We start from the raw sequence: 57,671 nt of genomic DNA on the forward strand, positions 1-57,671 counted from the left end.
CGGACAGCCGCTCGGACAACCGTTCCGAGGGCCGGTACGAGAAGCGCTCGGACAGCCGCCCGGCCCGTTCCGGCTACGGCTCGGACAACCGCGGCCGTTCCGACGACCGCCCGTCCGGCAACCGTTACGAGGGACGCCCCCAGGGCAAGTCCTACGGCGATCGCGACGACCGGCGTCCGTCCTATGGCGACCGCGACAACCGTGGCGGCGACAAGTCCTATCGCGACCGTGACGATCGTGGCGGTTCCCGTTCCGGCGGGTACAACGGTGACCGGCGCGGCTCGTCCTCGGGTGACCGTCGTCCCAGCGGTGGTGGCTACGAGCGCAAGCCCTACGGCGACCGTGACAACCGCGGGGACCGTCGCCCTTCCGGTGACCGCCCGGAGAAGCGCTACGACGACAAGCGCGGCGACTCCCGTGGTGGGTTCGACCGCAAGCGCGACGACCGTCCCCAGCGCGACCGGTCCGAAGGCCGCAAGGACTTCCGTCCGTCTCCGCGTACCGAGGACAGGCCGGTCGACGACGAGACCTTGGCTCGGGAGCTGCTCGAAGCTCCCGAGCTGCCCGAAGGCATCGAGTTCTCCGACCTCGACGAAGAGGTCCGCCGGGAACTCCGCACCCTGCCCAAGGCACTCGCGGAAACCGTCGGCAAGCACCTGGTCGCGGCCGGTGGCCTCGTCGACGAGGATCCCGAAGCCGCCATGGAGCACGCCAAGTACGCGAAGGCCAAGGCATCGCGGGTCCCGATCGTCCGTGAGGCGCTCGGCCTGGTCGCCTACCACGCGGGCAATTGGTCCGAGGCGTTGTCCGAGCTGCGGGCCGTCCGCCGGATGACCAGGGCCGACGACCACATCGCGATCATCGCCGACGCCGAGCGCGCCATCGGCCGGCCGGAGCGGGCGCTCGACCTCGCGAAGGAGGTCGACAAGGAGCGCCTGTCCAAGGCGACCCAGATCGAACTCGCGATCGTCGCGGCCGGTGCGCGGCGTGACCTCGGCCAGCTGGACGCCGCCGTCGTCTCCCTGCAGGGTGACGACCTCAAGGCGGAGAAGCGCGACCCGTGGAGCGCCCGGCTGTTCTACGCCTACGCCGACAACCTCGCCGCCGCCGACCGCAAGGACGAGGCGATCCGCTGGTTCCTGAACGCGGCAGAGGCCGACGAGGAGGACGAGACCGACGCCGCCGAGCGCGCCGCGGAGCTCACGAATGGCTGACGCCCTGTCGGCCGGGTACGACGCGGTCCTGTTCGACCTCGACGGCACGGTCTATCACGGCAGCAAGGTGGTCCCGGGCGCACCGGAAGCACTCCGGGCGCTTCGGGACCACGGGACGGCCGTCCGTTGGGTGACCAACAACGCCTCCAAGGCACCCGCGGAGGTCTCCGCGCACCTGGAGGCACTCGGGCTGCCCGCCACCCCCGAAGAGGTCCACACGAGCTCTCAGGCCGCCGCCGCCCTCCTGGGTGAGCGGCTGCCCCCGGGCGCGGTGGTCCTCGTCGTGGGTACGGACTCACTGGCCGCCCAGATCGAATCCGCCGGCCTGAAGACGGTCCGGGAAACCGGCCCGGACGTGGCGGCCGTGGTCCAAGGGCACTCGCCGCAGAACACCTGGGCCGCTCTCGCGGAGGCGTGCCTCGCCATCCGCGCGGGCGCGCTCTGGGTGGCGACCAACGTCGACGCGACCCTGCCCAGCGAACGCGGACTACTCCCGGGCAACGGGTCGATGGTGGCCGCGTTGCGCACCGCCACCGGCGTCGAACCGCTGGTGGCCGGCAAGCCGGCGCCGGGGCTGTTCACGACGGCGGCGCGGGACGCGGGCGCGGAACGTGCCCTCGTCGTCGGCGACAGGCTCGACACCGATATCGAGGGCGCGGTCGCGGCCGGGATCGACGCGCTCTGCGTCCTGACCGGCGTCGCCGACGCGGCGTCCCTGATCTCGGCGAGGCCCGAAGAGCGTCCGCGCTACCTCGCGCAGGACCTGTCCGGACTGAGCAGCCGGGCGGATCTTCTCGAAATCGGGCCCAAGGACGGCTGGCGTGTCACCGCACAGGGTGACGTCCTCGAAGCCGATGGTGAAGGCGACTCCCTCGACCTGTTGCGCGCGTTGTGCGCGGCGGCCTGGGACTCGGGGATCACCGAGGTCCGTGGTGTGGGCGACACCGCCCGCGCCGCGCTCGCCGAGCTGCGCCTCGGCTGACCAGCGCTGCTAACTTGGTGGGGTGCAAGACCACTTCCACCCCGTGCCGCGACCGCCGGTGCCGGGCCCTCCGCCGGTGCCCGGGCCTCCGGCGGCCCAGGCGGATCAGTACACGCAGCAGGACACGGATCCCCGAGCCGGGATCGACGAAGCCGTGGCGGGTCTTGACGACCTCGCCGCGCTTCCGCTCTCGGAGCACGTCGACCGGTTCGAGGCCGTGCACACCGAGCTGACGGTGGCGCTGTCCACCATCGACAAGGTCTGACCGCGTGCCCAAACGCGCCCGTCTGGACGCGGAGCTCGTCCGGCGGGGACTCGCGCGATCCCGGGAGCAGGCGTCGGCGCTGATCGCCGAAGGCAAGGTCACCGTGCGCGGCATGGTGGCCACCAAACCCGCGACCGGGGTCGAGTCCGGCGCGCCGATCGTGGTGCGCGACAGCGACGATCCCGGCTGGGCGTCCCGCGGCGCGCACAAACTGCTCGGCGCGCTCGAAGCCTTCACCCCGCAAGGTCTTTCCACCGAGGGAAAACGCTGTCTCGACGCGGGCGCTTCGACCGGTGGCTTCACCGATGTCCTGCTGCGCAACGGCGCCGCCACGGTGATCGCCGCCGACGTCGGCCGCGGCCTGCTGGACTGGCGTCTGCGCACCGACGACCGGGTGGTCGTCCTGGACAAGACGAACGTCCGCAACCTGACCCCGGAAGACCTCGGCGGGCAGGTCGACCTCGTGGTCGGGGACCTCTCGTTCATCTCGCTCAAACTCGTGCTGCCCGCGCTGGCCGCCTGCGCGCGGGACGGCGCGGATCTGGTGCCGATGGTGAAACCGCAGTTCGAGGTGGGCAAGGACCGGCTGGGCAGCGGCGGCGTCGTCCGCGATCCGGAACTGCGCGCCGAATCGGTGCTCGGTGTGCTGGCCGAGGCCGAAAAGCTGGACCTGAGCCTGCGCGGCGTCGTGGCGAGCCCGCTTCCCGGGCCGTCGGGGAACGTCGAATACTTCGTCTGGCTTACCCGCGGGGCGGGGGAGACCGCCGGCACCGACGCCGAGCGGCTCGTCCGGACCGCAGTCCTGGAGGGACCCCAATGAGCGATCGCGAGGTGCTGCTCGTCGTGCACCCGGACCGGGACGCGACCCGGGACGCGGCACGCGAGGTTTCGGCCCGTTTCGCCAAGGCTGGGGTGCGGCTTCGGGTCCTCGACGAAGACGTCCGGGAGATGCTGGAAGCCGATGGCGGGATCGGCGCGCCCTGCACGGTCATGGCACCGGAGCAGGACCCCGCCGCCGGCACCGAGCTGGTGTTCGTGCTCGGCGGCGACGGCACCCTGCTGCGGGCAGCGGAACTGGCGAGGCCGAACGGCGTTCCGGTCCTCGGCGTGAACCTCGGCCGGGTCGGCTTCCTGGCGGAGGCCGATTCGGACAAGCTCGCCGACACCGTCCAGCGTGCCGTCGACGGCGACTACCAGGTCGAAGAGCGGATGACCGTCGACGTCGTCGTGACCGTCGACGGTGAGGAGACCGTCCACACCTGGGCGCTCAACGAGGCCAGTGTCGAGAAGAGCTCACGGGAGCGCGTCCTGGACGCCCTCATCGAGGTCGACGGAAGGCCGGTGTCGTCCTTCGGCTGCGACGGCGTCCTGTGCGCCACTCCGACCGGCTCGACGGCGTACGCGTTCTCCGCGGGCGGGCCGATCATCTGGCCGGACGTCCAGGCCCTGCTGGTGGTCCCGAGCAACGCGCACGCGATGTTCTCCCGGCCGCTGGTCGTCTCCCGTGACTCGGAGATCACCGTCGCCATCGATCCTGACGGGTCGCCCGCCGTCCTGACCTGCGACGGATCGCGGACCTTCGATCTCCCCGCCGGCGCGTCCGTGCGGGTCACCTGCGGCCGGGTGCCGGTGCGCCTGGTCCGGTTGTGGGAAGGCCCGTTCACCGACCGGCTCGTGCACAAGTTCTCGTTGCCGATCAAGGGCTGGCGGGAGCGACACGCCCGCTGACGGATGGCGTGAAAGGGCCTTTGAAGACAACTTTCGTCGTCAAGGCCCCTTTCATGACGTGCCGGGTGCGGGAATGGTCGGGGTGGGCCGCTACGGTGGGCGTCGTGCTGGCCGAGATGCGCATCCAGGGCCTCGGAGTCATCGAGGACGCCCTGCTGGAACTGCACGCGGGCTTCACCGTCGTCACCGGTGAGACGGGTGCGGGCAAGACCATGGTCGTCAGCGGGTTGCACCTGCTCTCCGGCGGCCGAGCCGAAGTGTCCAAGGTGCGGACGGGAATGCTGAAGGCCTTCGTGGAAGGCCGCTTCGAGCTGGGCGGCGCCGAGGGCGCCACCCGGATCGTCACCGACGCCGGGGCGGAGGTCGACGAGGACGGCAGCGTCATCGCGCTGCGCGCGGTCTCGGTCGACGGCCGGTCCCGTGCCCACCTCGGTGGCCGTTCGGTGCCGGTCGGGGTACTGGCCGACCTGTCCGAACAACTGATCGCCGTCCACGGGCAGAACGATCAGCTGCGGTTGCTGCGGCCTGCCGAGCAGCGCGCGGTGATCGACCGGTTCGCCGGCGAGGCCGTCACCGAACCGCTCGAGCGCTATCGCGCGGTCCGGGACGAGTGGCTCGCCGTCGTCGCCGAACTGACCGAGCGCTCCACCCGCTCCCGCGAGATGGCGCAGCAGGCCGACCTGTTGCGCCACGGCCTCGCCGAGATCGACGCCGTCGCGCCGGAACCCGGCGAGGACACCGAGCTCACCGAGCAGATCAAACGGCTCGCCGCGGTCGACGAACTGCGGTCGGCGGCGAGCGCGGCACACGCCGCCGTCGCCGGTTCGGCGGACGGGGATCCGGACGCTCCCGGCGCGCTGGGGCTGATCGGGGAGGCGAGCCGCCACCTGACCGGTTCCGAAGACGCCGTGCTGCGTGAACTCGGGCCCCGGCTGGACGAGGCTTCGGTGCTGCTGTCCGAAGTGGGCACCGAGCTGGGCAGCTACCTCGAAACGCTCGACGCCGACCCGGCGCTCCTGGAGAAGGTGCTCGCGCGCCAGGCGGATCTGAAGCGGCTCACGCGCAAATACGCGGCCGATGTGGACGGCGTACTCGCGTGGGCCGACGACGCCCGCCGCCGGATGTCCACGATGGACACCTCCGAAGAGGCGCTGGCCGAACTGGCCAAGCGCCGCGACGAACTCGCCGTCACGCTGGCGGAACACGCGCTCACGTTGTCGGAGGCGCGGGTCGAGGCCGCCGCCGAACTCGCCGAGGCGATCACCGCCGAAATGTCCGGGCTCGCCATGGGCCAGGCCGAGATCGAGATCACCGTCGAGCGGCGCACCGTGGACGAGAGCGACGCGCACGCGGTGAAGGTCGACGGCAGGCTCGTGCACGCCGGGCCCGACGGTGTCGACGATGTCGAGCTGCTGCTCCGGGCGCACAACGGCGCGCCGCCGCTTCCGGTGCACAAGGCTGCTTCCGGTGGTGAGCTTTCCCGCGTGATGCTGGCGATCGAGGTCGTCCTCGCGCACGCGGACACCGTGCAGACACTGGTGTTCGACGAGGTCGACGCCGGGGTCGGCGGCCGGGCCGCGGTCGAGATCGGCAGGCGGCTCGCGCGGCTGGCGCGCAGTCATCAGGTATTGGTGGTCACGCATCTGCCGCAGGTGGCCGCGTTCGCCGACCAGCATCTGGTGGTGGACAAGGGCACCAGCGGCGGAGTGACGCGCAGTGGCGTGCGCGTGCTCGAACAATCCGAGCGTGTCGTCGAGCTCGCCCGCATGCTCGCCGGAATGGAAAGCACCGAGACCGGCCGGGCGCACGCGGAGGAATTGCTCGCCGTGGCCGAGGCCGACAAGAGCGCGCCGGACAAGCCCAAAGCCCGTCGCGGAGGGAAGCGAAAGAAAGCGAAGTAAGCTCCGCCTGCGTGAGTCCGTGAAGGCCTCCTTCCCTACCTTCAGGGTGGTGAAGGAGGCCTTCACTACTTCTCTCGCTCTGACGGGGCCGAGGTACTCAGGTGAGGGTTGCGAAAGCCACTTTCGCAACGCTGAAGGTTGCGAAAGTGGCTTTCGCAACGTTCGTCGCGGGAGGCCGAGGCCGAACCGGTGTGGGTTAATCGGCGTGTTTCCATCGGCGTGGCGGACACGGAAGGCCGCGCGAATTTGTCACTATCGGTCGCATGAAGCTCACCGGCCTGCTCTCGCGTAACCAAGAGACCCTCCCCGGGATCACCGGCGTCGCCAGGGTCGACCGGCGTACGCGCGAGTTGCTCCGACGGCTGAGCCCCGGCGACATCGTCGTCCTCGACCAGCTCGACCTGGACCGGTCGACGGCCGATGCCTTGGTGGAGGCCGAAGTCGCGGCGGTGGTGAACGCCTCGCCGTCGATCTCCGGCCGTTTCCCCAACCTGGGCCCGGAGATCCTGCTGGAGGCCGGGATCCCGCTCGTCGATTCGGTCGGCGGCGAACTGCTGCGCAAGGTGAAGGACGGCACGAAACTCCGCCTGCACGAGGGCGTCGTCTACATCGGTGAGCGGCAGCTCGGCTCTGGTGTCCAGCAGACGCGGGAAAGCGTCGCGGACCAGATGATCGAGGCCAAGGCCGGGATGTCCACCCAGCTCGAGGCGTTCTCCGCGAACACGATCGAATTCCTCCGCCGGGAACGCAGCCTCATCCTCGACGGTGTCGGTGTCCCGGAGATCCGGGTTCCGCTCAAGGACCGGCACGCCCTCGTGGTCGCGGGCGGCAACGGGCACGCCGAAGACCTCAAGAAGCTGAAGAAGTACATCGGCGAGCACCGGCCGGTGCTGATCGGTGTCGACGCCGGCGCCGACACCCTGCGCGCGCAGGGGTATCAGCCGGACGTCATCGTCGGCGACCCGCACGGGATCGGCGCGGAGACGCTGCGGAGCGGCGGTGAGGTCGTGGTGCCGGCGCAACCAGACGGGCACGCGCCGGGTGTCGAGCGCATCCAGGACCTCGGGATCGGCGCGGTCACCTTCCCCGCGACGGGCAACGCCGAGGACCTGGCGCTGCTGCTGGCCGACGCGCACGAGGCGAGCCTGGTGGTCACCGTCGGTTTCCAGGCGACGCTGCGGGAGTTCCTCGACCACGGCCGCTCCGGCTCGAACCCGTCGACGTTCCTCACCCGGCTCAAGCTCGGCACGAAACTGGTCGACGGCAAGGCGGTCGCGACTTTGCACCGCAGCCGGGTGTCCATCGGCGCCATCGTCCTCCTGGTCGTCGCGACCCTGGTGGCCGTCGCGGCCGCACTGCTGGTGTCCGACGTGGGATCGGTCTACCTCGACTGGATCCGCGACACCTGGAACTCGTTCATCGCCTGGGGCAAGGGACTCTTCACGTGATTTCACTGCGGTACCACATCGTTTCCATCGCCGCCTGCTTCCTGGCGCTCGCCCTCGGAGTGGTGCTCGGGTCCACGGCGCTGAACGGTGCCCTGCTTTCCGGTCTCGCCGGCCAGAAGGAGGATCTGGGTTCCCAGGTCGCGGATCTGGAGGCACAGCGCAACACGCTCAACGCCAGGCTCGGCGACGCGGACGCGTTCGCCGGCGCGATGGGGCCGAAGGTCGTCGCCGGGCAGCTGGACAAGCGTTCGGTGGTGCTGGTGACCACCGAGGACGCGAAGCCCGCGGACCGCGACGCGCTCAAGCAGCTCGTCGGTCAGGCCGGCGCCGCCGTCACCGGGGAGATCCAGCTGACCGAGGCGTTCTCCGACCCGATGCGGTCCGATCAGCTGCGTGACCTCGTGTCCCGGCTCCAGCCCGCGGGTGTCCAGTTCCCGACCGCGGGCGACCCCGGCACCCTCGCGGGCGCTCTGCTCGGCTCGGTGGCGTTGCTGAACAAGGACAACGCGCAGCCGCAGTCCACACCGGTGGAGCTGGCGGCCGCGCTCGGCGGGCTCACCGACGGCGGTTTCCTCAAGACCGGCGGGGACGTGAAGCCCGCGCAGCTCGCGATCGTGCTCACCGGTACCAAGTACACCGGGGACGGCGCCGGTGACCGTGCCTCGACCATCGCGCGGTTCGCCGCGCAGCTGGACCGTTCCGGGGCGGGCACCGTCCTGGCGGGCGACGCGGGATCCGCCGACGGCACCGGCGCGATCGGTGTCGTCCGCGCCGACACCTCGTCGACCTCGATCCTGTCCACTGTGGACAACGCGGAGACCGCGGCGGGCCGGGTCACCACGATCTTGGCGCTGCGCGAGCAGCTCGAAGGCGGCGCAGGCCGCTACGGCATCGCGGGCAACGCCCAGGCTCCGGCCCCCGGTATCGCGGCCGACGGCAACTAGCCTCCATCGCAATTCGTCATCTACTTGCGATCGTGTGCATCGCAAGTAGATGACGAATTGCGGGGCCAGAGGCGGGTTTTTGGGAGCGGGCGGGCGTAGGAGCCGGCCCGGCTGGTCTTGAGGTCGAGAGCGACAAGGGATTCGGCGAGGCGGACGGCGGCGGCGACGCCGTCGATCACCGGGATGTCCAGCATCGCCGAAATACGGCGATCGAGGCCGGTCATCCCCGCGCAGCCGAGGACGAGGACTTCCGCTCCCGCGTCGCGGGCGCGCCGTCCGGCGGTCAGCAGCGCCGATTCCGTCCGGCGGTCGTCGCTCAATTCGAGCACGCCGAGCCCGGCACCGAGGACGCCGACGCAGTTCTGCGCGACGCCCGCGCCGTGCAGGCTGTCTTCGATGAGCCCGCACGTCCGGTCCAATGTGGTCACTACGCCGTAGCGTCTTCCCAGCAGACAGGCCAGATGCGCGGCGGCCTCGGTGATGTCGACGACCGGGACGTCGAGCAGTTCCCGCGCGCCTTCCCGTCCGTGCTCGCCGAAACCGGCCATCACGAGCGCGTCGAACGGCTCGTCCAGCCCGTGGAGAAGGTCGAGGACGGCCGCGGCGCTGAGGAAGCTGTCCAGCCAGCCTTCCGCGGATTCCGGGCCCCACAACGGGGTTCTGGCCAGGATTTCGGTGCCGGGGCTAGCGGCGGCGCGGGCACCCGCCTCGATCTCCTTCGTCATCGCCTCGGTGGTGTTGCAGTTGGTCACCAGGATCCGCATCACGCGACCCGCTGCTTGCGCGTCACCACGAAATAGAGGGCCGCGGCGGAAGCGGTGCCGATGAACCACGAGTACGGCGCGGCGGGGGCGAAGAACGGCACCAGCGCGATGATCGCGGACAGCGCCGCCGTGGGCAGGAACGTGACCATCGCGCGCGGGTTGAACCCGCGTTTGTAGTGGTACGGCGAATCGCTTCCGGCGACGAACAGCTTGCCGACGTCGATCCGGCCGCGTTTCACCAGGTAGTAGTCGACGATCATAATGCCGAACAGCGGGCCGAGGAAGGCACCGAGGCCGCCGAGGAAGTAGTTGACCACCGCGGGGGAGGAGTACAGCTTCCACGGCAGCACGCACAGCGCCGCTACCGCGCTGATCATCCCGCCGATGGTGAAGGTGATCCGTTTCGGCCAGATGTTGGCCAGGTCGTAGGCGGGGGAGACGAAGTTCGCGACGATGTTCACGCCCATGGTGGCGATCGCGAAGGTCAGCGCTCCGATGATCAGCACGGGGGTGTTGTCGATGCGGGCCAGCAGCTCGGCGGGGTCGGTGATGGCTTCGCCGAACACCTGGAGGCTGCCCGCGGTCACCAGTACCGACAGCAGCGCGAACGCCGTCGAGTTGATCGGCAGGCCCCAGAAGTTCCCGCGCCGCACCGTTTTCTGGTTCGGGGCGAACCGCGAGAAGTCGCAGAAGTTAAGCATCAGGGTGCCGTAGATGGACAGGATCAGGCCGACGGCGCCGAACCACTGCCGTACTTGCTCCCCTGTGGACAGTGCCTTCGGGTTGCTCGTCAAGGAGATGTTCCAGTCGGCGGCGGCCAGGATCCACACCGCGAGCGCGATCATCACGATCCAGATACCGGGACCGCACCAGTCCTGGAACTTGCGCACGGCCTCCATGCCGCGGGTGAGCACCAGCGCCTGCGCGAGCCACAGCGCGATGAAACAGATCCAGCCGAGGGCGTGCAAACCGAGGAAACCCACTTTGGTCAACGGTTTCAGGCCCGGATCGATCGCGAGCACGAGCAGCGTGATGGCCACGGACGCGAGATAGGTCTGGATGCCGTACCAGAAGATCGCGATGATCGCGCGGATCAGCGCGGGCAGGTTCGCGCCGAAGGTGCCGAAACTGATGCGGGCGACCACGGGGAAGGGGACGCCGGTCTTCTGGCCGATCCGACCCATCAGGTTCATACCGAAGTAGATGAGCACGAAACCGGTCAGCAGGGCGGTGAACACCTGCCAGGCCGAGAGCCCGAGGACGAACAGGCCCGCCGCGAAGGTGTAGTTGCCGAGGTTGTGCACGTCCGACATCCACAGCGCGAAGATGTCGTAAACCTTCCAGCGGCGTTCCTTCGCCGGGGCGAGATCTTCGTTCCAGAGCCGGGGATCGGCGTTCTCGGTGGTAGGCGCTTCGGACCGGGTTGCTGGGGCGGCGGTCATGCGGGCCTCCGATCGACGGGGACGTCCGGTCGGTTTGGTATCCCAAAATTTGGCATCCCAAATATCACCCCGCGGTGGCCCGCCGTCAAGGTTTCTGCCGATAAACTCGGGTTACGAGCTGTTACGGCGGTGTTGAAGAGGGGGACGGGTGGCCGAGGAAGGACCGCGTCAGCCGCTGGCCGCGACCCGGCAGCGGGTCCGCGACGAGCTGCGTGAACGTATCCTCGCCGGACGGTTGAAGCCGGGGGACCGGCTGGTCGAACGCGAGCTGGCCGAGGACCTCGGAGTCTCGCGGGTCCCGGTGCGCGAGGCCATCCGCAGCCTGGAGGCCGAGGGTTTCCTGGCCGTTCAATCACCCCGGCGCATCGTCGTGCGCCAGCTGGCCAAGGCCGACGTCGAGGAGCTGTTCGACGTCCGCGAGGCGCTCGAAGGGCTCGCCGCCGGCCTGGCCGCCGAACGCGCGGGCAAAGCGGGGCTCCGCGCGCTCGAACGCCTACTCGCCGAAGCCGCCCGCGCGACCGAAAGCGGTGACCCGGCCCGGATCACCTCGCTCAACACCCGCTTCCACGACCAGATCGTCGCGCTCGCCGGCAACGGGCTGCTGCACGAGATCCTCCGCCCGCTCGAAGGCAGGCTGCGCTGGCTGACCAGCCAGAACGAACACTGGGGTGAACTGCTCGACGAGCACCGCCGTCTCTACGACGCGATCGCCTCGGGCGACGCCGACCGTGCGCGGGCCCACGCCGTCGAGCATGTGCGGGTGAACCGGGAGGTCACGCTGAAGGCGCTGTTCCCCGAAGATGACGGAGAACGCTCCGCCGGGTGAATCGGACATGTCAGACTCGCGGCATGATCACCGACGAACAACGGGCCGCCCGCACCGCGCGAGCGGTGGCCGCCGCGGTTTCCGCGGGACGCGATCTCGGCATCGCCGTCACCGAACCCGAGGTCCTGTACGACGTTTTCTCCGTCATCGTGCGGCTGGCGCCTTCACCGGTCGTCGTGCGCGTGCCGACCGTGCTGCCGCGCACGACCACGCCGGAGACGCAGCTGACCGACCAGCGGCGCGAGCTCGCCGTCGCCGCCTGGCTCGGCGAGAAGGGGCTCCCGGTCGTCAAGCCGAGCCCGCTGGTGCCGGCGGAACCGGTGCGGCGTGACGGTTTCTCGATGACCTTCTGGGAACTGATCGAGTTCGTCGAGGACGCGAACCTCGCCGTCGAGCACTCGGCGAAGCTCGTCGCGAAACTGCACGCCGCGCTCCGCGACTATCCCGGCGAGCTGGCGTTCCTGAACGGTCTCGATCCGTTCATCCCCGACGGCCTCGCCCAGCTCGAAGAGCGGCCGGACCTGCTCGACGCCGCCGACCTCGACCGCGCCCGCCGCGAATGGGAGGTCTTCCGACCGATGCTGGCCTCGGAAGAGGCGTTCGCCGAGGCGTTCCCCGGTGCCACCGTCCAGCCGGTGCACGGTGACGCGCCGGGCTACAACCTGATCGTCACCACCGGAGGCGAGCTCTACTCCGACTTCGAACTGGTGAACCGCGGCCCGATCGAACGCGATCTCGCCTTCAACGGTCCCGAAGGCATCGCGGCCTACAACGCCGCCGCCGCGGAATTCGGGCTGCGCGAGGTCGACGAAGGCGTGCTGCGCACCTTCGAAGCGCTGGGCCTGCTTCAGGTGGTCGCGTGCCTGTCGATGGCGCCCGACCTGCCGATGCTGGTGGACGGCATGAAACCGATGATCGACCAGTGGCGGGCAACCCCGTTCGCGGGAGGGCTCGCTTAGCCGAGCATCGAGGTCCAGGCCTCGGCGAATCCGGGGAAGGTCTTCCCGACCGTCCCCGGGTTCTCCACCTCGACCCCCTCGACCTTCAGGCCGAGCACCGCGGCCGCCATCACCAGCCGGTGGTCGTCGTAGGTGCGGAACTTCCCGCCGTGCAGCGGCGCCGGCGTGATGCGCAGCCCGTCCTCGGTCTCGCGGACGTCGGCGCCGAGCGACGACAGTTCGGTGGCGAGCGCGGTCAGCCGGTCGGTTTCGTGGCCGCGAAGATGCGCCACCCCGGAGATGACCGACGGCCCCTCGGCGAAGCACAGCAGCGCCGCGATCACCGGCGTCAGCTCGCCGACGTCGTGCAGGTCCAGTTCGACGCCGGGGATCGTGCCGCTGCCGGTGACCGTCAGACCGGCCGCGTCGAGTTCGGCGGTGGCGCCCAGAACGGGCGCCAGGCTGCGCAGCCAGTCCCCGGGCTGTGTCGTCCGCTGCGGCCAGCCCGCGATGCGCACCGTGCCGCCGGTCGCGATCGCGGCGGCGACGAACGGCGCCGCCGTCGAGAGATCCGGCTCGACGACGTACTCGGGGCAGGAAAGCCGTGTCGGTGCGACGTGGAACTCGGCGCCCTCGCGGTCCACAGTGGCCCCGAAGCGGCGGAGCATTTCGACGGTCATCGCGATATGCGGCTCGCTCGGCACCTGGCCGCCCACAAGGCGCACGGTGACACCCTGCTGGAACGAGGGCCCGGCGAGCAGCAGCGCGGACAGGAACTGGCTCGACGCCGAGGCGTCCAGGTCGACCCTGCCGCCCCGCAGGCCACCTTCGCCGTGGACGGTGAAGGGCGGCGCGTCGCGGCGGTCGTCGTCGATGCGGGCGCCGAGGTCGCGCAGCGCCTTCAGCAGCGGCCCGATGGGACGGCGGCGGATGGCCTCGTCCCCGTCGAACAGCGCCGGGCCGGTGCCCAGGGCGGCGAGCGCGGGGGTGAACCGGGCGACCGTGCCCGCGTTGCCGAGTTCCACCCGGACGGTCTCGTCGGGATGGACGCGGCCGGGGCCGAGCGGGTGCACGAGATAGCCGCCGATGCTGCCTTGTGAGTGGGCGCCGAGGGCGTAGATGGCGCCGAGCATCAGGCGCGCGTCCCGGGAGTCGAGCGGGGTCCGCACCCGCGTCGGCGCGCTGGCGAGCGCGGCGAGGACGTAGGCCCGGTTGGTGATCGACTTCGAACCGGGGACACGGATGTCCGCGTCGAGCGGGCCTTCCGCGACCGGTGCGGTCCAGGTGTCGTGCGCGTCTGTCACGTCGCGAGGGTAGCGGTTTTCCACTCCATCGGACGCTTGCGGCGTGGCCGGTGAGCGCCCCGGCGGGCGTGCGATAAGGTGGAAGCCCGTGGGACTTCAGTCGCGGGCTACCAAGTATGTCTTTGTCACCGGAGGCGTTGCCTCCTCTCTGGGTAAGGGACTCACGGCTTCCAGCCTGGGTCAGCTCCTTACCGCACGTGGGCTCCGGGTCACGATGCAGAAGCTGGATCCGTACCTCAACGTCGATCCGGGCACGATGAACCCGTTCCAGCACGGTGAGGTGTTCGTCACCGACGACGGCGCCGAGACCGATCTGGACATCGGGCACTACGAGCGTTTTCTCGACCGGGCTCTCGACGGCAAGGCGAACGTCACCACCGGGCAGGTGTACTCCGAGGTCATCGCCAAGGAGCGCCGCGGTGAGTACCTCGGCGACACCGTGCAGGTCATCCCGCACATCACCGACGAGATCAAGGCGAGGATCACCGCCGCGGCGGGCGCCGACGAGGACGGGAACAGCCCGGACGTCGTGATCACCGAGGTCGGCGGCACCGTGGGCGACATCGAGTCGCTGCCGTTCCTGGAGGCCTGCCGTCAGGTCCGCCACGACGTCGGCCGCGACCAGTGCTTCTTCCTCCACGTCTCCCTGGTCCCGTACCTCGCCCCGTCGGGTGAGCTGAAGACCAAGCCGACCCAGCACTCGGTCGCCGCGCTGCGCAACATCGGTATCCAGCCCGACGCGCTCGTCTGCCGCGCCGATCGTGAGCTGCCGGAGGATCTCAAGCGCAAGATCGGCCTGATGTGCGACGTCGACACCGAGGCCGTCATCGCCTGCCCCGACGCGCCGTCGATCTACGACATCCCGAAGGTGCTGCACCGTGAGGCGCTCGACGCCTACGTGGTGCGCCGCCTCGGGCTGCCGTTCCGCGACGTCGACTGGACCGTGTGGGGCGACCTGCTCGACCGCGTGCACAACCCGTCGGAGACGGTGCGGGTCGCGCTCGTCGGCAAGTACATCGACCTGCCGGACGCGTACCTGTCGGTCACCGAGGCGCTGCGCGCGGGCGGGTTCGCCCACCGCGCCAAGGTCCAGATCGAGTGGGTCCCCTCGGACTCCTGCGAGACCCCGGCCGGTGCGGCCGCGGCGCTGTCCGATGTGGACGGTGTGCTGGTGCCGGGCGGCTTCGGCGTCCGCGGTATCGAGGGCAAGGTCGGCGCCATCGCCTACGCCCGCACCCACGGGCTGCCGCTGCTGGGCCTCTGCCTCGGCCTGCAGTGCATGGTGATCGACGCGGCGCGGAACCTGGCGGGTATCAAGGACGCGAACTCGGCCGAGTTCGAGGACGGCCCGAACCCGGTCATCTCCACGATGGCCGACCAGCGTGACGTCGTCGCCGGCGAGCGCGACATGGGCGGCACGATGCGGCTCGGCGCCTACGTCGCCAAGCTCAAGCCCGGCTCGCAGGTCGCGAAGGCGTACGGCAGCACCGAGGTCTCCGAGCGGCACCGTCACCGCTACGAGGTCAACAACGCCTACCGCAAGCGCCTTTCCGACGCCGGTCTGGTGTTCTCGGGTACCTCGCCCGATGACCACCTGGTCGAGTTCGTGGAGCTGCCCGCCGACAAGCACCCGTTCTTCGTCGGTACCCAGGCGCATCCGGAGCTCAAGAGCCGCCCGACCCGCCCGCACCCGCTGTTCAGCGCGTTCGTGAAGGCCGTCGTCGACCGCAAGGTCGCCGAGCGGCTGCCGGTCGAGCTGCCCGAAACCGCCCAGACGGCGGCCCGGTGAGCGAGCCCGGCAAGCACGAGTTCACCGTCGCGTCCACAAAGGACGTCCACATCGGACGTGTCGTGGGCCTGCGGGTCGACGAGGTCGTGATGCCCGGCGGCGGCACCGCCCGCCGTGAGGTCGTCGAGCACCTCGGCGCGGTCGCCGTCGTCGCGCTCGACTCGGACGGCATGGTGACGCTGATCCACCAGTACCGCCACCCGATCGGGCGGCGGCTGTGGGAACTGCCCGCCGGGCTGATCGACAAGGCGGGGGAGGACCCCGTCGAGGCGGCCAAACGCGAGCTGGTCGAGGAGGTCGGACTCAGCGCCGAGCGGTGGGAGACCCTGGTCGACGTCGCGGCGTCGCCCGGCTTCACCGACGAGGTCGTCCGCGTCTACCTCGCCCGCGAGCTGTCCGAAGTGGACAGGGAGGTCCTCGGCGACGAGGAGGCGGACCTCGTCATGCGGAAGTTCCCGCTCGCCGAGGCGGTGCGGATGGCCCTGGCGGGTGAGCTGGTGAACGGGTCGACCGTCGGTGGCGTGCTCGCCGCGCACGCGGTGCTTTCGGGGGCGGCTTCGTCGCGGCCGGCCGACGCGCCTTGGGAGGACAGGCCGACGAAGTTCGCTTCGCGCGGCCTCTGACGCTCGTGAGTGGTAAGGACGGTTCTAACCGTCCTTACCACTCACGAGGCTCTAGTCACGGAGACGGCGCCCCTGCGCGTCGGTGCCGCCGTTCGCCAGCAGCACGATCCCGTCGACGATCGGCCAGACCACCCCGGCACCGCAGGTGACCACCACGACCGCCAGCTGCCCCAAAGCGAGTCCGACATGGCCGGTGTAGAAGCGCCCGATCCCGAACGGCAGCACGATCTGCAGCACCCCGGCGGCCACCTTCGACTTCGGTGAATACGGCATGACCGCGGCCGGGTGCTGGTACACGGGCACGAACGGCGGCGGGTCGAACCGCGGCGCCAGGTACGTCGGATGCGGCGGGGGCAGGTCCTGGAACAGCGGCCGGAGTTCGCCGAGGGTCACGGCCTCGTACGCGGCGAGGACGCGGCCCTCGTACTCGTCCGGCGTGATCCTGCCCTGGCTGTAGTGGTCGCCGAGCAGCCGCGCGGCCTCTTCGCGCTCGGCGGTGCCGACGCGCATCTCGTCCGGGTCCGGTTGCTGGGACATGCTCCCAAGGTAGCCCGTTTCACACCCGCGACGCGGTACGCGCGGCGTACCCCCGAACGGGTCGCGGTGGTCCTAGAGTGTCCGTGTGTCACGGGCCGGCGGTACCGGAGTCGCCCAGGTGGTCGCCGCTTACCTCGACCATCTGGTGGTCGAGCGCGGAACCGCGAGGAACACCCTCGACAGCTACTCCCGCGACCTGCGCCGGTACACCGCGTACCTCGGCGCCGCCGACGTCGAGCGCTTCAGCGACGTCACCTCGGCGCACATCACCTCGTTCGGTGCTGCGCTGCGCGAAGGCAACGAAGAGCATCGGCCGCTCGCCGCGTCCTCGGCGGCCCGTGCGCTGGTCGCGGTGCGGGGGCTGCACAAGTTCGCGCACGCCGACGGCATCACCGAGAACGATCCGGCCCGCGAGGTCCGCCCGCCGGCCGCGGCCAAACGGCTGCCCAAGGCACTGCCGGTGGACGACGTGCTGAAACTGCTGGAAACCCCGCCGCCCGAGGGCGAACGCCCGCTGCGGGACCGGGCGCTGCTGGAGCTGCTCTACTCCACCGGCGCGCGGATCTCCGAGGCCGTGGGGCTCGACGTCGACGACATCGACGACGCCGAACGGACCGTGCTGCTCGACGGGAAGGGCGGCAAGCAGCGCATCGTGCCGATCGGCCGTCCCGCGCTGGAAGCGGTGCACGCGTACCTCGTCCGCGCGCGGCCGGCGCTCGCCACCCACGGGAGGGGGACGCCGGCGATGTTCCTGAACGCCCGCGGTTCCAGGCTTTCCCGGCAGAGCGCGTGGCAGGTTCTCAAGGACACCGCGGAATCGGCGGGGATCACGGCGGGCGTCTCCCCGCACACACTGCGCCACTCCTTCGCAACGCACCTTCTCGAAGGCGGCGCCGACGTCCGGGTCGTGCAGGAACTCCTCGGCCACGCTTCGGTGACCACCACCCAGGTGTACACGCTGGTCACGGTCAACACGCTCCGCGAGGTCTACGCCACAGCACATCCCCGCGCACTGGGCTAATCGACCCGGTCGGTCCCGGCGTGCCTCGTTGGCTCGACTCGCGGATCGCGCATAGGCTGCCGAGGATCCTGCCGAAGAGGAGCTTTCGCGCCATGTCGACACCGAACGAGCCGGCGAAGCCGTCCGCGTCCGCCGGTTCGGCCGCGGCGAGCCTCAGCCAGGTGACCATCGCAACCCCCGCCGAACACGACGGCGACGAACCGTCGGAGGACACGATCTCTTCCCGCGGCCGCAAGGCCAAGCGCGCCAAAGAAACCAAGCAGCAAGAACTCGAGAGGGACGGGATCGGCCCCACGGGCCGTCCGTTCCGCGAGATCCCCGATCCGCCGCCGCTGGACCGCCATGGTCCCGCACTGGTGATGGCCATGTGCAACCAGAAGGGCGGGGTCGGCAAGACCACCTCGACCATCAACCTCGGCGCGGCGCTGGCCGAATGCGGCCGCCGGGTACTGCTGGTCGACTTCGATCCCCAGGGCGCGCTCTCGGTCGGCCTCGGCATTCAGCCGCACGAGCTGGACCAGACGGTCTACAACGTCATCATGGAGCGGTCGGTCAGCATCACCGACGTCATCCGGAAGACCAGGGTGGACGGGGTCGACCTGCTGCCGAGCAACATCGACCTGTCCGCGGCCGAGGTCCAGTTGGTCGCAGAGGTAGGGCGCGAACACACTTTGTTACGGGTCCTTCGTCCGGTCATGAACGACTACGACTATGTTCTTGTCGACTGCCAGCCCTCGCTAGGCCTGCTGACGGTGAACGCACTGACCGCCGCGGACGGTGTGATCATCCCGCTGGAGTGCGAGTTCTTCAGTCTGCGAGGCGTAGCGCTCCTGATCGACACCATCGAGAAGGTGCAGGAACGCCTCAACCCCAAACTGGACATCACCGGGATTCTCGCCACCATGTACGACCCGAGAACCCTGCACTCGAAGGAGGTCATGGCGAGAGTGGTGGAGGCATTCGGCGACACCGTGTTCGACACGGTGATCAACCGCACCGTGCGGTTCCCCGAGACGACGGTCGCGGGCGAGCCGATCACGACCTGGGCTCCCAAATCAGCGGGCGCGGCGGCCTACCGCGCGCTCGCCCGTGAGGTGATCGCTCGGTGAGCAGGCGAGCTTCCCTGCCCGGAGCGTCCGAACTTTTCAGGATCACCTCCAGCCCCGCCCTCGATCTCCCGCCCGCGCCCGAACAGCCCGCCCCCTCGAAGGGGAACGGCAACGGGAACGGTTCCGGGAACGAGACGGGGAACGCGCACAAGGAACAGCTGGCCCGTGCCGCGCGCAGCGGGTCGGGGCGGACCAAGCACGACGCGAAGATCACCGTCTACGTCTCCGGCGACGAACTGCTGGCGATGGAGCAGGCCAGGCTGAACCTCCGGGCGAAGCACGGCCTCGTTCTCGATCGCGGCAGGCTGGTCCGCGAGGCGGTGGCCGTGCTGCTGGCCGACTTCGACGCGGCGGGCGAGGACTCGGTCCTCGTCCAGCGTCTGCGGGCGGGCAGCGAGGACGGGAAAGAGACCGAGAGCTGATGGACGACCCGGCCGCGGCTGCTCCCAGCGGCTCAGAGCCGGTCGAGCGGACAGAGGCAGACGAGACCCCCGCCGTGCACGAGACCGTGCACGGCGGGATGGTCCCCGAAGGACTGGCCAGTGAAGAGCTGAGCACGTCCAAGTTCAAGGTGAACCTGTCGAACTTCCAGGGCCCTTTCGATCTGCTGCTCCAGCTGATCTCGCAGCACCAGCTCGACGTCACCGAAGTCGCGTTGCACCAGGTCACTGATGATTTCATCGCCTACACCCGTGCGCTCGGCACGGAGTGGAACCTCGACGAGACGACCGAGTTCCTGGTCATCGCGGCGACCCTGCTCGACCTCAAGGCGGCACGGCTGCTGCCCGCCGCCGAGGTGGAGAGCGAAGACGACCTCGCCCTGCTCGAAGCACGAGACCTGCTGTTCGCGCGCGTGCTGCAGTATCGCGCGTACAAGCAGGTCGCGGCGCTGTTCGGCGAGCTGGAGGCCGGCGCGCTGCGACGGTATCCGCGGTCGGTCGCGCTCGAAGACCGGTTCATGGGTCTGCTGCCCGAGGTGATGCTCGGCGTCGACCCGGCGAAGTTCGCCGAGATCGCGGTCGCGGTCTTCAAACCGAAGCCACCGCCGACGGTGTCGATCGCGCACATCCACATGGGCCGCGTCTCGGTGCGCGAACACGCCGCGCTGCTGCGGCTCAAGCTGGCGGAACTGGGCGAAGCGACCTTCGGCGAGCTGGTCGACGACTGCGAGCACACCGTCGAGATCGTGGCGAGGTTCCTCGCGCTGCTGGAGCTGTACCGGGAGGCCTCGGTCCAGTTCGAACAGCTGGAGGCGCTCGCCGAACTGCACGTGCGCTGGACCGGCGGGTCCGTGGAGGAGGCGTCGGTGGCGGCCGAGCACGATCGCGCCGCCGCTGAGGACGAGGAGTACGGGTGAGCCCGGAGAACACCGAAGAGACCGAATCGCCCGAGACCGGGGATGGGCCGAAAGCTCCCATCGCCAAGTCTGACGAGGTGAAGGACGCTTTCGTCGCGACGGATGAGGTGAAGGACGCTTTCAGCCCGCCGGAGGCCTCGGAGCCGCCTGCCGACGAGCCGGGTGAGCCGGAGGCCCCCGAAGCGGAGCCGGAGGCCGAGGCCGACCCGGAGCCGCCTGCCGACGAAGGTCTCGTCGCGGCAGGCGACGGCGACTACCCCGACGTCACCTCCGACGAGATGCTCGAAGCGGCGCTCGAGGCGTTGCTCCTGGTCGTCGACTCGCCCATCAACGAGGAATCGCTCGCCGACACGGTCGGCCAGCCGGTGTCGCGGGTGACCGTGGCGCTGCGCACGATGGCGCAGAAGTTCACCGAGCGGACCAGCGGAATCGACCTGCGCCGAGTCGGCGAAGGGTGGCGGTTCTACACTAGGGACGTCTATGCCCCGTTCGTGGAGAAGCTTCTGCTCGACGGCCAGCGTTCCAAGCTGACGCGAGCCGCACTGGAGAGCCTCGCCGTGATCGCCTATCGGCAGCCGGTGACCAGGGCCAGGGTCGCCGCCGTCCGAGGGGTGAACGTGGACGGGGTGATCAGGACGCTGCTGGCGCGCGGCCTGATCGAGGAGATGGGGACCGACCCCGAAACCACAGGCACGCTGTACGTGACGACCGAGCTGTTCCTGGAGCGACTGGGCCTCTCGTCCTTGGCCGACCTTCCGCCCATCGCTCCGTTGCTACCCGAAGTGGACACCATCGATGACATCTGACCCGCATCCCGACGGCATTCGGCTGCAGAAGGTCCTTTCGCAGGCGGGAGTCGCCTCGCGGCGCGCGGCCGAGGACCTGATCGTGCGCGGTCGCGTGAGCGTGGACGGCAAGGTGGTCACCGAGCTCGGCCGCCGCGTCGATCCGGACAACTCCGTGATCCACGTCGACGGCACCCGCGTCCAGGTCCGCGAGGACCTCGTGTACCTCCTGCTGAACAAGCCCAAGGGCGTGCACAGCACGATGAGCGACGACCGCGGCCGTCCGTGCGTCGGCGACTACCTGCGCGGCCGGTACGAGGAGACGCCCGGCATCGTGCACGTCGGCAGGCTCGACGAGAACACCGAAGGCCTCCTGCTGCTCACCAACGACGGCGACCTCGGCCACCGGCTGATGCACCCGTCGTTCCGCGTGCTGAAGACCTACTTCGCCGAGGTCGAGGGCATCGTCCCGCGCGGGCTCGGCAAGGAGCTGCGGGCGGGCTTCGAGCTGCCGGACGGCATCGTCAAGGTCGACCAGTTCCGGGTCAAGGACATGCTGGCCGGGCGCACCCAGATCGAACTGGTCATCCACGAGGGCCGCAAGCACATCGTGCGGCGGCTGATGGCGGCCACCGGGCACCCGGTGCGCAAACTGGTCCGAACCGCGCTCGGTGATGTCCAGCTCGGCGCCCAGCGCTCGGGCTCGATCCGGCGGCTGAACCGCGGTGAGGTCGGTTCGCTGTACCGCGCCGTCGATCTGTAACCAAGACTTTCCGCTCTACTGCACAGGTGATCTCCGCGTTTAGCTCTCCCTGACGGGCTTTCAGCCGACGGGGAAGGGCTCAACCGTGAAAACAGTTGTGCTGGCAGGGATCTTGGCGGTCGCCGCGGCCGTGGTCGCGGCGCCGCAGGCCGCGGCGAAACCGCGGGGCAGCGAACCGGTCTACGACTTCGCCCAGGCCGTCCGCGAGACGGCTTGGGTGGACATCGGGCTCGACGGGGACGGCGACGGCCGGTCGGACCGGGTCGCCGCGGACATCATCCGGCCGAGGGAACCGGCGGCGCAGGGCAAGAAGGTCCCGGTCATCATGGACGCGAGCCCGTACTACTCGTGCTGCGGGCGGGGCAACGAGAGCGAGCTCAAAACCTACGACTCGGCGGGCAGGCCGGTCGGGTTCCCGCTCTATTACGACAACTTCTTCGTCCCGCGCGGGTACGCCGTGGTCCTGGTGGATCTGGCCGGTACCAACAAGTCCCGCGGCTGCACCGACATCGGCGGGCCGTCGGACGTCAATTCGGCGCGCAAGGTCGTCGACTGGCTGAACGGCCGCGCGAACGGCTACACGACGGCGACCGGTCCGGCCAGGACGAGCGCGACCTGGTCGACGGGCGCGGTCGGCATGATCGGGAAGTCCTACGACGGCACGGTGGCCAACGGCGTCGCCGCGACCGGCGTCGACGGGCTCAAGACCATCGTGCCGATCGGCGCCATCAGCTCTTGGTACGACTACTACCGCTCCGACGGCGCGAACCTGCGCCAGGGGAGCCCAGCGGGGTTGGCGCAGACCGTCTCGCGGCGCAACGGCGGGCAGAACTGTGCTGCGGCGAACCAGAAGCTCACCGCGGGCGCGACGGCGAACGGCGACTACAACGCGTTCTGGCTCGACCGGGACCACGTGCAGAGCGCTTCGAAGGTGAAGGCCAGCGTGCTCGCTTCGCACGGCTTGGGCGACCTCAACGTCAAGACGATCAACTTCGGGCAGTGGTGGGAAGCGCTGAACGTCGAGCGCAAGATCTGGCTGACGCAGGCCGGGCACGTCGATCCGTTCGACTACCGGCGGTCGGCGTGGGTCGACACCCTGCACAAGTGGTTCGACCACTACCTGCTCGGCGTGGACAACGGTATCGAGAAGACCCCGGGCGCGAGCGTGGAACGCGAGCCCGACGTCTGGGTGGACCAGCCGGCGTGGCCCGCGGGCAGCGCCGTCACCCTGCGCCCCGCGGCCGGGAGCACGCCGGGTGTCGGCACGCTCGGTACGACCGCCGGGACGGGCACGGTGTCGTTCACGGACTCGTCGGGCCAGTCCTCGAACAGCTGGGCCGCGAGGCCGACGGAGACCGCGAGCGGGCGCGTGCTGTTCAGCACCGGCGCGCTCGCGAAGGACCTGCACGTCTCCGGGACGGCGAAGGTGACCGTGACCGCGACGCCGTCGACGTCCACGGCCCGTCTTTCGGCGATCCTGGTGGACTACGGCCCGGCGACGATCCGGAATTACACCGGGTCGAAGGAAGGCATCAAGAACGAGCTGACGCAGTCGTGCTGGGGCGCGAGCGCGCCCGGTAACGACGCCTGCTACCTGGACACGAGCACCGACGCCGTCTCGGTGGGGCTGAACATCATCAGCCGCGGGTGGGCGGATCTGGCCAACCACCGTTCACTGAGTCAGGAATCGCCGCTGACGCCGGGGCAGCCGTACACGATGACGTTCCGGCTGGCGAGTACGGACCATGTCGTCCCGGCGGGACATCAGCTCGCGCTGATCATCGGCGGGACGGACGGCTCGTTCATCTCCGGTCCGGCGCAGTACCCGAAGATCACGGTGGACCTGGGCAAGACCTCGCTGGCGCTGCCTGTCGCGGGCGCGGGACCGTCGGCGGTTCCGGCTCCGCTTCCGGCGGCTCCGGCACAGATCGCACCGGCGACCGTTTCGGGGCTTGAGCGCGGTTAGGCGAGTGCGCTGAGGGGCCTTTCATGGCAAATTCTGCCGTGAAAGGCCCCTTCATGCCGTCAGCGTCCGGCGGTCACCATCCACACCCCGCCGGGGATCCGCACTCCCCGCGGAGTCTCGAATTCGCCGAGTGCCTCCCGGACCCGGTCACGGAGGATCGCGACGGAGGCCGCGTCCACATCGCGCAGGTTGTGCCGGATGGGAGCCATCGAGAAGACGAAATCCGTCGCGTCGCGGATGTCCGCCCCGAAGCCCATTTCCGCGTCCACCGGGCTGATGTCGATGTCGCGGAAGCCCGCCGCCGTGAGCACTTCGGTGATCCGTTCGGACGCGAGCAGTGAACCCATCCCCCGTGCGGCGGGGGAGGGCTCGCGGAGGTAGGGCGCGAGCGCCGCCGTCGCGCGGGCGTAAGCGCTGTCGACGTCGCCGGACCGTGGTCCCACGAAGGCCAGCCGCCCGTCCGGCGCCATCGCTTCGCGAAGATGCGTGAACGCCGCGACCAGGTCGGCGAAGAACATCACGCCACCCCGGCTGACGACGACGTCGAAGCCGGGCCCGCCGAACGGGTGCACCTGCGCGTCGCCCTGCTCGAACGCGATGTTGGTGATTCCCTCGGCCGCCGCGTCCAGACGAGCCCTTTCCAGCTGTGGCGCCGAAAGGTCGATACCCAGAGCGTGCCCGCTTCCGGCCTTCTTCGCGGATATCCGGGTCGTGAGCCCGGTGCCGCAGCCCACGTCCAGGACGGCGTGCCCGTCGCGGATGTCCGCCGCGGCGAAAAGCGGCGCGTCGAAGGCTTCCATCATCCCGTTGTAGCGGTCCGGACGATCCGCCCAGAGCCTGCCTTCCCAGCCGTTCCACGCCTCGGCCTGTTCCTGATTGACGATCGCCGTCATCCGGCCACCCCATCCCGTCGTTACTAGAGTTGGACTCTAGTGATTGACTCTAGAGATAGACTCCAGTCATGAGTGGTGTCAAGGGCGCCCGATCCGAGCGGGCCGCGGAAACCCGGCGGCGGATCATCACGGCCGCCACGGAGCTCTTCCTGGCCGACGGCTACGGCGCGACCACGCTTCAACAGGTCGCGGACCGGGCGGGAGTCGCGGTCCAGACCATCTACTTCACCTTCCGCAACAAGCCGACGTTGCTGAAGGAACTGGTCGACGTCGCGATCGCCGGTGACGATGGTCCACTGGCGACGATGGAGCGGCCGTGGTTCGCGCGGGTGCTGGACGCGCCGGACGCGCGTGAGGCGCTCAACGCTCTGGTCGAGGGCAGCCGGGCCGTGCTCCAACGGGTAGCCGCCGTCACCGACATGGTCCGAATCGCGCTCGCGGCTCATCCCGAGCTGCGCGAATTGTGGCCCGAGCAAGAGGATCCGCGCCATGTCGTGCACGCGACGGCGGCGAAGGCCCTGATGGGGAAACCGGGCGCCGTCACCGGTCTCGATACCGGTAAGGCGGCGGACGTCCTCTACGCGCTCCTGAGCCCGGAGCTGTTTCTGATCTTCACCCGGGACCGCGCCTGGCCGCTGGACGTGTGGGAGCGCTGGGCGGAGGACACGCTGGCCGCCCAGTTGCTCGAGCAGGGCTAGGTGAACGCCAGGAACGGTCCTTCCTTGCGGAATTCGCGAGGAAGGACCGTCCCTGGCGTGGGGTCAGCCGGTCTGGGAAGCGGCGGTCTTCGAGCCGAAGGGCTTACGCTGCAGCGCGCGGGCCACCGGTTCGACGATCCGCGCGGCCGTCGGGCCGAGGATCGCCATCAGGAGGACGTACGCCGTCGCGAGTGCGGCGAGTTCGCCGGTCACCGCTCCCGCCGCCACCGCCAGCCCGGCGATGACGATCGAGAACTCGCCGCGCGCGACCAACGCGGCTCCGGCACGGGCCCGGCCCATCTTCCCGATGCCCTGTCTGCGTGCGGCCCACCAGCCGGTGCCGACCTTCGTGAGCGTGGTGGCGACCGCCAGGACGACCGCCCAGCCGAGCACGGGCGGGATCGACGCGGGGTTCGTGTTGAGCCCGAACACGACGAAGAACACGGCCGCGAAGAGATCCCGCAGCGGTTCGAGCATGTGCGTCGCGTTCTCCGCCGTCGAACCCGAGATCGCGATGCCGAGCAGGAACGCGCCGACCGCGGCCGAAACCTGCATCGCCGAAGCCACGCCGGCGACCAGCAATGCCGCGCCGAGGACCTTGAGGAGGAACACCTCGCGGTCCGGGCTGTCCACCGCCGCGGAGACGTACCGGCCGAACTTCAGCGCGATCACCAGGACCACGGTGATGACCATCAGCGAGATCCCCACGGCCTTCAGGCCGCCGAGGAAGCTCACTCCGCCGAGCACCGCGGTGAGGATCGGCAGGTACAGCGCCATCACCAGGTCTTCGAACACCAGGATCGACAGCACCACCGGCGTTTCCCGGTTACCGAGCCTGCCGAGGTCGCCGAGCACCTTCGCGATGATCCCGGACGACGAGATGTAGGTGACGCCCGCCATGACGAGCGCGCCGATCGGCCCCCAGCCGAGGATGAGCGCGACGATCGCGCCCGGTGCGGCGTTCAGCACGATGTCCACGACGCCCGCCACCCACGAGCGTTTCAGCCCGGTGAACAGCTCGGCCGCCGAGTACTCCAGGCCCAGCAGGAGCAGCAGCAGGACGACACCGATCTCGCTGGCGAGATGGGTGAAGTCGCCGATGTCGCCGAGCGGGATCAGCCCGCCCTGCCCGAAGCACAGGCCACCGATCAGGTACAGCGGGATCGGGGACATCCCGATCTTCCCCGCGAGGCGGCCCAACGCGCCCAGCCCGAAGAAGACCGCCCCGAGTTCGATCAAGGACAGTGCGGTGTGATCCATCCGCGATCAGCCGTACTTCAAGATCTTGACGGCGGCCTCGAGACCTTCCGAGGTGCCGACCGCGACGAGGACGTCGCCCGCGGTGAGGTTGAAGTCCGGCGTGGGGGAGGGGTGGACCTGCCCGGCCCGCATCACCGCGACGACCGAGACGCTCGTGCGCGACCGCATGGCGGTGTCGCCCAGCGTCCGGCCGTCGAACGGCGACGACGCCTTGATCGGCAGCTGCTTGGTGTTGATGCCGGGCAGGTCCCGGTGCTCTTCGGTGAGCTGGGCGACCAGCTGGGGCGCGCCGAGCAGGTTCGCCAGCGCGCCCGCTTCGTCGGTGGTGAGCGGAAGTGAGGCCAGGCAGGCGTCGGGATCGTCCGTTTTGGACACGATCAGCTCGACGTGTCCGTCGCGATGGGTCACCACGCCCACGCGGCGGCCGTTGCGGGTGGCGAAGTCCTTGCGGACGCCAATTCCGGGGAGCGGGGTCACTTCGACGTTCACGTGAACAACAGTAACTCACTGTTCGTTTCGCGCGGGACGGATCAGGAACAGCGCCGAGATCCCGAGCATCAAGGCACACGTCGCGCCGTGGATACCGAGCGCGGCGCCCACGGACCCGTTGTGGGTCAACACGATCAGCATGTCGCCGAACGGGATGAAGGCCATCGCGAGCATCGCCCAGCCCAGCGCGCGGGCGTTCCGGAACAGGAGCAGCGCGAGCACCACGAGCGCCGTGCCGATGTCGCGGACGCCTTTGACCGCGAGGATCGGGTCACCTTCGGACGGCATCACCGGCAGTCCGAATCCGCCCGTCTGGGTCGCCGGGAAGAACACGTAACCGCTCCCGAAGTAGAGGACGAAGAGCACGAGGGCGGCGGACAGGACGTAAGCGATCTTGATTCTGGTCATGATCTCCGACTCCAAAAGCTAGCAGTGCTAGGAACGAGACGGACATTATCGCTAGCACTGCTAGCTTGTCTAGCGGTGCTAGCATGTTCGTATGGTCACCAACCCCCGGCGCGAGCGGGACCGCTCGCAACGCGAACAGCTGATCGTCACCACCGCCCGCGAGATCGCCGAAGAGGAGGGCTGGGAGGCGGTCACCACCCGCCGGCTGGCGGCGAAGATCGAGTACAGCCAGCCCGTGCTCTACAGTCATTTCTCCGGCAAGGGGGCGATCATGGCCGCCGCGGCGCTCGAGGGCTGCACCGAAATGGCCGCCGACATGCGGAAGGGCGCCAGGGCGGGGGAGGGCTCGCGGGAGGCGCTGCTGCGGCTGGCCGAGAACTACTTCGACTTCGCCGACCGCAAACCCGCGCTCTACGACGCGATCTTCACTCTCGCCAGTGAGCTGAGCTTCGCCAGCCCGGACAGCCCGGAACCACTCAAGGACGCGTTCGGCGCGCTGCTCGAAGTCGTGGGCCCGGTCTCCGGCGAAGACGATCCCGGCCTCTACACCGAGACCTTCTGGGCGGCATTGCACGGCCTGGTCACTCTCGAGCGCAGCCGACGCCTCCCGGCGGACGCACGCACGGAACGGATCGGCATGCTCGTCGACCGGTTCGCCGTGGGCGGCTGAGGCGTGTCGCGTGCCACCAGGCAGAATGGTCGTCGATCAGGTGAGCGACGAATGAGCTGAGGAGAGTTTCGGTGACGGGAGCCCTGCGTGGTGTGGTCGCGATGGACGGCCCGTCCGGAACCGGGAAATCCACGGTTTCGCGGAAGCTCGCGACGAAGCTCGGCGCCGGTTACCTCGACACCGGCGCGATGTACCGCATGGTCACCCTCGCCGTCCTGCGCGCCGGGGTCGACCCGGCCGACGCGGACGCGGTCGCCGACGTCGCCGTGAAGGCCGAACTGGGCATCGGGACCAGCCCCGACGAGGCGACCGTGACCCTGGCGGGGGAGAACGTCGCCGCCGAGATCCGCGGGGCGGACGTCACCACCGCGGTGTCGCCGGTTTCGGCCGTCCCGGCGGTCCGTGAGCTGCTGGTCACCCGGCAGCGCGAGATCATCGCCGAGGTGCTCGGCCGGGTCGGCGGCATCGTGGTCGAGGGGCGCGACATCGGCACCGTCGTCTCACCGGACGCCCCGCTCAAGATCTTCCTCACCGCCTCGGCCGAGGTCCGCGCCGCGCGTCGCAGCGCGCAGGACTCCGCGGCCGGTCGCGAGTCCACCGTGGATGTCGCGAAGGCGGCCGTCGAGCGGCGCGACCACCTCGACTCCACGCGGGCTGCTTCGCCCCTGCGCGCGGCCGAAGACGCCGTCGAGGTGGACACTTCGGCGCTCAACATCGACCAGGTGATCGTCGCGCTGGCGGAACTGGCACTGCACCGCGGGCTCCTCGAAGGCTGCCCCGCCGAGGCCGCCAGGTGAGCGCGAAGGGACTGCCCGAAGGCGCGAGCGGCCCGATCCACACCTTCGGCAGGGGGATCTCGAAGTTCATCGTCCGGCCCGCCTTCCGGGTCCGGGTCCACGGTCGCGAGCGGGTGCCGTCGTCGGGGCCGGTGGTGTTCATCGCCAACCACAGCTCGATGGTGGAACCGCAGCTGCTGTTCGGAATGTTGTCGCGCCGCACGGCGTTCCTGGTCAAGGAGGAACTCTTCCGGGGGTTCGTCGGCTGGTTCTTCCCGAAACTGGGCCAGATCCCGGTGAAACGGGGTGCGGTGGACCGTAAACCGCTGATGATGGCGGTCAAGGTGCTCGAGGACGGCGGTGCGGTGGGGATCTTCCCCGAAGGCACCCGCGGCCTCGGTGACGCCGAAAACTTCGAGCGCGGCGCGGCCTTCCTGGTCCGCGCCGGGAACGCGACCGTGGTTCCGGTCGCCACTCGGGGGACGTACAGACCCGCCGGCGCCAAGAGGCGTTGGCGGCCACGCGTCGACATCATGGTCGGCGAACCTTTCACTCCCGCGATCGGGAAGGGAAGGACAGGGCTGGAGGAGGGAACCGAGCGGCTTCGCATCGCGCTCGCGGACCTCGTGAAGGCACTGGACGAATGGCGCTTGGAGCACGGGCTCCAAGACACGCGACAGGATTGAGTACATGACTGGATTTGACTCCGCCTCCGCGGGGGGAAGTACGTCGGCGGGGCTCGACGGCGTCGGCGAGATCGACGGCTCCTGGTCCGACGAGTCCGAATTCACCGCGCTCGACGCGCAGATCGCCGCGGGCGAGGCCGAGGAGGAGGCGCAGCTCGCGCAGCCGGTCCTCGCCGTCGTCGGCAGGCCGAACGTGGGCAAGTCGACCCTGGTCAACCGCATTCTCGGCCGCCGCGAGGCGGTCGTGCAGGACGTCCCCGGCGTGACCAGGGACCGCGTCGCCTACGACGCCTTCTGGGCGGGCCGCCGGTTCACCCTGGTGGACACGGGCGGCTGGGAGCCGGATGCGACGGGGCTCCAGGCCTCCGTCGCCGCGCAGGCCGAGATGGCGATGGCCACCGCGGACGCGGTCCTGCTGGTCATCGACGCCAGCGTCGGCGCGACGGCCACCGACGAGGCCGTCTCCAAGGTGCTGCGCCGTTCGAAGAAGCCGGTGCTGCTCGCCGCCAACAAGGTCGACGACGACCGTCTGCTCGCCGACACCGCGTCGCTGTGGTCGCTCGGCCTCGGCGAGCCGTACCCGGTCAGCGCGCTGCACGGCCGCAGCTCGGGCGATCTGCTCGACGCCATCGTCAAGGCGCTGCCGGAGATGCCGCGTGACGGTGACCGCGCCACCACCGGCCCGCGCCGCGTCGCGCTGGTCGGCAAGCCGAACGTGGGCAAGTCGAGCCTGCTCAACAAGCTGTCCGGCGAGGAGCGGTCCGTCGTGGACTCGGTCGCCGGCACCACCGTCGACCCGGTCGACTCGCTGGTCGAGCTGGACGGCGAGACCTGGCGGTTCGTCGACACGGCGGGCCTGCGCAAGCGGGTCAACTCGGCCAACGGCGCGGAGTACTACGCCTCGCTGCGGACCAAGACCGCGATCGACGCGGCCGAGGTCGCGATCGTGCTGCTGGACGCCGCCGAGCCGCTCTCCGAGCAGGACCTGCGGGTGCTGACCATGGTCGTCGAGGCAGGCCGCGCCTGTGTGCTCGCCTTCAACAAATGGGACCTCGTCGACGAGGACCGCCGCCACGCCATGGTCCGTGAACTGGACCGCGGCCTGGTGCGCGTGCCGTGGGCGGACAAGGTCAACATCTCCGCGCTCACCGGCCGGTCCGTGCGCAAGCTCGCGCCCGCGCTGCGGACCGCGTTGAAGTCATGGGACCAGCGGGTTCCCACCGGCCAGCTGAACGGCTGGCTGGCCGACCTCATCGCCGCGACCCCGCCGCCGGTGCGCGGCGGCAAGCAGCCGAAGGTGCTGTTCGCGACCCAGGCCGGTATCCGGCCGCCGACGCTCGTCCTGTTCACCACCGGCTTCCTCGAAGCGGGCTACCGGCGGTTCATCGAACGGAAGTTCCGTGAGCGGTTCGGTTTCGAAGGCACACCCGTCCGGGTGAATGTCCGGGTCCGCGAAAAGAAGCAAAGGCCCAAGGCGGGCGGAAAAGCGGCCGGAAAGTCGGCGGGTAAACCGAAAGCGCGTTGATTTCTCACGATGTAGGTGAATGGTTCACTGGATGGACACGCCGATGACCTCGGGTTTCGGCGTGTCCACCGGTGAGGTTCGACACTCTGCCGAGACACTCCCGAGATATGTCGTTCACCTGCGGTAAAGTCATAGGTCTGCTAGCGGGCGCCTCATTCGGAGAGCGAGCCCGAATGACGCACTTCGCGAAAGGTGTGTGATGGGCTTGAGCGCCCATGGTTCCGTCCTGCCCGTGGTGACCGCCCGATGACCCTGACCGCCGATTCCCGGCCGATCGCCTGTGTCGCCGACGTCACCGTCGCTCCCTCGCCCACCCCCGTCGCCGACCGGGCTCTCTTCTGGTCCGGTCTCGGCGCCGGTGAGCGCACCCTGCTCGACATCCTCGCCGAGACCGCCGCTCGCCACCCCAACGCGGGTGCGATCGACGACGGCGAGACCACGCTGTCCTACCGCAAGCTCGTCGAGGAGATCGACGCCTACGGCCGCAAGTTGACCGCCAACGGGGTCGGCGTCGGCGACCGGGTCGGCGTCCGGATCTCCTCCGGAACCGCGGAACTCTACGTCGCGATCCTCGCCATCCTGTCCGTCGGCGCCGCCTACGTGCCGGTCGACGCGGACGACCCGGACGAGCGCGCGGACCTGGTGTTCGGCGAGGCCGATGTCGCCGCCGTCGTCTCCGATGGCGGCGCGATCACCGTCGTGGGTTCGCCAGGTGGCGTCGAAGGCGTCCCCGCGCCGACCGACGACGCCTGGATCATCTTCACCTCCGGCTCGACCGGAAAGCCGAAGGGCGTCGCGGTGTCGCACGCCTCGGCCGCCGCCTTCGTCGACGCCGAAGCACAGCTGTTCCTCACCGAGGAGCCGATCGGCCCCGGCGACCGCGTGCTCGCCGGCCTGTCCGTCGCGTTCGACGCGTCGTGTGAAGAGATGTGGCTCGCCTGGCGTCATGGCGCCTGCCTGGTCCCGGCGCCGCGTTCGCTCGTGCGGACCGGCGTCGACCTCGGCCCGTGGCTGGTCGCGCAGGGCATCACCGTCGTCTCGACCGTGCCGACGCTGGCCGCGCTGTGGCCCGCCGACGCGCTGGAAGACGTCCGCCTGCTGATCTTCGGCGGCGAAGCGTGCCCGCCGGAACTGGCCGAACGCGTCGCCGTCGAAGGCCGCGAAGTCTGGAACACCTACGGCCCGACCGAGGCCACCGTCGTCGCCTGCGCCGCGCAGATGACCGGCGAAGGCCCGGTCCGCATCGGCCTGCCGCTGGTGGGCTGGCAGCTCGCCGTCGTGAACGAGGCGGGTGAGCCGGTCGCGATGGGGGAGACCGGCGAACTGGTCATCGGCGGCGTCGGCCTGGCCCGCTACCTGGACCCGGAGAAGGACGCCGAGAAGTTCGCGCCGCTGCCCTCGCTGGGCTGGCGCCGCGCGTACCGCAGCGGTGACATGGTCCGCGCCGAAGCCGAGGGCCTGCTGTTCCTCGGCCGTCTCGACGAGCAGGTCAAACTCGGCGGCCGCCGGATCGAGCTCGGCGAGGTCGACGCGGCGCTCCAGGCGCTTCCCGGAGTGCAGGGCGCCGCTGCCGCGGTCCGCCGAACCAAGGCGGGAAACCAGGTGCTCGTCGGGTACGTCGTGCCCGCCGAAGGCGTCGAGTTCGACCACGACGAGGCCGCGACCCGGCTGCGCGAGCAGCTGCCCGCCGCGCTCGTTCCGCTGCTGGCCCTGATCGACGATCTGCCGACGCGCACCTCCGGCAAGGTCGACCGCAACGCGCTGCCCTGGCCGCTGTCCACTGTGGACGCCGCGAAATCCGGCCTGTCCCCGACGGAGAGCTGGCTCGCCGAAGGCTGGGCGGAGATCCTCGGCGTCTCGGTCGACAACCCGAAGGCCGACTTCTTCACCAACGGCGGCGGAAGCCTGACCGCCGCGCAGCTGATCGCGCGGATCCGCACCCGTCACCCGCAGGTGTCGGTGAGCGACATCTACGCCAACCCGAAGCTCGGCGCGCTCGCGTCGCTGCTGGACGCGCTGAGCGGCGAGAAGACCGAGCGCCGCGACATCGCGCCCACCCCGCGCAAGGCAGGGATCATCCAGTCGCTGCTGATGGTCCCGCTGATGGGCCTGGTGGGCCTGCGGTGGACGACCATCGCCGCGACGCTGTCGAACGTGCTGTCGCTGGCCGGTTTCGCCTGGGCACCGACGCTGCACTGGGCGTGGATCGCCGTCGCGTGGATCGTGCTGTTCAGCCCCGCCGGCCGGATCGCGATCTCGGCGACCGGCTCGCGGCTGCTGCTGCGCGGAGTCCGTCCCGGCAGCTACCCGCGTGGCGGGAGCGTCCACTTGCGACTGTGGACGGCCGAGAAGCTCGCCGAGTTCAGCGGCGCGGACAGTGTCGCGGGCGCTTCGTGGATGACGACATATGCCAAGGCTCTCGGCGCGCGGATCGCCAAGGACGTCGACCTGCATTCCCCGCCGCCGGTCACCGGCATGCTGAAACTCGGCCGCGGTGCCGCCATCGAACCCGAGGTGGATCTGACCGGGCACTGGGTGGACGGCGATCTCGTGCACATCGGCAAGATTCGCATCGGCGCCGACGCGCGGATCGGCGCGCGCAGCACGCTGTTCCCCGGCGCCCGGATCGGCAAGGGCGCGGAGATCGCGGCCGGGTCGACCGTCCGCGGCAACGTGCCCGCCGGGCAGCGCTGGGCCGGTGCCCCCGCCGCCCGTGCCACGAAGGACTCGCTGAAGTGGCCGTCGAGCCGCCCGCCGCGCTCGCGGTTCTGGGCGTCGGTCTACGGCGCGACCTCGGTCGCTCTCGGTCTTCTGCCCGCTGTCGCCGCGCTTCCGGCGGTCGCGGTGCTCGGCTACGCGATCGCGGGGACGGCTTCGCTGGGCGCCGCGCTCGGCCAGGCGTTGCTGTTCACGCCGCTCGCGACCGTCGCGTACTTCCTGTCCTACGCCCTGCTCGTGCTCGTCGGTGTTCGTTCGCTGAGCATCGGCATGGTCGAGGGCTATCACCCCGTGCACGGCCGCGTCGCGTGGCAGGTCTGGGCGACCGAGCGGCTGATGGGTATGGCGCGTGAAGGGCTGTTCCCCTTGTACGCCAGCCTGTTCACCCCGGTGTGGCTCCGGATGCTCGGGGCAAAGGTCGGCCGTAACGTCGAGGCGTCCACCGTCCTCGCGCTGCCGAAGATGACCCAGGTGGACAGTGGCGCGTTCCTCGCGGACGACACCATGGTCGCCACCTACGAACTCGGCCACGGCTGGCTGCACGTCGCGCCGGCGCGGATCGGCAAGCAGGCGTTCCTCGGCAACTCGGGGATGGCCGCGCCGGGACGTTCGGTGCCGAAACGCGGTCTGGTCGGGGTGCTGTCGTCGGCCCCGCTCAAGGCGAAGAAGGGCTCGTCGTACCTCGGGATGCCGCCGCTGCCGGTCCGCCGGTCCGTCGGCGCGGCCGACACGAGCCGCACGTACACGCCGCCGCTGCGGCTGAAGGCGGCGCGTGCGCTCGTCGAACTGTGCCGCATCGTGCCGGTGATGTGCGGTGTCGCGCTGACCGTGCTGGTGGCCGCCGGGATCTTCGCGCTGGCGACGTCGTACGGCTTCCTGGCCGCGGTGCTGCTCGGCGGGCCGCTGCTGCTCGCCGCCGGCGCCGCCGCCGCGCTGACCGCCACCGCGATGAAATGGCTGCTCGTCGGCCGGTTCCGCGCGGTCGACCATCCCCTGTGGAGCTCGTTCGTCTGGCGCAACGAACTCGCCGACACCTTCGTCGAGGCGCTCGCCGTGCCGTGGCTGATCGGTTCCCTCGGCGGCACGCCGCTGCTGCCGGCGTGGCTGCGGACCATGGGCGTCAAGATCGGCCGCGGTGTGTGGCTGGAGACGTACTGGCTGCCCGAGTCGGATCTGGTGAGCCTCGGCGACGGCGCGACGATCAACCGCGGCTGCGTCGTGCAGACGCACCTGTTCCACGACCGGATCATGACGATGTCGCCGGTGACCCTGGACGAGGGAGCGACGCTCGGGCCACACGGTATCGTGCTGCCTGGCGCGAGCATCGGCGCGCGGACGACCGTCGGACCGGGTTCGCTGGTGACCCGGGGCGACGCGGTTCCCGCGGACTCGCGCTGGCTGGGCAATCCCATCTCGGCCTGGACCAAGTAGGGACTGGGGGTCTTTCGCGGGTGATTTCGAAGGCCTCCGCGCAGCCCTCGCCCGGCGCGGACACCTCCGGCGACTCCTACCTGCCTCGTCACGGCAACGGCGGTTACCGGGTCCGGCACTACGATCTGGAGCTGGACTACAAGATCGGTCCCAACCGGCTGTCGGCCTCCGCGGCCATCACCGCGGAGGCGACGCAGGCGCTGTCGCGGTTCACACTCGACTTCGGCGAGTTCCGGATCAACCGGGTGCTGGTCAACGGGAAACCGGCCAAGTACCTGCGGCGCGCGCACAAACTGCAGGTGAAGCCGGCGAAGTCGCTGGCGCTCGGCAGCGAGTTCGTGGTCGAGGTCCACTACGTCGGCAATCCGCGGCCCCTCCCCGGGCTGTGGGGCGACATCGGCTGGGACGAACTGACCGACGGTTCGCTCGTCGCGAGTCAGCCGGTCGGTGCGCCGTCGTGGTTCCCGTGCAACGACCACCCTTCGGACAAGGCGACCTATCGTGTCGCGCTGACGACGTCTTCGCCGTATCTCGTGGTCGTCACCGGGAACCTGGTGGCGCGACACGAACGCGCGAGTACCACGAAATGGGTCTTCGAACGGCCCGAGCCGACGCCGACGTATCTGATGAGTGTCCAAATAGGACGGTACGACGACGTCGAACTCGTCTCCGGTCCTCAGCCCGGCTGGTTCTCGCAACCTTCCGTCGAGGCGTTCCGGATCAACCTCGACGGCGGCTCCGTGGTCACCTCGGTCCCGCAACGGGCCGCCGTGCCGCCGCGTCTGCGCCGGGCGTTCGCGCGTGATTTCGGGCGACAGGGCCGGATCATGGACTCGCTGCAACGACTGTTCGGGCCGTATCCCTTCGGCGAGTACGTCGTCGTCGTCACCGACGACGTACTCGACGACCCGATCGAGGCACAGGGCATGTCGATCTTCGGCGCCAACCACGTCGACGGGCGGCGCACGCACGAACGACTCGTAGTGCACGAACTCGCCCACCAGTGGTTCGGCAACAGCCTGACCGTCGCCGACTGGCGGCACATCTGGTTGAACGAAGGCTTCGCGACCTACGCGGAATGGCTCTGGTCCGAGGAATCCGGCGGGCAGAGCGCGCACGAGTGGGCGAAGACCTGGCACGCGCGGATGAAGGTGAAGCCCGCGGATCTGCGTCTCTCCGACCCTGGCGTGGCGCGGATGTTCGACGAGCGCGTGTACAAACGCGGCGGCCTTCTGTTGCACGCCTTGCGTTACACCGTCGGCGACGCGGTGTTCTTCCCGCTGGTGAAGGCTTGGGCGGTGGAGAACCGGCACGGTCTGGTGACCACCGCGGCTTTTGTGGCGCTTGCTGAACGCTTCGCCGGTCGCTCGCTGGCTGGGTTCTTCGATGCTTGGCTGGACGCTCCAGCGCTGCCTGCCTTGCCCTGACGCGTTCGCTTGAGGGTTCCCAATGTCGCATTTGAGACGCTCAGCGTCTCAAATGCGACATTGGGAACCCCTCGGGAGTTGTCCACAGGGAGTGCTGGTGGGGCGAGTTGTCCACAGGCTCGCGGATCAGGGCTGGCGCGGAATGGGCCGGGAGATCCACGATCGCGTATGTGGTGTTGACCGGCGAATGGCGAGACGATCGCGAGGCTCTGTGGGAGCTGAGTCGTGGTGGAGTGATCACTGTCGCGCGCCCGGTGGAGTTCGGCGTTCCCCGGAAGACGTGCTACCGGCGATGTCGGCCAGGGCAGCCTTGGCAGCGCTTGCTTCCGGGAGTCCTGCTGCTCGGTTCCGGTAGCCCGACCCGGCGTCAGTGGGTCGACGGAGCCCTGCTCTACGGCGGGACGCAGGCACTCGTCACAGGTCTCGAAGCTTGCCGACGCCAGGGCTTGCGGGGACCGGGAATCGCGGCCAACGGAATCCAGTTGCTGGTTCCCGCCTCCTGCAAGGTCAGCAGCGTCGGTCCGGTGACCGTGGAGCGGACCACGCGCATGCCCCGGCCGGTCGTCGTGGATGGAATGGCGATGGCGCCACTCGTCCGGGCGGTCCTTGATCAATGCCGCCGGTTGACCACGCCCGATCCGGTCCGGGCCTTGCTGACCGAAGCCGTTCAGCGAGGGCGGCTGAACCCCGAGGTCCTTGTCCGAGAGCTCGAAGCGGGCAGTGATAGAGGTAGCGCGCTGCCTCGCGAGGTACTGCGTGACGTCATCAGGGGAGCCCGCTCGGTCGCCGAAATCGACGCGATGAACGTGTGGCGGCTCTCCGGTCTGCCCGAACCGGTCTGGAACCAGCCGCTCCGGGACGGAAGCGGCGAGTACATCGGAACCCCCGATGGCTACTTCAAGAAGATCCGGCTCGCTTGGGAGATCGACTCCTACGACTTCCACTTCGCGAAGGAGGACTATGCGAAGACTTTGGACAGAAACGCCAGGTATGCCGCAGCGGGGATCGCGCTGCTGCAGACCCTGCCCAGCCGTCTCCGGACAGAGCCCGAGGAGGTCGCGGCAGAGCTTCGTGCGGCGTACGAGGCTCGGCAGTTGAACTCAACCCAGGTTGAGGATGCAGGCTTGGGTCAAGCGAACATCCCCTGGGAGGAACGAAAGTGATTCTCGAGCTCGCCGAAGCGGGAGCCTGCCCGCGCGACCTCGTCGGTGGCAAAGCGGCGAATCTCGCGGAGATGACTTCGGCGGGTTTTCCCGTGCCGGAGGGTTTCTGCGTCACGACCGCCGCGTACCGGCAGGTGCTGGCCCACGGAGAGGGGCCGCGGCTGCTCGGTGAGCTGGCCAGTGTGCCGCCCGACGCCGCGGGAAGGTCGGCGAGCCGCTTGCGGGCCCATGTGCTGACCGTACCTATCCCGGAACGGCTCGAAACCGCGATCGTCGAGGCGTACGAAAGGCTTTCACCGGACGGGCCGGTCGCGGTGCGGTCTTCGTCGACCGCCGAGGATCTGCCGGACGCCAGTTTCGCGGGTCAGTACGACACTTTCCTCGGCATACGGGGCGCCGGAGAGGTGCTCGCCGCGGTGCGCCGTTGCTGGGCGTCGCTGTGGGCGGACCGGGCGGTGAGGTACCGCGCGACGCACGACACCGATCTCGCTCCCACCATCGCGGTGATCGTGCAGCGGCTGGTCGACGCCGAATGCGCCGGCGTCCTGTACACGGCGAATCCCGTGTCGGGCAAGCGATCCGAAGTGATCATCGACGGCGCCCCCGGGCTGGGCGAAGCGGTCGTGTCCGGTGCGGTGACTCCGGACCACTATCGGCTGGGCGTCGAGGGCGAAACCGTGGAGGGGCCGGAAGACGGCTGCCTGACGCCGTCGCGACTGAGCGCGCTCGCGGCGGTCGGCAGGAAACTGGAGAGGCATTTCGGCGCGCCGCAGGACGTCGAGTGGGCGTTCGACGGTGAGGGCGAGCTTTGGCTGACCCAGTCGCGGCATATCACCACGCTGTTCCCGGTCCCGGAGAGCGAGGAACTGCGCGCGTACTGGTCGGTCAACGTCTACCAGGGGATCAGCCGTCCCTTCACGCCGATGGGCGCGTCCATGATCCGGGAGCGCCAGCGGGGAATGGCGGTGTACATGACCGCGCTCGGCTTCTCCGAAGAGATCACCGATGTGGACGGATGGCTGTACTGGGACATCACCGAAGGCGTGCGGAACCCGGCGAAGCGGTCGAAGATGGCCGCGTTCGCCGACAGCCTCGCGGCGCCGTCGGGCCGGATCGTCGAGCAGCTCGGTCGTGATCGCCGGTTCCCGTCAGTGCCTTCGGGTCACGATGCCCCGCCGAAGAAACGGCGCCGCCGCTGGGAACGGATGGTCCTCGCGTGGCTGTGGCCGGATCGGGCTCGTGCCGAGGTCGTCCGCGACGGCGAACGGCGGATCGCCGCCTTCGCGGGGCCGGCCGAGGCGACCGCGGACGAACGGTTGTCCTTTGTGGAATCCGTCCGGCGTGACGTCTGCCGGATCGAGGCGGATCTCCCTCGTGACGCCAATACCGCGGGCGCGACCGGCGGGCAGCTGGCCGGGCGGCTGCTGCGCGGTCACGTGGACGAGTCCGAGGTGGCCGCCGTCTTTCGTGGTGTTCCGCACAATCCGACCACCGAGATGGATCTGGCGTTGTGGCGGGCGGCGACGGCGATCCGGCGCGACGAGGAGGCCCTCCGGTTCTTACTGGAGACCGCGCCCGGCGAACTCGCCGCCAAACAACTCGCCGGGACCCTGCCGGACGTGATCCAGCAGGGCGTCGCCGCGTTCCTGACGGAATACGGCTGCCGTGCCACCTCGGAGATCGACTTCGGTGTTCCCCGCTGGGCAGATGATCCCGAGCCGGTTTTCGCGATGCTGTCGAATCTGCTTCGCGCGGAAGGTGAAGGGCAGGACGCGGAAACCCGGTTCGAGCACGCGGCCGCGGCGGCCGAAGCGCGGATCGTCGAACTCACTCGCCGTCTCCCGGTGACCGAGCTGCACCGAGCGGTCCTCGCGCGCTTTCTGCTCCGCAGGTCGAGGCGGTTGCGGGGACTGCGCGAGTTCCCGAAGTTCTGCCTGATGCGCGGTTTCGCCGCGCTCCGGACGCAACTGCTCCTCGTCGGAGAGGAGATCGTCCGTGCGGAGCGGCTGGAGCAGGCCGGCGACGTGATGTTCCTCGATCTCGCCGAAGTCAGGGAAGCCTTGAGCGGCAGGGATTTCCAGGCGACCGTGGCGTGGCGCCGCCGGCTTTGGGAACGAGAATCCCGCAGGCCCAGGGTGCCTTCGGTCGTGCTTTCCGACGGCACCGCGCCCGCCCTCGAAGCCGATCCGGGCAGCGGTCTCACCGGCCTGGCCGCGGCGGCCGGGGTGGCGACGGGCCGGGCGCGGGTGATCCACGATCCCGACGGAGCACGGATCGAGCCGGGCGAGATCCTGGTCGCCGCGACGACGGATCCCGGGTGGACGCCGCTGTTCCTGACGGCGGCCGCGCTGGTGACCGAAACGGGCGGGATGATCTCGCACGGCACCACTGTGGCCAGGGAGCACGGGATTCCGGCTGTGGTGGGCGTTCCCGGCGCGACCGCGCTGATCACCACCGGGCAGGTGATCACCGTCGACGGTTCGGCGGGGACGATCAGGTTCGGTGAGGAGTCCCGGTGACGGTCGCCTCCCCGCTCACCGGCGCGTTCAACTTCCGCGACGCCGGCGACGGGCCGATCCGGCGAGGAAGGCTGTTCCGCAGCGACACCTTGCAGGCGCTGACCGCCACCGACAAGGAACTCCTGCTCGAACGGTTCGGCATCGAAGGGGTCCTCGACCTTCGCTCCAGCGCCGAGACCGTCAGCGAGGGCCGGGCGGATCTGCCCGGCGTCCGCTATGTGAACGTGCCGCTCCGATCTGTCCGAAAAGGACGATCGAGTGCGCTGGAGGAGATCTACGCCGATCACCTCCGGCACGACGACAACCTCGCGGTCGCCGTCGAGATCCTCGCGGTCCTGCTGGTCCGGCCCGTCGTGGTGCACTGCGCGTCGGGCAAGGACCGGACCGGGATCGTCACGGCCCTCGTGCTCGGCCTCGCCGGGGCGTCGCGGGAGGTGATCGTCCGCGACTACCTGCGCAGCGCGTACAGCCTGCCCCGGGTGATCGCGCGGTTCCGCTCCCTCGGGTTGCCGGAGGAACTCTTCCGGTGCACGGAGGGCACGATCAACGCCTTGCTGGACACCGTTGAGGAAGACTTCGGCGGCTTCGCGGGCTGGGCGCGGCAACGTGGCGTGTCCGACGCCGCGGTCCGGGCACTGCGCGGGAATTTACTCAACGACAGAGGAATTGTCCGGTAAGACATCCGATGTATGTACCGCTGCGCGAGTGAAGGGGGTGGTCAAAGCCCGGCTATTTCTGGAAACATGCCGGTCGCCAGGACTTGATCTGCGGTAAACGTAGTACGAATCTGGAGGCGCCCCATGGTCAAGCTGTCCAGACGATCGATGCTGAGGGTCGCGGCGGGGGCGGCCGCGCTCGGTGGTCTTTGGGCTCAGGGGGCTCCGCCGGCGCTCGCCGGACAGGACGTCCATCGCCGGATCGTCGACGACGCGTGCATGCGCTGGAGGCGGATGCCGAAGAACTGGCAGGAGGGCCCGTTCCTCGGCAACGGCTTCCTCGGCGTGCAGTTCTACGCGGGCGCGCAGCCGAACGTTCTCAAGGTGATGCTCGGCCATTCCCAGGTCCAGGACCAGCGCGGGCAGTGGGAAGCGGGCATCGGGTACTCGCGGCTCCCGATCGGCTTTCTCACCCTCACCTTCGAGGGCGCGATCACGGCGGTGGACTGGCATCTGGACCTGTACAACGCCGAACTCGGCGGCACGATCACCACCACCCGGGGGTCGGTGCGGTTCTCCGCGCTGGTCCACAACGACCGGGATCTCCTCCTCGTCTCGCTCACCGGGGAGGCGTCCGCGGAATGGGGATTCACGCCGCTCGAATCGGCGACCACCAGGACGATCCGCAAGCCGCCCGAGTACACGGCCAACCCCGTTCCGAAGCCGGCCAGTGCGGGCGAGGTCCGGTATTGCGAGCAGCCACTCCACGCGGGCGGCGGGTACACGACGGCGTGGCGTGAGCGGAAGATCGGCACGCGACGGCTCCTGGCGGCGACGGTCGCGTACGCGTTCCCTGAGCCGACCCATACCGCCGAGGCGATCAGGAGGGTCGATCGCGCGTCGGCGGTGCACCCGGACGGGCTCGTCGCCGGCCATCGACGCTGGTGGAACGCCTTCTACCGCCGCAGTTTCGTGTCCGTTCCGGACAAGCGGGTCCAGCGGTTCTACTGGATCCAGCTGTACAAGACCGCCTGCGCCACCCGTGCGAACGGGCCGGTCGTCGCCGAATGGGGGCCGTGGTTCCCGGAGGTCGGCAACAGTTGGACGGCGGTGTGGTGGAACCTCAACGTCCAGGTCACGTACCCGATCGTCAACAGCAGCAACCATCCCGAACTCGACGCCGTCACCGCGACCTTCCGCCGCGACCACGCCAACCTCGAATTCTCGGTCCCTCCCGCCTACCGGGACGGCGACACATACGCCCTCTCGCATCCGGGGGACTGGCGGTTGCGGCCCGGCGGTACCCGCGCGGTCGGCGTTCCGGGCCCCGCCACCAAGAACGACCAGACCGGCAACCTGATCTGGGGCCTGCACAACGTCTGGCTCGCGTACCGGCACAGCATGGACGTCCGCGTCCTGCGCGACGTGCTGTATCCGACGCTCGCCAAGGCGCTCAACTACTACCGCCACTTCCTCGCGACCGGCCAGGACGGTGCCTTGCACCTGCCGATGACGAGGTCACCCGAGTACGCCGACGCGGCCGACTGCGCCTATGACCTCTCGTTGATCCGCTGGGCCGCGCGCACCCTCGTCGAATCGGCGGCCAAGCTGCGGATCGACGACCCGAGGGTGCCGGCGTGGCGGGAGATCGGCGAGAAACTGGTGCCGTACCACCAGGATCCCGCACAAGGCGTGCTGATCGGCGAAGGTGTCCCGCTGGCCGACTCGCATCGGCACTTCTCACATCTGCTCTGGCTCTATCCGCTGCGGGAGAAACTCTGGGACCGTCCCGGTGACCGGGACATCATGCGCCGCACTTTCGCGCACTGGTCCGGCGCGCAGGCGAAATGGCACGGCTACAGTTTCGCGGCGGCGTCGTCGATGAGTTCCGTGATGGACGCGCCGGAGGAAGCCCTGCGGTATCTGAAGATCTTCCTCGACGGGACCGTCGTGGCCAACACGCAGCTGACGCCGAACACGATGTACCGCGAGGGCGCGAACCTCGCGATCGAAAGCCCCATCACCGCCGCACAGTCCATAGTGGACATGCTGCTGCAAGGCGATCACGGAGTGCTCAAGGTGTTCCCCTCGGTCTCGTCGACGTGGCCGGACGCGTCCTTCGAGAGCCTGCGCGCGGAGGGCGCCTTCCTTGTGGACGCTTCCCGCGCGAACGGCGCGACCCAATGGATCCGCGTCCGCAGTGAGGCGGGGGAGCCGCTCACGCTGCGGCATGGGATCTCCGGTGACATCGAGGTCCGTGACGGGCGCGGACGGCGGCTTCCCTGGCGGCACGCGGGTCCCGGCACGATCTCGATCCCGCTCGGCCGCGGCGGGACGGCCGTCGTCCTGCGACGCGGAACGCGTCCGGCGCTGGAACCACGGGACGTTCCTGGTGATCGTGGAACTCCGGCATGGGGGGTCTGAAGATGGACATCACGCGCAGGACGATGCTCGGCGGGGCGCTGGCGGGCGTGGCGGCGGCCGGATTCGCGCCACCGGCGTCGGCGGCGGAGAACGACTTCGCGCTCGGCGGCCTCGACTGGCCCGGTTTCCTCGGCGCGGCCGACTTGATCTGGCGGCGCATGCCGAAGAGCTGGTACGAAGGCCCCTTCCTGGGCAACGGTTTCCTCGGCTCGGGCATCTACGCCGAACCGGGCCGCAACGCCGTCCGGTTCACCGTCCAGCACAGCGAGGTGCAGGATCACCGGCCGGAGTTCGGTTCCCTGTTCGGGCTCGCGCGGCTGCCGATCGGATACTTCACCCTCGAACCGGTCGGCGCCATCACCGGGCTCGACTGGCGGATGGACCTCTGGAACGCCGAACTCAGAGGCACGATCACCACCTCGGCGGGCAGTCTCGCACTGCGCGCGATCGTCCACACCGGACAGTCGCTGCTGGCCGTCGAGATCGAGCCGTCCGAGGGCGAGCGCGGCTTCGCGTGGATCTTCCACCCCGCCGAGGCGGTGAGCCCGAGAACGGATCCGAAGTTCGGGAAGCCGCCGCCGGCCGGGTACGTCGCCAACCCGCCCGCGCGCCTGGAAAGCAGCGGTGACAGCAGGCTTTCCGTGCAAACGCTCCTGTCGGGCGGTGAGCACGTCACGGCGTGGCGCGAGGTCGCCCGCGGATCGAAGCGGACGCTGTACACGTCCGTGGCTTGGTCGTTTCCGAAGCGGACGGCGGCGCGAGAGGCGTTGAAGACGATCCGCCGGGCAGAACCGTTCTCCGCGTTGACGGCCGGGCATCGTCGCTGGTGGCACGACTACTATCGGCACGGTTTCCTGTCCGTTCCGGACACCCGGCTCCAGAGCTTCTACTGGATCCAGCTGTACAAGATCGCCTCCGCCGCGCGCCGGGAAGCGCCGGTGATGGCGACCTGCGGACCGTGGCTGGAGCCGACCCCGTGGCCCGCGACCTGGTGGAACCTCAACGTCCAGCTGGAGTACTGGCTCATCCACGGGTCCAATCACCTCGAACTGGACGCGGTGAGTCACGCGCTCGGCAAGTTCCGGGCGAACCTGACGAGCCAGGTCGCCGAGCCCTACCAGCACGATTCGGCGGGCATCCCGCGGACGACCGACATGACCTTGCTCAACGGCGCGGTCGGGACGAACGCGGGGTTCCCGGTGGGCATCCCCGGCAAGGAGACGACGACTCCGGAGGTCGGCAATCTCACCTGGGCGCTGCACAACGTCTGGCTGTCCTATCGGCACACGATGGACCGGAGCCTCCTGCGGGAAACCCTGTTCCCGCTGCTGCGCAAGGCGATCAACTACTACCTCCACTTCCTGGCGCCCGGGCCGGACGGAAAACTGCATCTACCGGCGACGTTCTCCCCGGAATACGGCGTGAACGCGCCGGACTGCAACTACGACCTCGCGCTGATCCGCTGGGGGTGCAAGACCCTGCTGGAGTCGGCGGCGGAACTGCGCGTCGACGACCCGCTCGCGCGGCGGTGGCGGGAAGTGCTGACCACGCTCGTCCCGTATCCGGCCGACGCCGACGGCTACATGATCGGCGCGGGCGTGCCGTTCGCGAAATCGCACCGGCACTATTCGCATCTGCTGCAGATCTACCCGCTGTACGAGATCACCTGGGAGCGGCCGGAACACCGGCGGATCATCGAGACCTCGCTCGACCACTGGGTGGGCTTCGAAGGCGCGTTGCAGGGCTATACCTTCACCGGCGCCGCGTCGATGTCGGCGCAGATGCTGCGCGGCGACAAGGCGGCGTTCTACCTCGGCGAACTGCAGCGGCGCTACATCCAGCCGAACACGATGTACAAGGAATCCGGTCCGGTGATCGAGACGCCGCTTTCGGCCGCGCAGTCGCTGCACGACATGCTGGTGCAGAGCTGGGGCGGGGTGATCCGGCTGTTCCCGGCCGTGCCCGCCGAATGGGCCGACGCGGCGTTGCGCGACTTCCGTACGGAGGGCGCTTTCCTGCTGAGCGCCTCCCGGCAGGCCGGGAAGACACGCTGGGTCAAGGTCATCAGCGAGGCGGGGGCGCCCTGCGTGCTGCGGACGGACATGGACGGGGAGCTGACCGTCCGCGACCGGTGGGGGCGGCCGAAACGGTGGCGGCGGCTGCCGAACGGGGACGTCCACCTCGACCTGCGGCGTGGGGAGGAGGCCGTCGTGCACCGTGCGGACGACCGGCCGGACCTGGAAATCCGGCCGGTCCCGGCGAACGGGGCCAGTGCGCCATGGGGGATGCCGTGACGTCGTGGGCGGCGATACGCGAGAGTGTTCCTGTACTTCCTCCGGACGACAGGAGCACAGATGTCCCAGCCGCCGCAGCCGGGCGAGCCCGAAGGCCAGGCGCCCGATCCCGGGGCTCCGCAGGGGCAACCTCCCCAGCAGCAGTATCAGCAGCCCTATCCGCAGCAGCCGTACCAGCAGCAAGGCTGGTACGGCGCGCCGCAACAGCCGCCGCCGTCGTCGTCGAACAAGACGGCGCTCTGGGTGGGCCTGGGTGTGCTGGGACTCGTCGTGATCGTCGCCGTCGTGGCGATCACCGGCTACGTTGCGCCGGGGTTCTTCTCGTCGGACTCGAAGGACAAGGGCACGGCCGCGTCGTCGTCCTCGCCGGCTCCGACTTCCAGTGCGCAGGACACGGCGACACAGAGCCCGGTGAACATCCCCGCGAACAGGGTTCCGGTGCCGCAGCGCAGCACTCCGCTGCCGGATCCGACGGACTGCGCGTTCCCGGCGGATACCTCCGGTCCGGTGCCGAAGAAGGTGAACCCGCCCGCGGCGGGTCCCACCCCGGCGTCCGGCACGATGGCCGTCACTCTCAAGACGACGGCGGGCGAAGTCGGGCTGACGCTGGACCGCGGGCTCGCGCCGTGCACCGTGGCGAGCTTCCTCTCGCTGGCGCAGCAGGGTTATTACGACGGAACGTCGTGCCACCGGCTCGGTACCACGGGACTGCAGATGCTCCAGTGCGGAGACCCGGAAGGCTCCGGAATGGGCGGGCCGGGATACACCGTTCCGGACGAGGTCTTCTCCGGCCTCAGGTACGGGCGGGGCATCCTCGCCATGGCGAAGAAGCAGGCGCCGGACACAGGCGGCAGCCAGTTCTTCATGGTGTTCGGTGAAGCGGAACTGCCGCCGGAGTACACGGTGTTCGGGAGTATCACGGACGCCGGCCTCCAGACCCTGGACAAGGTCGCTCGCGGCGGGGTGGACGACGAGAAGGGGCCGGGCGACGGGACCGGGCCGCCGCGGATCCCGGTGACGTTCCAGTCGATCGCGGTGGGCTGAACCGGTTTCCCGTGAAGGCCTCCTTACCAACCCTCAGGGTAGGCAAGGAGGCCTTCACGGCATTTCAGCGAGACGGCGGGTGCCGGACGCCGAACCACTGCTCGGCGCCGTACTCCTCGAACCGCTCCACCTCAGTGAAGCCGAGCTTCGCCGCGACGCGCATCGAGCGCTCGTTGGCAGTCTGCGTGCAGAGCACCACCGGCTCGCCGGGAAGCGCTTCGGCGAACCAGTCGAGGGCCGCCGCGCAGGCCTCGACGGCGTACCCGCGTCCCCACGCCTGCGGCAAGATCAAGTAGCCGAGCTCGGTTTCCCCGCCATCCGGACGAAGGTGTCCCGGACGCTCCGCGTCACGCTGGTCTAGCGTGATCATGCCGATCAGCGACCCGTCGAGCTCGATGACGAACAGTCCCGGTCGCCGCCCCGGAATCGCGGGGCTCGTGCGCTCGAGCTCCTCACGCGGCCGAGCGCCGCCGATGTACGTGCCCACTTCTGGCGAGGCGAAGAGCTCGATGAACGCCGCACGGTCCCGAGCCTCGGACCCGCGAAGCACGAGCCGCTCGGTCTTGATCGGGGCAGGCGGCCAGGCGACGTGATCGAGCTTCGTCATGGGCGGCAACCTAGCGCACGCCGTTGCCCGGTGCCCGGAAGCCGCCGATCTCCCGTTCGAGCAGTTCGGCCAGGCGCAGCGGGGTGCGGTCTTCGAACATCGGGCCGACGAGCTGCACGCCGACCGGCAGATCCTCGGGAGACCGGCCCGCCGGTATGGCGGTGGCAGGCAGGCCCGGCATGGTGGCCAGGCCCGCCCAGACGAGCTGATCGAAGTACGGGTACTCGACGCCGTCGATGTCGAGGCGCCGTTCCATCGGATTGGGGTGGTGGTCGTGCGGGAACGCGGGCGTCGGCGTGATCGGGCACACCACGGCGTCGAACTCGGCGAACAGCCGCCGCCAGCCGTGGCGGTGGACTTCCCGACGCTTGTCCGCCTCCATCCAGTCGCTGTGGCTGAACAGCATGGCGCGCAGCCGCACGGCGTCAAGGCTCTTGTCGTCCGCCTCGGCCTGCGGCTGCTCGAGCGATTCGATGGGGAAACGCGCTACAGAGCCCGAAATCAGCAACTCCATGTAGAGCTTCGCGGCCTCGGCCAGGTCGGGCAGCAGCGGACTACGCGACGCGACGTGGGCGCCGCCGTCGACGAGCGCGTCGGCCACCCGGCGTACGCCCGCCCGCACGGCGGCCCCGGTCGGAATGAGCGGATGGTCGTCGATGACCAGGACCCGGAAATCGCGAAGCCGCTCGTGGCGGGCGGGCGGCAGCACCGAACGATGCGCCACGCCGTGCGTCAACGGGTCCGGTCCGGCCATGACGTCGAGCAGGAGCGCGAGGTCCCGTGCGGAGCGCGCCATCGGACCGACGACGGCGAGGTCGAAGTCGGTCGGGAAGGCAGGCTCGGACGGTGGGACCATGCCGCGGCCGGCGGCCAGTCCGAGCGTCGGCTTGTGGGCGTAGACGCCGCAGAAATGCGCGGGCGTGCGCAGGGAGCCGCCTAGGTCGGAGCCGATGGACAGTGCGCCGAACCCGGAGGCCAGTGCCGCCGCCGACCCGCCGGAGGACCCGCCCGGCGTCCGATCGTGATCCCATGGGTTGACGGTGGTGCCGTAGATCTCGTTGAAGCTCTGGATGTCCTGCAGCCCCAACGACACATTGGTCTTGCCGAGCACCACCGCGCCCGCGGTCTTGAGCCGCGACACCTGCACCGCATCCTCGGCGGGCACATGGTCACGGTGCGCCGGCATGCCCCACGTCGTGGGCAGCCCGGCCATGTCGTACGACTCCTTGACCGTCACGGGGACGCCGAGCAGCGGTCGATCCTCACCACGCGCGCGTGCCTGGTCGGCACGGTGCGAGGCAGCCCGCGCGCGGTCGAAGTCCGGCACGCAGATCGCGTTGATCACCTTGTCGTCGCGCTCGATCCGGGCGATCGCCTCGTCGGTCAATTCCGCCGATGTCACCGTACCGGCGCGTAATGCGGCAATGATTTCTTCGGCCGTCTGAAAGCTCCATTCCATGAATTCGAAGCTATCGACGTGCTCATGGGGGCACGAAATTCCGAGTCAGGCAACAGAAAGGCCTCTATTGTGGACTCGTTCGGCGGCTGCAGGCGGATCAGTGCAGGTCACGGCGCTGAAAGGAGGCGACTTCGCCCGTGCGAGCCATGAAATGCCGCTTTGCGCAACGGGACGGACGTCTCAAGTCGCGTCGAGTGCTTCCATGAGGCGCGCGTAGGACTGGTCTTCCCCGACTCCGGTCGTGTGAGCCGGATCGCGGTCATGGACGGTCACCAGTTGCGGGAGAATCACGTCGTATCCCTGGCGCAGGTGCCGCGTGGCCAACTCCCGCCCGTGGCCACGGGCCCATTCCAAGGCGGCGAAGAAGTTCTCCTGCCATCCGCCGATCAACCCAGCGAGTACATCCAGATCGAGCGCGAGCGCGCCGGGGTGTTCGTTGGCGTAGCGGCGGGCGAGAGTCGACTTTCCCACGCGCGAGAGGCCGTTGAGGTGGATCAGGCGCGCCATGACGCGCTCTAGTTCGGCGGCTGCTGAGTCGGCGGGTAGCCCGGCTGTGGCGGCGTCGGGTAGTTGACCGGCCCGGGGCCAGGCGCGAAACCGGCCGGGTGCCGAGGCGGATGGCCGCTCTTGGCGACCGCGATGGCGACCAGGAGCCAGGAGAGCAACGCGACGGCGTCGAGCGGGATGCCGACACCCATGAAGATCCACTGGATCTCGTCGACGGAAAGGCCGCCGGACGAGGCCCAGGACGGCACGTTCACCGACACGAACCGCCAGACGATGCCCGCCGCCGTCGCGACGAGCATGAGCACGAAGGCGCCCACCATCAGGCCGGAGACTCCGCGGGAGCGGGCTTTGACCGAAAGGATCAAGCCGAGCAGGCCCACCACGAGCTGCACTACCCGCGGGATGACATCGATGCTCGCGAACGTAAAGGTTGACATGCCTGCCTTCCACAGCTTTTCCGCCGGAGATCGTGACGTCCGGCCACGCCGAGGTGATCCTATGTGGTGGCAACGCTTCACGTGGCGGGTTCAGGGAACGGGACCGGGTGTGCCCGCCACCTTGGCGGGCACACCCTTTACCCAACGTGAACCGAAAGGCTCAGAGGGGGTTGTATGCCCCCAGCGGCGCGGTGCAGAACGGGCCGCCGATGTACTCCGCAGCGATCCCGGTCGGCGCGGGCATGTCCGCCAGCTGGTCGGCGTAGGTCTCCGCGTTGTCGAGCGACTTGTAGCCAAGGGCCTCGGCTTCGGCGAGCGAGTAGACCCGGCGCGTGTTGTCCGAGACGCCCCAGATCAGCCGGTAGCCGGGGGAGGGGTAGCTCAGGCAGGCCTCGAACAGGCGCGCGCCGTCGTCGGGGGAGAGCCAGGTCGTCAGGCCGCGCGGGCCGAGGACGAGCGGGCTTTCGAAGCAGGAGCCGATCCGGATGACGATCACGTCCATGCCGAACCGCGAGTGGTACAGGCTGCCGAGTGCTTCGATGGCCGCCTTGCTGACGCCGTAGTAGGTGTCGGGCCGGGGCGTGGAGTCGGCGGGGAGGCCGTCCTCGCCCGCTTCGTCGTTGCGGCGGAAGCCGACGGAATGGTTGCTGGAAGCCAGGATCACGCGCGGCACACCGGCGGCCCGTGCGGCTTCGAGGACGGTGTGGGTGCCGTTGATGTTGACGTCGAGGGTGGCTTCCCACGAGTTCTCGCGGCTGTGCCCGCCGAGGTGGATCAGCGCGTCGACGCCGGCGCAGGCCTCCGCCATCGCCTCCGGGTCGGTCACCGAAGCGGTGATCAGCTCGACGTCCTCGCCGCCCGCGGCTTCGGGCTGCGCGGCCAGGTCGAGCAGCCGCAGCACCCGGCCGGAACGGCGTAGCCGCGGCCGCATCAGGGTGCCGACGATACCCGCCGAGCCGGTGATCAGGACGCACTGCTCTGCCATGTGAACCCCTTGTCAGTGAAGGAAGTACGGGATGATCAGCGGATACCGGCGCGGCGCAGTTGCTGGCCGAGTTCCGCGGTGATTTCGGCGAGGAGTTCGCCGACGCGCCGGGCGTCGGCGTCGGTGACTTCGGTGACCGGCATGGAGCAGCTGATCGCGTCGGTGCCGGGGATGCGGTACGGGATCACGGCCGCGACGCAGCGCACGCCGAGGCTGCCTTCCTCGACTTCCGAGGCATAGCCGCGTTCGCGGGTCTTCGCGCATTCGGCGTGCAGCGCCTCGACGGTGGTGATGGTGTTCGGGGTGAGCGCCGACAGCTCTCCGGTCAAGAGCCCGTCGATCTCGTCGTGCGTCAGTTCGGCCAGTAACGCCTTCCCCAGCGCGGTCGCGTGGGTGGGCAGCGTACGGCCGACGCGGGACACGAGATGCGTCGAGTGCCGGGACTCGCGCGTCTCCAGATAGACGACGTCGGTGCCCTCGCGGCGCGCGAAATGCGCGGTGTAGCCGGTCTTCTCCCTGATCCGTTCCAGCGCCTCGGTCGCGTACGGGACGACCGGGTCGCGGTCCAGATAGGCCGTACCGCAGATCAGCGCGCGGACGCCGAGGCGGTAACGGGCGGTGTTGGTGTCCACTTCCAGCCAGCCGGCTTCGAGCAGGGTGCGGAGCAGCCCGTGCAGGCTCGACCTGGGAAATCCGGTCCGCGCGTGGAGATCCGACAGGGAAAGCCACACGTCGTTCGCGGCGAAGGTCTCGATGAGGTCGATCGCCCGCCGGGCCGATTTGACCCCGGCGGGTTCGGCGGCGGGTGCGCCGTTCGCCACGGTGACAGCGGCTTCCTGCTGCGGCATCCGCGCTCCTCCATCCGGCCGTTGACTTGTGACTCCGGCCATATTAGCGTCCCGAACAGCGTTCTTATGGATGAACATAATCACTATAACAGACTCCGTTCATGGATGTGAACAGGTCGGGCTGGGCCTTCGTGAACGCGGAGAGGAGTCAACGGTGCACGTACTCGACTGGGCGATGGTCTGCGCGTATTTCGCGTTGATGGTCGTGATCGGCTGGTGGTCGCACAAGCGGATCCACGATGTGAAGGACTTCTTCACCGCCGGAGGCAGGATGCCCTGGTGGCTGACCGGGATCTCGCATCACATGTCCGGCTACAGCGCGGTGCTGTTCGTGGCCTACGCGGGCGTGGCCTATACGAGCGGGATCACCGTCTATTTCTGGGGCATGGCCAGTATCGGCATCGGTGTCGGTATCGGCAGCTGGCTGTTCGCCGCCCGGTGGAACAGGCTCCGGTCGAAGCTGGGGGTCGCGTCCCCGCTCGAGTACCTCGCGCGGCGGTTCAACGTCCCGACCCAGCAGGCGCTCGCGTGGAGCGGAAGCCTGCTGAAGATCTTCGACATCGCGGCGAAGTGGTTCGCGATCGCCACGATCCTCAACGTCTTCGCCGGGGTGGACTACACCTGGGGCATCATCATCACCGGTTCGGTCACGCTGGTCTACTGCACCGTCGGCGGTCTCTGGGCCGACGCGCTCACCGACTTCGGCCAGTTCGTGATCCAGGCCATCGCGGCCATCGCCATGCTCTGGGTGGTGCTGGGCAAACTCGGCGGCGTCTCCGGTCTGTGGACGATGTGGGGCGACCTCCCGCCGAGCCACCTCAACCCGACCACGTCGAAGTTCACCACGGTCGTGTTGCTCGTCTATGTGCTGGTGAAGACCCTGGAGTACAACGGCGGTATGTGGAACCTGGCGCAGCGCTACATGGCCGCGCCGGATACGCACGCGGCACGCCGGGGCGCGCGGCTCTCCTCGATCCTGTACCTGGTGTGGCCGCTGTTCATGATGTTCCCGATGTTCGCGGCTCCGCTGCTGATCCCGAACATCCAGAACCCGGACAACGCCTACGCGATCATGACGACGACGTTCCTGCCGCCGGGCCTGATCGGGCTGGTGCTGGCGGGCATCTTCTCGCACACGATGGCGATGGTGTCCTCCGACGCGAACGCGATCTCCGCGGTCATCACCCGTGACATGCTGCCCGTGCTGATCAAGAAGACCCGGCGGTGGACCGAGGCGCAGGGGCTGCTGGCCGCTCGCATCACGACCGCGATCTTCATCGTGCTGACCATGGCGGTCGCCACGCAGGCCCCCAAACTCGGCGGTGTGCTCGGGATCGTGGTGCTCTGGGTCGCGGCCCTGATGGGCCCGATCTCGGTACCGCTGCTGCTCGGCATGCTCCCGTGGTTCCGCCGATCCGGTTCCCGCGCGGCGCTGATCTCGTGGGCGGGCGGTCTCATCGCCTACGCGATCGCCTACTACGGCTACAAGGCCACCCTCGCGGTCACCGTGTCCACCCCGATCTTGGTCTCGCTGGGGCTGTTCATCGGGCTCGGCTACCTCATGCCCGAGCGCAAGGCCACCACCGACGAGCTCATCGACACGATCGACCGCGACGACGACGTCCTACCCCGCAAGTCGCAGGACGGCACCACCGTGCCCGCCTGACCGGGCCCGTACCCGGGACCATCCACAAAGAACGAAAGAGAAATCCATGGCACAGCCCAAGATCGAACTCGACGGCCTACTGGCGTTCCCCTTGACCCCCTTCACCGAGGGGCTGGAACTGAACCTCGACGCGTTCGCGGAAACCGTCGAGAGCCACGTGGCCGCCGGAGCCGGCGCGCTGTTCGTCGCCTGCGGTACCGGCGAATTCAGCTCGCTGTCCCCGGACGAGCACGCAGCGATCCTGCGCAAGGCTCGTGAGGTCGTCGCCGGGCGGGTGCCCGTGTGGGTCGGCGCGGGCGGCGGTGCGGCGTCGGCCCGTGCCGGGATCGCGGCGGCGGAGGCGGGCGGCGCGGACGGCGTCCTCCTCCTGCCGCCCTACCTGGTCACCGGCCCGACGTCCGGGCTCGTCGATCACGTCCGGTACGCCGTCGGGGAGTCCTCGATCCCCGTGATCGTCTACCACCGTTCCACCGGCGTGTTCACCCCGGACTCGGCCGTGGACCTGCTCGGCATCCCGTCGGTGGTCGGCATCAAGGACGGCTTCGGCGACGTCGAGCTGATGAGCCGGATCATCACCACGATCCGCTCCGTCGGCACTGACCGGGCCCGCGATTTCCTGTTCTTCAACGGTCTTCCGACGGCGGAGGTTTCCGCGCGCGCCTACGCCGCGGTCGGCGTGGCGCGGTACTCCTCGGCCGTGCACTGCTTCGCCCCCGAGATCGCGGCCCGGTTCCACCGCGCGCTCGCGGAGAACGACGACGCCGTCATGGAGGCGCTGCTCGCCGGGTTCTACCTGCCGCTGGTGGCGCTGCGGGATGAAGGGAAGGGTTTCGCCGTGTCGCTGGTCAAGGCCGCCGCGCGTCTGCGGGGTGACAAGGTCGGCTCGGTCCGGCCGCCGCTGGTCGAGCCCACCTCGGACCAGATCGCCCGCCTGGAGAAGATCGTCGACGACGGGTTCGCGGCCCTCAAGTCCGTCGAGGCCGGTGCCTGAAGATGAAGGTTCTCGACGTCGTCCTGACCCCGGTCGCCTTCGCCGACCCTCCGCTGCTCAACGCGATGGGCGTGCACGAGCCCTTCGCGCTGCGCGGCGTCGTCCAGCTGATCTGCGAGGACGGCGTGGTCGGCCTCGGCGAGTCCTACGGTGACCTAGCGTTCCTCGACCAGGTCCGGAAGGTGCTTCCGGAACTCAAGGGGCACGACGTGTTCGACCTGCCCGGCCTTCGCCGGAAGGTCGCCACCACCCTCGGCGAGGTCGTCTTCGCCGACGCGCACGGGCTCACCGGCGGTTTCTCCGTCAGCAAGACCGTCGCCAGCGTGTACTCGCTGTTCGAGGTGGCCGCGCTCGACGCGCAGGGCCACTATCTCGGCAGGCCGGTGGTGGACCTGCTCGGCGGCAAGGCGCGCGACGCCGTCGACTTCTCCGCTTACCTGTTCTACAAGTTCGGCGCCCACGTCGGCGCCGAAGAGGACTCGTGGGGCGAGGTGACCACGCCGGAGGCGCTCGTCGGCGAGGCACGGCGCATGGTCGAGGAGTACGGCTTCGGCTCCATCAAGCTGAAGGGCGGCGCGTTCGACCCCGACCAGGAGATGGACGGGATCCGCGCGCTCGCGGACGCGTTCCCGGACCACCCGCTCCGCATCGACCCGAACGCGGCGTGGACCGTCGAGACCGGGATCCGGGTCGCCGAAGAACTCGACGGCGTCCTGGAGTACCTCGAAGACCCGACGCCGGGCATCGAGGGCATGGCAAGGGTCGCGGAGAAGGCGAACATGCCGCTGGCCACGAACATGTGCGTCGTGCGCTTCGCGGACATCGAGCCGGCGTTCCGGCAGCGGGCGGTCGGCGTAATACTTTCGGACCATCATTACTGGGGTGGCCTGCGGGACACCCAAGCCCTCTCGACCACGGCGGAATGCTTCGACGTGGGGCTGTCCATGCATTCGAACAGTCATCTCGGGATCAGTCTGGCCGCTATGGTGCACGTGGCCGCGGCGACGCCGCACCTGACCTACGCCTGCGACACCCACTGGCCGTGGAAGACGGCCGACGTCATCGCCCCGGGTGCGCTGGAGTTCGCCGACGGTGCGGTCGCGGTGCCCGACAAGCCCGGGCTCGGGGTCGAACTCGACCCCGACGCGCTGGCGCGGGCCCATGAAGACTATGTCCGAAGTGGACAGACCAAACGGGATGACGTGACCTATATGCGGAAGTTCGTCGGAAGCTTCGAACCGAACACGGCACGGTGGTGACGAGGTGAAGGTCACCGGATACGCCTACCCCTGGGACGTCGTCGACGATCCCGGCTTCGTCGAGCGCGTGCGGGAACTCGGCGTCGACGAGGTCGCCGTCGCCGTGTCGTACCACAGCGCCCGCGCGGCGACGCCCTGGTCGCCCGAGCGCACTTCGGTCGTCGCGCGCCACGCGGCGCTGTACCGGCCGGTGCGTGAGGAGGCGTGGGGTGAGCTGAAGCCCGCCGAACCGGACTGGGTCGAAAGCCGCGACAGCGCGGGCGACGCCGTCCGGATGCTGAACGAGGTGGGCGTCCCGGCGGCGGCGTGGCTCGTGCTGACCCACAATTCGCAGTTGGGCACGGAGTTCCCGGAGCACACCGTGCGCAACTGTTTCGGCGAGCGCTACCCGTGGGCGCTGTGCCCCGGCCAGCCCGCCGTCCGCGAGTACGCCGCGAACGTGACGGCGGAAAGCCTCGCCGGGCTCGACTTCGCCTCGGTCGTCCTCGAGGCCTGCGGTCCGCTCGGCGCCGTGCACCAGCACCAGCACGAGAAGACCGACGGCGTCTGGTCGCCCGCGGTGGCCCGGCTGCTCTCGATCTGCTGCTGTGACGAGTGTCTCGACGCTTGGGCCGCGGCGGGGCAGGATCCGGGGAAGGCGCTGGGCAAGCTGCGGGCCGAGGTCCGGCGGCTGATCGACAGCGGTGACCTCCGGGCGACCGAGGACAAGATCCTGCCCACCCTGCGGCAGGTCCTGCTCGACACGCGGCAGCAGGCGACCGACGCCCTTCGGCGCGAGGTCCTCGCGAAGATCCCGTCGGGGCCCCGGATCGTGCTGCACGGCGCGATGGACCCGTGGGTCACCGGCGCGCTGCCGGGGCTGACGCCATCTGCCCCGGACGACGTCGACGCGGTGGTGCTGCAGAACTGGGCACCCGGCCGTCCCAGTGTCGGCGCCGTCGCGGCGGCACGCGCGAAACTGCCGGAGAAGGTCGCCGTCGGCAGCTACATCACCGCGGTGGCGGCCAGCCCGGTTCCCGACATCGAGGCCTACACCACCGAACTCGGCAAGGCAGGCGCCACCGAGCTGCACCTGTACCACCTCGGCCTCGCCGGCCCGGGGCGCTGGGCGGATCTCATCGCCGCCGTCAGCGCCGCGCAAGAACTCTAGGAGACGCAAGAAAATGAGCCAGGCAACGGATCCCGCCACGCTCGAACAGATCCTCGCGGCCGCCGCCGATGCGGCAGGCACGGCGGCGGCCGCGACCCCAGCCCAGCGCGCCGGATGGCTCAACGCGGCGGCGGACGCCCTCGACGCCGCCGCCGACGAGCTGATCGCGCTGGCCAACCGGGAGACGCATCTCCCGGCCTCGCCGCGACTGCAGGGAGAGCTGAAGCGCACGACGTTCCAGCTGCGCCTGTTCGGCGAGGTGCTGGCCGACGGCGCGTTCCTCGGCGCCACCGTGGACCACGCGGACGCCGCGTGGCCGATGGGCCCGCGGCCGGACATCCGGCGGCTGCTCACCCCGATCGGTCCGGTGCTGGTGTTCGCCGCCAGCAACTTCCCGTTCGCGTTCAGTGTCGCGGGCGGGGACACCGCGTCGGCCCTGGCCGCCGGCTGCCCGGTCGTGCTCAAGGCGCACTCGGGACACCCGGAGCTGTCCGCCCGCACCGGGGAGGTCCTGCGTGAAGCGCTGGTCAAGGCCGGTGCGCCGGAAGGGATCTTCGCGGTCATCCACGGCCAGCAGAACGGCGTCACGGCGCTGAAAGACCCGAGGATCCAGGCGGCGTCGTTCACCGGCTCGGTGCCGGGCGGGCGCGCGCTGTTCGACATCGCGACCTCGCGGCCGTCGCCGATCCCGTTCTACGGCGAACTCGGCAGCGTCAACCCGGCCGTCGTCACGCGGGCCGCGATCGACGCGCGCGGTGAAGCGATCGCCAAGGGCTACGCGGGCTCGTTCACCCTCGGTGCCGGGCAGTTCTGCACCAAGCCTGGGCTGCTGTTCCTGCCCGAAGGCCATGGCCTCGAAGACACGCTGCGCGAGGCCGTCGCGGCGATCCCGGCGCAGCCGATGCTCAACGAGCGGATCGCGGCCGGATTCGCCGAAGGGCTGGCGAAGCTGAGCGAGGTCGCCGGTGTCGAGGT

51 protein-coding genes (2 of these 51 running past the window's edge) are annotated in these 57,671 nt (G+C 69.5%); 37 read left to right on the forward strand and 14 right to left on the reverse strand.

The annotated features are described in order from the left end of the window. From BLW75_RS41450 to BLW75_RS41485, 8 genes are all read left to right on the forward strand, one after another. Positions 1-1,214: the 3' portion of a hypothetical protein gene (locus BLW75_RS41450; RefSeq protein ID WP_034322255.1), read on the forward strand. Its footprint begins 736 nt before the window's first position; only the last 1,214 of its 1,950 coding nucleotides appear in the window; its start codon lies beyond the left edge, outside the window; it ends in the stop codon at positions 1,212-1,214. Further along, on the forward strand, positions 1,207-2,196 hold the full coding sequence (locus tag BLW75_RS41455) for an HAD-IIA family hydrolase (RefSeq protein ID WP_034322259.1): 990 nt from the start codon (positions 1,207-1,209) through the stop codon (positions 2,194-2,196). Before BLW75_RS41450 ends, BLW75_RS41455 begins: the two co-directional genes overlap by 8 nt. Positions 2,197-2,254: 58 nt before the next feature. Further along, positions 2,255-2,461, forward strand: coding sequence for a hypothetical protein (locus tag BLW75_RS41460; protein ID WP_034322263.1), 207 nt, complete (start codon positions 2,255-2,257; stop codon positions 2,459-2,461). A gap of 4 nt (positions 2,462-2,465) precedes the next feature. Next, a complete protein-coding gene (locus BLW75_RS41465; protein ID WP_034322265.1) occupies positions 2,466-3,281 on the forward strand; it encodes a TlyA family RNA methyltransferase in 816 nt (271 codons plus the stop codon). Further along, entirely contained in the window at positions 3,278-4,189 is a 912-nt protein-coding gene (locus tag BLW75_RS41470) for an NAD kinase (RefSeq protein WP_034322268.1), read from the forward strand. The genes BLW75_RS41465 and BLW75_RS41470 overlap by 4 nt, the downstream gene beginning before the upstream one ends. Positions 4,190-4,293: 104 nt before the next feature. Beyond that, positions 4,294-6,090: a DNA repair protein RecN gene (recN, locus tag BLW75_RS41475; RefSeq protein ID WP_034322389.1), complete on the forward strand. Its 1,797-nt coding sequence runs from the start codon at positions 4,294-4,296 to the stop codon at positions 6,088-6,090. A gap of 263 nt (positions 6,091-6,353) precedes the next feature. Then, positions 6,354-7,538: a putative cytokinetic ring protein SteA gene (gene steA / locus BLW75_RS41480; protein WP_034322271.1), complete on the forward strand. Its 1,185-nt coding sequence runs from the start codon at positions 6,354-6,356 to the stop codon at positions 7,536-7,538. Continuing rightward, positions 7,535-8,482, forward strand: a complete 948-nt coding sequence (locus BLW75_RS41485; protein ID WP_034322273.1) for a copper transporter — start codon at positions 7,535-7,537, stop codon at positions 8,480-8,482. Before steA ends, BLW75_RS41485 begins: the two co-directional genes overlap by 4 nt. A gap of 20 nt (positions 8,483-8,502) precedes the next feature. On the opposite strand, the gene BLW75_RS41490 is transcribed toward BLW75_RS41485, so the two are convergent. Next, entirely contained in the window at positions 8,503-9,246 is a 744-nt protein-coding gene (locus BLW75_RS41490) for an aspartate/glutamate racemase family protein (protein WP_091599517.1), read from the reverse strand. Beyond that, a complete protein-coding gene (locus tag BLW75_RS41495; RefSeq protein ID WP_034322275.1) occupies positions 9,246-10,688 on the reverse strand; it encodes an NCS1 family nucleobase:cation symporter-1 in 1,443 nt (480 codons plus the stop codon). The genes BLW75_RS41490 and BLW75_RS41495 overlap by 1 nt, the downstream gene beginning before the upstream one ends. Before the next feature lie 148 nt (positions 10,689-10,836). Between BLW75_RS41495 and BLW75_RS41500 the strand changes: the two genes are divergently transcribed. Both BLW75_RS41500 and BLW75_RS41505 read left to right on the forward strand, forming a co-directional pair. Then, the gene (locus tag BLW75_RS41500; protein ID WP_034322276.1) at positions 10,837-11,514 is read left to right on the forward strand and encodes a GntR family transcriptional regulator; all 678 of its coding nucleotides are present in this window, start codon (positions 10,837-10,839) and stop codon (positions 11,512-11,514) included. A gap of 23 nt (positions 11,515-11,537) precedes the next feature. Beyond that, entirely contained in the window at positions 11,538-12,473 is a 936-nt protein-coding gene (locus BLW75_RS41505; RefSeq protein ID WP_034322279.1) for an aminoglycoside phosphotransferase/kinase family protein, read from the forward strand. Here the strand turns inward: BLW75_RS41505 and aroA are convergent. Next, the gene (gene aroA, locus BLW75_RS41510) at positions 12,470-13,756 is read right to left on the reverse strand and encodes a 3-phosphoshikimate 1-carboxyvinyltransferase (protein WP_034322282.1); all 1,287 of its coding nucleotides are present in this window, start codon (positions 13,754-13,756) and stop codon (positions 12,470-12,472) included. The two genes, BLW75_RS41505 and aroA, sit on opposite strands and share 4 nt — an antisense overlap. Before the next feature lie 88 nt (positions 13,757-13,844). On the opposite strand from aroA, the gene BLW75_RS41515 reads away from it, so the two are divergent. Together BLW75_RS41515 and BLW75_RS41520 are read left to right on the forward strand one after the other, a co-directional pair. After that, a complete protein-coding gene (locus tag BLW75_RS41515) occupies positions 13,845-15,545 on the forward strand; it encodes a CTP synthase (RefSeq protein ID WP_091599521.1) in 1,701 nt (566 codons plus the stop codon). Further along, the gene (locus BLW75_RS41520; protein ID WP_034322287.1) at positions 15,542-16,168 is read left to right on the forward strand and encodes an NUDIX domain-containing protein; all 627 of its coding nucleotides are present in this window, start codon (positions 15,542-15,544) and stop codon (positions 16,166-16,168) included. The genes BLW75_RS41515 and BLW75_RS41520 overlap by 4 nt, the downstream gene beginning before the upstream one ends. Positions 16,169-16,219: 51 nt before the next feature. Here BLW75_RS41520 and BLW75_RS41525 read toward each other — a convergent pair whose 3' ends face one another. Continuing rightward, on the reverse strand, positions 16,220-16,705 hold the full coding sequence (locus BLW75_RS41525; protein WP_034322289.1) for a DUF1707 domain-containing protein: 486 nt from the start codon (positions 16,703-16,705) through the stop codon (positions 16,220-16,222). A gap of 118 nt (positions 16,706-16,823) precedes the next feature. Here BLW75_RS41525 and xerD point away from each other — a divergent pair, with 118 nt between their 5' ends. From xerD to BLW75_RS41560, 7 genes are all read left to right on the forward strand, one after another. Continuing rightward, entirely contained in the window at positions 16,824-17,726 is a 903-nt protein-coding gene (xerD, locus tag BLW75_RS41530) for a site-specific tyrosine recombinase XerD (protein ID WP_034322293.1), read from the forward strand. Positions 17,727-17,818: 92 nt separating this feature from the next. Continuing rightward, positions 17,819-18,835 (forward strand): ParA family protein, encoded by a 1,017-nt coding sequence (locus tag BLW75_RS41535; protein WP_034322297.1) that lies wholly within the window; start codon positions 17,819-17,821, stop codon positions 18,833-18,835. Further along, a complete protein-coding gene (locus tag BLW75_RS41540) occupies positions 18,832-19,257 on the forward strand; it encodes a hypothetical protein (protein ID WP_034322300.1) in 426 nt (141 codons plus the stop codon). Before BLW75_RS41535 ends, BLW75_RS41540 begins: the two co-directional genes overlap by 4 nt. Beyond that, entirely contained in the window at positions 19,257-20,192 is a 936-nt protein-coding gene (locus BLW75_RS41545; RefSeq protein WP_034322303.1) for a segregation and condensation protein A, read from the forward strand. The genes BLW75_RS41540 and BLW75_RS41545 overlap by 1 nt, the downstream gene beginning before the upstream one ends. After that, a complete protein-coding gene (gene scpB, locus BLW75_RS41550; protein WP_034322305.1) occupies positions 20,189-20,998 on the forward strand; it encodes an SMC-Scp complex subunit ScpB in 810 nt (269 codons plus the stop codon). The genes BLW75_RS41545 and scpB overlap by 4 nt, the downstream gene beginning before the upstream one ends. Beyond that, entirely contained in the window at positions 20,988-21,740 is a 753-nt protein-coding gene (locus BLW75_RS41555; RefSeq protein WP_005153474.1) for a pseudouridine synthase, read from the forward strand. The genes scpB and BLW75_RS41555 overlap by 11 nt, the downstream gene beginning before the upstream one ends. 97 nt (positions 21,741-21,837) lie before the next feature. After that, complete coding sequence (locus BLW75_RS41560; RefSeq protein WP_034322311.1) at positions 21,838-23,706, forward strand: Xaa-Pro dipeptidyl-peptidase; 1,869 nt, start codon at positions 21,838-21,840, stop codon at positions 23,704-23,706. A gap of 59 nt (positions 23,707-23,765) precedes the next feature. On the opposite strand, the gene BLW75_RS41565 is transcribed toward BLW75_RS41560, so the two are convergent. Further along, the gene (locus BLW75_RS41565; RefSeq protein ID WP_034322313.1) at positions 23,766-24,599 is read right to left on the reverse strand and encodes a class I SAM-dependent methyltransferase; all 834 of its coding nucleotides are present in this window, start codon (positions 24,597-24,599) and stop codon (positions 23,766-23,768) included. A gap of 68 nt (positions 24,600-24,667) precedes the next feature. Here BLW75_RS41565 and BLW75_RS41570 point away from each other — a divergent pair, with 68 nt between their 5' ends. Continuing rightward, positions 24,668-25,297 carry a TetR/AcrR family transcriptional regulator gene (locus BLW75_RS41570; RefSeq protein ID WP_034322316.1) on the forward strand — a complete coding sequence of 210 codons (630 nt, stop codon included), beginning with the start codon at positions 24,668-24,670 and terminating at the stop codon, positions 25,295-25,297. 63 nt (positions 25,298-25,360) lie between these two features. On the opposite strand, the gene BLW75_RS41575 is transcribed toward BLW75_RS41570, so the two are convergent. The 3 genes from BLW75_RS41575 to BLW75_RS41585 are packed head-to-tail and all read right to left on the reverse strand — an operon-like array spanning position 25,361 to position 27,454. Then, positions 25,361-26,557, reverse strand: a complete 1,197-nt coding sequence (locus tag BLW75_RS41575; protein WP_034322319.1) for a cation:proton antiporter — start codon at positions 26,555-26,557, stop codon at positions 25,361-25,363. 6 nt (positions 26,558-26,563) lie between these two features. Beyond that, entirely contained in the window at positions 26,564-27,046 is a 483-nt protein-coding gene (locus BLW75_RS41580; protein WP_034322322.1) for a cation:proton antiporter regulatory subunit, read from the reverse strand. A gap of 15 nt (positions 27,047-27,061) precedes the next feature. Next, positions 27,062-27,454 carry a DUF4267 domain-containing protein gene (locus tag BLW75_RS41585; RefSeq protein WP_034322324.1) on the reverse strand — a complete coding sequence of 131 codons (393 nt, stop codon included), beginning with the start codon at positions 27,452-27,454 and terminating at the stop codon, positions 27,062-27,064. A gap of 91 nt (positions 27,455-27,545) precedes the next feature. Here BLW75_RS41585 and BLW75_RS41590 point away from each other — a divergent pair, with 91 nt between their 5' ends. From BLW75_RS41590 to BLW75_RS41645, 12 genes are all read left to right on the forward strand, one after another. After that, entirely contained in the window at positions 27,546-28,124 is a 579-nt protein-coding gene (locus BLW75_RS41590; protein WP_034322327.1) for a TetR/AcrR family transcriptional regulator, read from the forward strand. A 92-nt stretch (positions 28,125-28,216) separates the two neighbouring features. Then, entirely contained in the window at positions 28,217-28,921 is a 705-nt protein-coding gene (cmk, locus tag BLW75_RS41595) for a (d)CMP kinase (protein ID WP_034322331.1), read from the forward strand. Further along, positions 28,918-29,586, forward strand: coding sequence for a lysophospholipid acyltransferase family protein (locus tag BLW75_RS41600; RefSeq protein WP_034322333.1), 669 nt, complete (start codon positions 28,918-28,920; stop codon positions 29,584-29,586). The genes cmk and BLW75_RS41600 overlap by 4 nt, the downstream gene beginning before the upstream one ends. Before the next feature lie 4 nt (positions 29,587-29,590). Continuing rightward, positions 29,591-31,111, forward strand: a complete 1,521-nt coding sequence (der, locus tag BLW75_RS41605; protein ID WP_091599524.1) for a ribosome biogenesis GTPase Der — start codon at positions 29,591-29,593, stop codon at positions 31,109-31,111. Positions 31,112-31,357: 246 nt separating this feature from the next. Beyond that, complete coding sequence (locus tag BLW75_RS41610; protein ID WP_034322336.1) at positions 31,358-35,260, forward strand: Pls/PosA family non-ribosomal peptide synthetase; 3,903 nt, start codon at positions 31,358-31,360, stop codon at positions 35,258-35,260. A gap of 20 nt (positions 35,261-35,280) precedes the next feature. Continuing rightward, complete coding sequence (locus tag BLW75_RS41615; RefSeq protein ID WP_034322339.1) at positions 35,281-36,687, forward strand: M1 family metallopeptidase; 1,407 nt, start codon at positions 35,281-35,283, stop codon at positions 36,685-36,687. Positions 36,688-37,007: 320 nt separating this feature from the next. Then, entirely contained in the window at positions 37,008-37,850 is an 843-nt protein-coding gene (locus tag BLW75_RS41620; protein ID WP_241784058.1) for a hypothetical protein, read from the forward strand. Next, positions 37,847-40,369, forward strand: a complete 2,523-nt coding sequence (locus tag BLW75_RS41625; protein WP_091599527.1) for a PEP/pyruvate-binding domain-containing protein — start codon at positions 37,847-37,849, stop codon at positions 40,367-40,369. Before BLW75_RS41620 ends, BLW75_RS41625 begins: the two co-directional genes overlap by 4 nt. Next, on the forward strand, positions 40,366-41,046 hold the full coding sequence (locus tag BLW75_RS41630) for a tyrosine-protein phosphatase (RefSeq protein WP_034322345.1): 681 nt from the start codon (positions 40,366-40,368) through the stop codon (positions 41,044-41,046). Before BLW75_RS41625 ends, BLW75_RS41630 begins: the two co-directional genes overlap by 4 nt. Before the next feature lie 123 nt (positions 41,047-41,169). After that, positions 41,170-43,449 carry a glycosyl hydrolase family 95 catalytic domain-containing protein gene (locus tag BLW75_RS41635; protein ID WP_034322348.1) on the forward strand — a complete coding sequence of 760 codons (2,280 nt, stop codon included), beginning with the start codon at positions 41,170-41,172 and terminating at the stop codon, positions 43,447-43,449. A 2-nt stretch (positions 43,450-43,451) separates the two neighbouring features. Continuing rightward, positions 43,452-45,743, forward strand: coding sequence for a glycosyl hydrolase family 95 catalytic domain-containing protein (locus BLW75_RS41640; RefSeq protein ID WP_034322399.1), 2,292 nt, complete (start codon positions 43,452-43,454; stop codon positions 45,741-45,743). 60 nt (positions 45,744-45,803) lie between these two features. After that, the gene (locus BLW75_RS41645) at positions 45,804-46,787 is read left to right on the forward strand and encodes a peptidylprolyl isomerase (protein WP_034322351.1); all 984 of its coding nucleotides are present in this window, start codon (positions 45,804-45,806) and stop codon (positions 46,785-46,787) included. A 64-nt stretch (positions 46,788-46,851) separates the two neighbouring features. Here the strand turns inward: BLW75_RS41645 and BLW75_RS41650 are convergent, their stop codons facing one another. The 6 genes from BLW75_RS41650 to BLW75_RS41675 form a co-directional block, all read right to left on the reverse strand. Continuing rightward, the gene (locus BLW75_RS41650; protein ID WP_034322353.1) at positions 46,852-47,394 is read right to left on the reverse strand and encodes a GNAT family N-acetyltransferase; all 543 of its coding nucleotides are present in this window, start codon (positions 47,392-47,394) and stop codon (positions 46,852-46,854) included. A 10-nt stretch (positions 47,395-47,404) separates the two neighbouring features. Then, complete coding sequence (locus BLW75_RS41655; protein ID WP_034322356.1) at positions 47,405-48,853, reverse strand: amidase; 1,449 nt, start codon at positions 48,851-48,853, stop codon at positions 47,405-47,407. A gap of 180 nt (positions 48,854-49,033) precedes the next feature. Beyond that, positions 49,034-49,360 (reverse strand): AAA family ATPase, encoded by a 327-nt coding sequence (locus tag BLW75_RS41660; RefSeq protein ID WP_091599530.1) that lies wholly within the window; start codon positions 49,358-49,360, stop codon positions 49,034-49,036. Positions 49,361-49,368: 8 nt separating this feature from the next. Further along, positions 49,369-49,797: a hypothetical protein gene (locus BLW75_RS41665; RefSeq protein ID WP_034322358.1), complete on the reverse strand. Its 429-nt coding sequence runs from the start codon at positions 49,795-49,797 to the stop codon at positions 49,369-49,371. Positions 49,798-49,957: 160 nt separating this feature from the next. Further along, entirely contained in the window at positions 49,958-50,782 is an 825-nt protein-coding gene (locus BLW75_RS41670; RefSeq protein WP_034322360.1) for an NAD-dependent epimerase/dehydratase family protein, read from the reverse strand. Positions 50,783-50,817: 35 nt separating this feature from the next. After that, positions 50,818-51,630 (reverse strand): IclR family transcriptional regulator, encoded by an 813-nt coding sequence (locus tag BLW75_RS41675; RefSeq protein WP_034322363.1) that lies wholly within the window; start codon positions 51,628-51,630, stop codon positions 50,818-50,820. A gap of 154 nt (positions 51,631-51,784) precedes the next feature. Between BLW75_RS41675 and BLW75_RS41680 the strand changes: the two genes are divergently transcribed. The 5 genes in view from BLW75_RS41680 to BLW75_RS41700 are tightly spaced (at most 46 nt apart) and all read left to right on the forward strand, a layout consistent with a single transcriptional unit that may run on beyond the window. Then, positions 51,785-53,296 carry a sodium:solute symporter family protein gene (locus BLW75_RS41680; protein ID WP_034322366.1) on the forward strand — a complete coding sequence of 504 codons (1,512 nt, stop codon included), beginning with the start codon at positions 51,785-51,787 and terminating at the stop codon, positions 53,294-53,296. 46 nt (positions 53,297-53,342) lie between these two features. Beyond that, a complete protein-coding gene (locus BLW75_RS41685) occupies positions 53,343-54,287 on the forward strand; it encodes a 5-dehydro-4-deoxyglucarate dehydratase (RefSeq protein WP_034322368.1) in 945 nt (314 codons plus the stop codon). Positions 54,288-54,289: 2 nt separating this feature from the next. Continuing rightward, complete coding sequence (locus BLW75_RS41690) at positions 54,290-55,546, forward strand: glucarate dehydratase family protein (RefSeq protein ID WP_034322371.1); 1,257 nt, start codon at positions 54,290-54,292, stop codon at positions 55,544-55,546. A 4-nt stretch (positions 55,547-55,550) separates the two neighbouring features. Next, positions 55,551-56,696 (forward strand): hypothetical protein, encoded by a 1,146-nt coding sequence (locus tag BLW75_RS41695; protein WP_034322375.1) that lies wholly within the window; start codon positions 55,551-55,553, stop codon positions 56,694-56,696. A gap of 13 nt (positions 56,697-56,709) precedes the next feature. Continuing rightward, a protein-coding gene (locus BLW75_RS41700) for an aldehyde dehydrogenase (NADP(+)) (RefSeq protein ID WP_034322377.1) crosses the window boundary here: on the forward strand, positions 56,710-57,671 show its 5' portion. The gene runs 496 nt beyond the window's last position; 962 of the gene's 1,458 nt are visible here — the first part of the coding sequence; it begins with the start codon at positions 56,710-56,712; its stop codon lies beyond the right edge, outside the window.

The organism is Amycolatopsis lurida (assembly GCF_900105055.1).
GTDB lineage: Bacteria > Actinomycetota > Actinomycetes > Mycobacteriales > Pseudonocardiaceae > Amycolatopsis > Amycolatopsis lurida.

Excerpts from the sequence above, each read along its gene's own strand:
- BLW75_RS41590 (WP_034322327.1), top strand. The coding sequence starts at position 27,546 with ATGGTCACCAACCCCCGGCGCGAGCGGGACCGCTCGCAACGCGAACAG.
- BLW75_RS41675 (WP_034322363.1), bottom strand. The coding sequence starts at position 51,630 with ATGCCGCAGCAGGAAGCCGCTGTCACCGTGGCGAACGGCGCACCCGCC.
- BLW75_RS41525 (WP_034322289.1), bottom strand. The coding sequence starts at position 16,705 with ATGTCCCAGCAACCGGACCCGGACGAGATGCGCGTCGGCACCGCCGAG.
- BLW75_RS41665 (WP_034322358.1), bottom strand. The coding sequence starts at position 49,797 with ATGTCAACCTTTACGTTCGCGAGCATCGATGTCATCCCGCGGGTAGTG.
- BLW75_RS41565 (WP_034322313.1), bottom strand. The coding sequence starts at position 24,599 with ATGACGGCGATCGTCAATCAGGAACAGGCCGAGGCGTGGAACGGCTGG.
- BLW75_RS41655 (WP_034322356.1), bottom strand. The coding sequence starts at position 48,853 with ATGGAATGGAGCTTTCAGACGGCCGAAGAAATCATTGCCGCATTACGC.
- BLW75_RS41690 (WP_034322371.1), top strand. The coding sequence starts at position 54,290 with ATGAAGGTTCTCGACGTCGTCCTGACCCCGGTCGCCTTCGCCGACCCT.
- BLW75_RS41585 (WP_034322324.1), bottom strand. The coding sequence starts at position 27,454 with ATGACCAGAATCAAGATCGCTTACGTCCTGTCCGCCGCCCTCGTGCTC.
- BLW75_RS41545 (WP_034322303.1), top strand. The coding sequence starts at position 19,257 with ATGGACGACCCGGCCGCGGCTGCTCCCAGCGGCTCAGAGCCGGTCGAG.
- BLW75_RS41535 (WP_034322297.1), top strand. The coding sequence starts at position 17,819 with ATGTCGACACCGAACGAGCCGGCGAAGCCGTCCGCGTCCGCCGGTTCG.
- BLW75_RS41575 (WP_034322319.1), bottom strand. The coding sequence starts at position 26,557 with ATGGATCACACCGCACTGTCCTTGATCGAACTCGGGGCGGTCTTCTTC.
- BLW75_RS41670 (WP_034322360.1), bottom strand. The coding sequence starts at position 50,782 with ATGGCAGAGCAGTGCGTCCTGATCACCGGCTCGGCGGGTATCGTCGGC.
- BLW75_RS41660 (WP_091599530.1), bottom strand. The coding sequence starts at position 49,360 with ATGGCGCGCCTGATCCACCTCAACGGCCTCTCGCGCGTGGGAAAGTCG.
- BLW75_RS41455 (WP_034322259.1), top strand. The coding sequence starts at position 1,207 with ATGGCTGACGCCCTGTCGGCCGGGTACGACGCGGTCCTGTTCGACCTC.
- steA (WP_034322271.1), top strand. The coding sequence starts at position 6,354 with ATGAAGCTCACCGGCCTGCTCTCGCGTAACCAAGAGACCCTCCCCGGG.
- der (WP_091599524.1), top strand. The coding sequence starts at position 29,591 with ATGACTGGATTTGACTCCGCCTCCGCGGGGGGAAGTACGTCGGCGGGG.
- BLW75_RS41470 (WP_034322268.1), top strand. The coding sequence starts at position 3,278 with ATGAGCGATCGCGAGGTGCTGCTCGTCGTGCACCCGGACCGGGACGCG.
- BLW75_RS41650 (WP_034322353.1), bottom strand. The coding sequence starts at position 47,394 with ATGACGAAGCTCGATCACGTCGCCTGGCCGCCTGCCCCGATCAAGACC.
- BLW75_RS41610 (WP_034322336.1), top strand. The coding sequence starts at position 31,358 with ATGACCCTGACCGCCGATTCCCGGCCGATCGCCTGTGTCGCCGACGTC.
- BLW75_RS41505 (WP_034322279.1), top strand. The coding sequence starts at position 11,538 with ATGATCACCGACGAACAACGGGCCGCCCGCACCGCGCGAGCGGTGGCC.
- BLW75_RS41555 (WP_005153474.1), top strand. The coding sequence starts at position 20,988 with ATGACATCTGACCCGCATCCCGACGGCATTCGGCTGCAGAAGGTCCTT.
- BLW75_RS41645 (WP_034322351.1), top strand. The coding sequence starts at position 45,804 with ATGTCCCAGCCGCCGCAGCCGGGCGAGCCCGAAGGCCAGGCGCCCGAT.
- BLW75_RS41490 (WP_091599517.1), bottom strand. The coding sequence starts at position 9,246 with ATGCGGATCCTGGTGACCAACTGCAACACCACCGAGGCGATGACGAAG.
- BLW75_RS41495 (WP_034322275.1), bottom strand. The coding sequence starts at position 10,688 with ATGACCGCCGCCCCAGCAACCCGGTCCGAAGCGCCTACCACCGAGAAC.
- BLW75_RS41635 (WP_034322348.1), top strand. The coding sequence starts at position 41,170 with ATGGTCAAGCTGTCCAGACGATCGATGCTGAGGGTCGCGGCGGGGGCG.
- BLW75_RS41685 (WP_034322368.1), top strand. The coding sequence starts at position 53,343 with ATGGCACAGCCCAAGATCGAACTCGACGGCCTACTGGCGTTCCCCTTG.
- BLW75_RS41640 (WP_034322399.1), top strand. The coding sequence starts at position 43,452 with ATGGACATCACGCGCAGGACGATGCTCGGCGGGGCGCTGGCGGGCGTG.
- BLW75_RS41570 (WP_034322316.1), top strand. The coding sequence starts at position 24,668 with ATGAGTGGTGTCAAGGGCGCCCGATCCGAGCGGGCCGCGGAAACCCGG.